At 74.0% G+C, this 57,133-nt stretch carries 48 protein-coding genes and 2 tRNA genes (1 of these 50 cut by a window edge); 35 read left to right on the top strand and 15 right to left on the bottom strand.

What is annotated here, in order from left to right; genetic code table 11:
* The 5 genes from pelF to moeZ all read left to right on the top strand — a co-directional run.
* Positions 1–681 carry the end of a GT4 family glycosyltransferase PelF gene (pelF, locus tag ACFWU6_RS22775; RefSeq protein ID WP_383982774.1) on the top strand. It extends 897 nt beyond the left edge of the window, so only the last 681 of its 1,578 coding nucleotides appear in the window; its start codon lies off the left edge, out of view; its stop codon occupies positions 679–681.
* Positions 678–1,760: a hypothetical protein gene (locus ACFWU6_RS22770; protein ID WP_383982770.1), complete on the top strand. Its 1,083-nt coding sequence runs from the start codon at positions 678–680 to the stop codon at positions 1,758–1,760. The genes pelF and ACFWU6_RS22770 overlap by 4 nt, the downstream gene beginning before the upstream one ends.
* Before the next feature lie 132 nt (positions 1,761–1,892).
* Positions 1,893–2,903, top strand: coding sequence for an NAD-dependent epimerase/dehydratase (locus ACFWU6_RS22765; protein WP_383797991.1), 1,011 nt, complete (start codon positions 1,893–1,895; stop codon positions 2,901–2,903).
* Entirely contained in the window at positions 2,891–3,646 is a 756-nt protein-coding gene (locus ACFWU6_RS22760) for a spherulation-specific family 4 protein (RefSeq protein ID WP_383982768.1), read from the top strand. The genes ACFWU6_RS22765 and ACFWU6_RS22760 overlap by 13 nt, the downstream gene beginning before the upstream one ends.
* Positions 3,647–3,709: 63 nt before the next feature.
* Positions 3,710–4,888 (top strand): adenylyltransferase/sulfurtransferase MoeZ, encoded by a 1,179-nt coding sequence (moeZ, locus tag ACFWU6_RS22755; RefSeq protein ID WP_383797985.1) that lies wholly within the window; start codon positions 3,710–3,712, stop codon positions 4,886–4,888.
* 89 nt (positions 4,889–4,977) lie between these two features.
* Here moeZ and ACFWU6_RS22750 read toward each other — a convergent pair whose 3' ends face one another.
* Positions 4,978–6,522: an alpha/beta hydrolase gene (locus tag ACFWU6_RS22750; protein ID WP_383797982.1), complete on the bottom strand. Its 1,545-nt coding sequence runs from the start codon at positions 6,520–6,522 to the stop codon at positions 4,978–4,980.
* A gap of 90 nt (positions 6,523–6,612) precedes the next feature.
* Here ACFWU6_RS22750 and ACFWU6_RS22745 point away from each other — a divergent pair, with 90 nt between their 5' ends.
* A complete protein-coding gene (locus tag ACFWU6_RS22745) occupies positions 6,613–7,428 on the top strand; it encodes a MerR family transcriptional regulator (protein ID WP_383797979.1) in 816 nt (271 codons plus the stop codon).
* Positions 7,429–8,328: 900 nt separating this feature from the next.
* Here ACFWU6_RS22745 and ACFWU6_RS22740 read toward each other — a convergent pair.
* Positions 8,329–11,268, bottom strand: coding sequence for a lysylphosphatidylglycerol synthase domain-containing protein (locus ACFWU6_RS22740; RefSeq protein ID WP_383982772.1), 2,940 nt, complete (start codon positions 11,266–11,268; stop codon positions 8,329–8,331).
* 158 nt (positions 11,269–11,426) lie between these two features.
* Here ACFWU6_RS22740 and ACFWU6_RS22735 point away from each other — a divergent pair, with 158 nt between their 5' ends.
* The 5 genes from ACFWU6_RS22735 (at position 11,427) to nudC (ending at position 22,029) form a co-directional block, all read left to right on the top strand.
* The gene (locus ACFWU6_RS22735; protein WP_383797976.1) at positions 11,427–11,792 is read left to right on the top strand and encodes an MGMT family protein; all 366 of its coding nucleotides are present in this window, start codon (positions 11,427–11,429) and stop codon (positions 11,790–11,792) included.
* A 258-nt stretch (positions 11,793–12,050) separates the two neighbouring features.
* Positions 12,051–15,734, top strand: a complete 3,684-nt coding sequence (locus ACFWU6_RS22730; protein ID WP_383982766.1) for an ATP-dependent helicase — start codon at positions 12,051–12,053, stop codon at positions 15,732–15,734.
* 89 nt (positions 15,735–15,823) lie between these two features.
* Positions 15,824–19,582 carry a UvrD-helicase domain-containing protein gene (locus ACFWU6_RS22725; protein WP_383982764.1) on the top strand — a complete coding sequence of 1,253 codons (3,759 nt, stop codon included), beginning with the start codon at positions 15,824–15,826 and terminating at the stop codon, positions 19,580–19,582.
* A 10-nt stretch (positions 19,583–19,592) separates the two neighbouring features.
* Positions 19,593–20,999, top strand: a complete 1,407-nt coding sequence (locus ACFWU6_RS22720) for a dipeptidase (protein ID WP_383982762.1) — start codon at positions 19,593–19,595, stop codon at positions 20,997–20,999.
* A 94-nt stretch (positions 21,000–21,093) separates the two neighbouring features.
* On the top strand, positions 21,094–22,029 hold the full coding sequence (gene nudC, locus ACFWU6_RS22715; RefSeq protein WP_383797967.1) for an NAD(+) diphosphatase: 936 nt from the start codon (positions 21,094–21,096) through the stop codon (positions 22,027–22,029).
* Between the two features lie 144 nt (positions 22,030–22,173).
* Here the strand turns inward: nudC and ACFWU6_RS22710 are convergent, their stop codons facing one another.
* A complete protein-coding gene (locus tag ACFWU6_RS22710; RefSeq protein WP_383797965.1) occupies positions 22,174–22,434 on the bottom strand; it encodes a mycoredoxin in 261 nt (86 codons plus the stop codon).
* A gap of 162 nt (positions 22,435–22,596) precedes the next feature.
* Between ACFWU6_RS22710 and ACFWU6_RS22705 the strand changes: the two genes are divergently transcribed.
* The 5 genes from ACFWU6_RS22705 (at position 22,597) to ACFWU6_RS22685 (ending at position 26,462) form a co-directional block, all read left to right on the top strand.
* On the top strand, positions 22,597–24,762 hold the full coding sequence (locus ACFWU6_RS22705; RefSeq protein WP_383982760.1) for an ATP-dependent DNA helicase UvrD2: 2,166 nt from the start codon (positions 22,597–22,599) through the stop codon (positions 24,760–24,762).
* 195 nt (positions 24,763–24,957) lie between these two features.
* Positions 24,958–25,248 (top strand): hypothetical protein, encoded by a 291-nt coding sequence (locus tag ACFWU6_RS22700; protein WP_383798228.1) that lies wholly within the window; start codon positions 24,958–24,960, stop codon positions 25,246–25,248.
* Positions 25,249–25,428: 180 nt separating this feature from the next.
* On the top strand, positions 25,429–25,800 hold the full coding sequence (locus ACFWU6_RS22695; protein WP_383797961.1) for a WhiB family transcriptional regulator: 372 nt from the start codon (positions 25,429–25,431) through the stop codon (positions 25,798–25,800).
* Positions 25,797–26,126 (top strand): hypothetical protein, encoded by a 330-nt coding sequence (locus tag ACFWU6_RS22690; protein ID WP_383797960.1) that lies wholly within the window; start codon positions 25,797–25,799, stop codon positions 26,124–26,126. Before ACFWU6_RS22695 ends, ACFWU6_RS22690 begins: the two co-directional genes overlap by 4 nt.
* 129 nt (positions 26,127–26,255) lie before the next feature.
* Positions 26,256–26,462, top strand: coding sequence for a hypothetical protein (locus ACFWU6_RS22685; RefSeq protein ID WP_383982758.1), 207 nt, complete (start codon positions 26,256–26,258; stop codon positions 26,460–26,462).
* A 72-nt stretch (positions 26,463–26,534) separates the two neighbouring features.
* On the opposite strand, the gene ACFWU6_RS22680 is transcribed toward ACFWU6_RS22685, so the two are convergent.
* Complete coding sequence (locus ACFWU6_RS22680) at positions 26,535–27,863, bottom strand: ABC1 kinase family protein (protein WP_383797956.1); 1,329 nt, start codon at positions 27,861–27,863, stop codon at positions 26,535–26,537.
* 73 nt (positions 27,864–27,936) lie between these two features.
* Positions 27,937–29,073, bottom strand: a complete 1,137-nt coding sequence (locus tag ACFWU6_RS22675; protein ID WP_383797954.1) for a TOMM precursor leader peptide-binding protein — start codon at positions 29,071–29,073, stop codon at positions 27,937–27,939.
* 189 nt (positions 29,074–29,262) lie between these two features.
* Here ACFWU6_RS22675 and ACFWU6_RS22670 point away from each other — a divergent pair, with 189 nt between their 5' ends.
* From ACFWU6_RS22670 to ACFWU6_RS22655, 4 genes are all read left to right on the top strand, one after another.
* Positions 29,263–29,859 carry a M48 family metallopeptidase gene (locus ACFWU6_RS22670; protein ID WP_383982756.1) on the top strand — a complete coding sequence of 199 codons (597 nt, stop codon included), beginning with the start codon at positions 29,263–29,265 and terminating at the stop codon, positions 29,857–29,859.
* Positions 29,860–29,990: 131 nt separating this feature from the next.
* A complete protein-coding gene (locus tag ACFWU6_RS22665; RefSeq protein ID WP_383982754.1) occupies positions 29,991–31,697 on the top strand; it encodes a TerD family protein in 1,707 nt (568 codons plus the stop codon).
* A 20-nt stretch (positions 31,698–31,717) separates the two neighbouring features.
* Positions 31,718–32,398: an AIM24 family protein gene (locus ACFWU6_RS22660; RefSeq protein ID WP_383798225.1), complete on the top strand. Its 681-nt coding sequence runs from the start codon at positions 31,718–31,720 to the stop codon at positions 32,396–32,398.
* Positions 32,399–32,415: 17 nt separating this feature from the next.
* Positions 32,416–33,171 (top strand): AIM24 family protein, encoded by a 756-nt coding sequence (locus ACFWU6_RS22655; RefSeq protein ID WP_383797948.1) that lies wholly within the window; start codon positions 32,416–32,418, stop codon positions 33,169–33,171.
* 63 nt (positions 33,172–33,234) lie between these two features.
* Here the strand turns inward: ACFWU6_RS22655 and ACFWU6_RS22650 are convergent, their stop codons facing one another.
* Complete coding sequence (locus tag ACFWU6_RS22650) at positions 33,235–33,774, bottom strand: NUDIX hydrolase (protein ID WP_383797946.1); 540 nt, start codon at positions 33,772–33,774, stop codon at positions 33,235–33,237.
* A complete protein-coding gene (locus ACFWU6_RS22645) occupies positions 33,771–35,222 on the bottom strand; it encodes a zinc-dependent metalloprotease (RefSeq protein WP_383982752.1) in 1,452 nt (483 codons plus the stop codon). Before ACFWU6_RS22645 ends, ACFWU6_RS22650 begins: the two co-directional genes overlap by 4 nt.
* Positions 35,223–35,524: 302 nt before the next feature.
* Between ACFWU6_RS22645 and ACFWU6_RS22640 the strand changes: the two genes are divergently transcribed.
* The 4 genes from ACFWU6_RS22640 to ACFWU6_RS22625 all read left to right on the top strand — a co-directional run bounded on the left by ACFWU6_RS22640 (position 35,525) and on the right by ACFWU6_RS22625 (position 38,769).
* Positions 35,525–36,583: an SDR family oxidoreductase gene (locus ACFWU6_RS22640; protein WP_383797943.1), complete on the top strand. Its 1,059-nt coding sequence runs from the start codon at positions 35,525–35,527 to the stop codon at positions 36,581–36,583.
* A 149-nt stretch (positions 36,584–36,732) separates the two neighbouring features.
* Entirely contained in the window at positions 36,733–37,194 is a 462-nt protein-coding gene (locus ACFWU6_RS22635) for a molybdenum cofactor biosynthesis protein MoaE (RefSeq protein ID WP_383797941.1), read from the top strand.
* Between the two features lie 190 nt (positions 37,195–37,384).
* Positions 37,385–37,582, top strand: a complete 198-nt coding sequence (locus ACFWU6_RS22630) for a hypothetical protein (RefSeq protein ID WP_383797939.1) — start codon at positions 37,385–37,387, stop codon at positions 37,580–37,582.
* A gap of 95 nt (positions 37,583–37,677) precedes the next feature.
* Complete coding sequence (locus tag ACFWU6_RS22625) at positions 37,678–38,769, top strand: PDZ domain-containing protein (RefSeq protein WP_383982750.1); 1,092 nt, start codon at positions 37,678–37,680, stop codon at positions 38,767–38,769.
* A 33-nt stretch (positions 38,770–38,802) separates the two neighbouring features.
* Here ACFWU6_RS22625 and ACFWU6_RS22620 read toward each other — a convergent pair whose 3' ends face one another.
* The gene (locus ACFWU6_RS22620) at positions 38,803–39,372 is read right to left on the bottom strand and encodes a PPA1309 family protein (protein WP_383797935.1); all 570 of its coding nucleotides are present in this window, start codon (positions 39,370–39,372) and stop codon (positions 38,803–38,805) included.
* Between the two features lie 128 nt (positions 39,373–39,500).
* Between ACFWU6_RS22620 and ACFWU6_RS22615 the strand changes: the two genes are divergently transcribed.
* The 4 genes from ACFWU6_RS22615 (at position 39,501) to ACFWU6_RS22600 (ending at position 44,799) form a co-directional block, all read left to right on the top strand.
* Positions 39,501–42,386, top strand: a complete 2,886-nt coding sequence (locus tag ACFWU6_RS22615; protein WP_383798222.1) for a UPF0182 family protein — start codon at positions 39,501–39,503, stop codon at positions 42,384–42,386.
* A gap of 87 nt (positions 42,387–42,473) precedes the next feature.
* Positions 42,474–42,547, top strand: a tRNA-Met gene (locus tag ACFWU6_RS22610).
* A 229-nt stretch (positions 42,548–42,776) separates the two neighbouring features.
* Positions 42,777–44,633 (top strand): tetratricopeptide repeat protein, encoded by a 1,857-nt coding sequence (locus ACFWU6_RS22605; protein WP_383982748.1) that lies wholly within the window; start codon positions 42,777–42,779, stop codon positions 44,631–44,633.
* A 92-nt stretch (positions 44,634–44,725) separates the two neighbouring features.
* Positions 44,726–44,799: transfer RNA gene (locus ACFWU6_RS22600), tRNA-Met, on the top strand.
* A gap of 144 nt (positions 44,800–44,943) precedes the next feature.
* Here the strand turns inward: ACFWU6_RS22600 and ACFWU6_RS22595 are convergent.
* The gene (locus ACFWU6_RS22595) at positions 44,944–45,360 is read right to left on the bottom strand and encodes a Fur family transcriptional regulator (RefSeq protein WP_383797931.1); all 417 of its coding nucleotides are present in this window, start codon (positions 45,358–45,360) and stop codon (positions 44,944–44,946) included.
* Positions 45,361–45,490: 130 nt separating this feature from the next.
* Between ACFWU6_RS22595 and ACFWU6_RS22590 the strand changes: the two genes are divergently transcribed.
* Entirely contained in the window at positions 45,491–46,960 is a 1,470-nt protein-coding gene (locus ACFWU6_RS22590) for a catalase (protein ID WP_383797929.1), read from the top strand.
* Between the two features lie 80 nt (positions 46,961–47,040).
* Here ACFWU6_RS22590 and ACFWU6_RS22585 read toward each other — a convergent pair whose 3' ends face one another.
* On the bottom strand, positions 47,041–47,436 hold the full coding sequence (locus ACFWU6_RS22585; protein WP_383797927.1) for a cyclic nucleotide-binding/CBS domain-containing protein: 396 nt from the start codon (positions 47,434–47,436) through the stop codon (positions 47,041–47,043).
* A 174-nt stretch (positions 47,437–47,610) separates the two neighbouring features.
* A complete protein-coding gene (hisN, locus tag ACFWU6_RS22580) occupies positions 47,611–48,414 on the bottom strand; it encodes a histidinol-phosphatase (protein ID WP_383797925.1) in 804 nt (267 codons plus the stop codon).
* Positions 48,415–48,544: 130 nt separating this feature from the next.
* Between hisN and ACFWU6_RS22575 the strand changes: the two genes are divergently transcribed.
* The gene (locus tag ACFWU6_RS22575) at positions 48,545–49,120 is read left to right on the top strand and encodes a TetR/AcrR family transcriptional regulator (protein WP_383797923.1); all 576 of its coding nucleotides are present in this window, start codon (positions 48,545–48,547) and stop codon (positions 49,118–49,120) included.
* Here ACFWU6_RS22575 and ACFWU6_RS22570 read toward each other — a convergent pair.
* The 4 genes from ACFWU6_RS22570 to ACFWU6_RS22555 form a co-directional block, all read right to left on the bottom strand.
* A complete protein-coding gene (locus ACFWU6_RS22570) occupies positions 49,050–49,373 on the bottom strand; it encodes a DMT family transporter (RefSeq protein ID WP_383797921.1) in 324 nt (107 codons plus the stop codon). The genes ACFWU6_RS22575 and ACFWU6_RS22570 overlap by 71 nt on opposite strands.
* 118 nt (positions 49,374–49,491) lie before the next feature.
* Complete coding sequence (gene rsgA, locus ACFWU6_RS22565; RefSeq protein ID WP_383982746.1) at positions 49,492–50,502, bottom strand: ribosome small subunit-dependent GTPase A; 1,011 nt, start codon at positions 50,500–50,502, stop codon at positions 49,492–49,494.
* 8 nt (positions 50,503–50,510) lie between these two features.
* Entirely contained in the window at positions 50,511–51,881 is a 1,371-nt protein-coding gene (gene aroA / locus ACFWU6_RS22560) for a 3-phosphoshikimate 1-carboxyvinyltransferase (RefSeq protein WP_383797917.1), read from the bottom strand.
* A 53-nt stretch (positions 51,882–51,934) separates the two neighbouring features.
* Positions 51,935–52,648 carry a M50 family metallopeptidase gene (locus tag ACFWU6_RS22555; RefSeq protein ID WP_383797915.1) on the bottom strand — a complete coding sequence of 238 codons (714 nt, stop codon included), beginning with the start codon at positions 52,646–52,648 and terminating at the stop codon, positions 51,935–51,937.
* A gap of 53 nt (positions 52,649–52,701) precedes the next feature.
* Here ACFWU6_RS22555 and ACFWU6_RS22550 point away from each other — a divergent pair, with 53 nt between their 5' ends.
* The 5 genes from ACFWU6_RS22550 to ACFWU6_RS22530 form a co-directional block, all read left to right on the top strand.
* Positions 52,702–53,517, top strand: coding sequence for an SOS response-associated peptidase (locus ACFWU6_RS22550; RefSeq protein WP_383982744.1), 816 nt, complete (start codon positions 52,702–52,704; stop codon positions 53,515–53,517).
* Positions 53,518–53,534: 17 nt separating this feature from the next.
* Positions 53,535–54,224 carry an alpha/beta family hydrolase gene (locus ACFWU6_RS22545; protein WP_383982742.1) on the top strand — a complete coding sequence of 230 codons (690 nt, stop codon included), beginning with the start codon at positions 53,535–53,537 and terminating at the stop codon, positions 54,222–54,224.
* 274 nt (positions 54,225–54,498) lie between these two features.
* The gene (locus ACFWU6_RS22540) at positions 54,499–55,143 is read left to right on the top strand and encodes a sigma-70 family RNA polymerase sigma factor (protein WP_383798219.1); all 645 of its coding nucleotides are present in this window, start codon (positions 54,499–54,501) and stop codon (positions 55,141–55,143) included.
* Complete coding sequence (gene rsrA, locus ACFWU6_RS22535; RefSeq protein ID WP_383797909.1) at positions 55,140–55,445, top strand: mycothiol system anti-sigma-R factor; 306 nt, start codon at positions 55,140–55,142, stop codon at positions 55,443–55,445. The genes ACFWU6_RS22540 and rsrA overlap by 4 nt, the downstream gene beginning before the upstream one ends.
* A gap of 220 nt (positions 55,446–55,665) precedes the next feature.
* Positions 55,666–57,133, top strand: a 1,468-nt coding sequence (locus ACFWU6_RS22530) for an HD-GYP domain-containing protein (RefSeq protein WP_383982739.1), incomplete at its 3' end; no start/stop codon positions are given.

Below are 57,133 nucleotides of genomic sequence, written 5' to 3'. Positions count from 1 at the left end.
GTGTGGGTCGGCCGGGTCGAGCCCGCCAAGGACCTCATCGCACTCCTGCACGCCTTCGCCGAGGTCCGCCGGGCCGAACCCCGCGCCCGGCTGCGGATCTTCGCCACCGCCGTGGCCCCCCGGTACCTCGCCGACTGCAGGTCCCTGGCGGCGCAGCTCTTCCCCGACGAGGCGGTCGACGCCGTGACCGCCGGGGAGAACCCCGTCACCTTCGAGGAGATCGGCGGGCCCGACACCCCCTCCACCGCGGAGGCGTACGGCTCCGGGCGGGTGGTCGTGCTCTCCTCCGTGATCGAGGGCTTCCCGATCACCCTGGCCGAGGCGATGTTCTGCGGCCGGGCCACGGTCTCCACCGACGTCGGCGCGGTCCGCGAGGTCATCGGCGGCACCGGACTGGTCGTGCCGCCCCGCAACCCGCGCGCCCTCGCCGACGCCTGCCTCTCGCTGCTGCGCGACCCCGAACGGGCCCAGCGGCTCGGTTCGGCGGCCCGCGCCCGGGCCCTCGAACTCTTCACGGTCGAGCAGAACGTGTCCGCCTTCCAGGGGATCTACCTGCGGCTGCTCGCCGGCGGCTGCGCCCGCCCGGACGGGGAGATCCCCTTCGCACAGCCCCCGGAGGCCCGGGTCCCCGGCCACTGGACCACCCCCACCTGGGCACCCGTGCCGGAGGCGACCGCATGACCACCCTCGACGCACGGGCTTCCGTACCGGAGCCGGACACCGCGGCGGCCGACACCGCGGCGGCCGATGCCGTGGCGGCCGACAGCGCGGCGGCCGACACCGCCGGTGCGGTCCCGCCGCCGGCCGCGCCGCCCGGGGGACCCCTCCCGCCCGGGGGACCCCGTCCGCCCCAGGACGTCCGACCGCCCCAGGACGCCGGACCGCGGGCCGGGGCCCGGCGGCGGACCGGCGGGGACCCGGTGAAGGCGCTCATCCACCGCCACCAGGACCTGTGCGCACGGGCCGTGGACCCCCTGGAGATCGCCGCCGGGCTGGAGGCCCACGGCATCACGGACCGCACCGCGGCCCGATTCCGGCACCGGGACGTCTTCTCGCTGGCCGAGGAGCTGTACGCCCGTACCCCCCGCGGAGAGGGCGCCCCCGGGCCCCGCGGGGAGCCGCTCCCGGCGGCGGGCACGGCCGGCCCCCGCGCCCCGCGCGAGATCGGCTGCGCCCTGCTGCCCGGCGCCCTCGCGCTCGGCGCCGCCGCCACCGGGCAGCCGTGGGCCGGACCCGTCGCCGCGGTCGCCGCCGTGGCCGCGCTGGTGTGGCCCGGACGGGCCGCCGGAGGCCGCTTCCCCTACACCGCGCACCTGCTCGCCGCGGCCGCGGTGGGCTGGGCCGCCCACCGGCACGGCCCCGGCCTCGCCGTCGCCCTCGCGCTGGCCGTGGCCCCCGGGCACCTGGTCGCCGCCGGGTTCGCCGCCCGGGCCCGGTCCCGGCTGGCCGGCAGCCGCGCCCTGGAGGACTTCGCCGCCCGGGCCCGGCCGCTGCTGGTCGGCGCCGTCGCCGTGTTCACCGCGGCCGCCGGCGGGGCCGCCGCCCTCGCCGGAGCGCCGCTGACCACGGCCGTGGCGCTCGCGCTGCTGCTGTTCCTGACGCGGCTGCTGCTCCGCCACGGCGCCGACCGGCGGCCCGTCGCGGCGGCCCTGGCGCTCGCCCTGGTCCCGGCCCCGGCCGCGGCCCTCGCGGCCGCGGCGGGGCTCCTCGTACACGGCGTCCTCACCCTGTCCCGCGCGTCCGCCCATGCGCGGCCCTGAACCCCGTCCCCGTGACGGTCACCGCACTTCGGAGCCGACGCCGGAGCGCGTACCCCTGTCCCCGCCCCATCCACCCACCCGCAAGGAGACACAGGACATGACCGGCCAGCCAACCGACCAAGGGGCCACGCGATGAGGGTGCTGCTGATCGGAGCCAACGGATACCTCGGCCGCTACGTCGCCGACCGGCTGCTCGCCGACCCGGCCGTCCAGCTCACCGCGCTCGGCCGCGGCGACGACGCCGACGTCCGCTTCGACCTCGCCACCGGCAGCCCCGGCGCGCTCACCCGCTTCCTCGACGCCGTCCACCCGGGCGTCGTCGTCAACTGCGCGGGCGCCACCCGGGGCGGGGCCCGCGAACTGACCCGGCACAACACCGTCGCCGTGGCCACCGTCTGCGAGTCCCTGCGCCGCAGCGGCTGCGGCGCCCGTCTCGTCCAGCTCGGCTGCGCCGCCGAGTACGGGCCCAGCCAGCCCGGATCGTCCACGGCCGAGGACGCCGTGCCGAGACCCGGCGGGCCGTACGGAGTCAGCAAGCTGGCCGCCACCGAGCTGGTCCTCGGCTCCGGTCTGGACGCCGTCGTCCTGCGGGTGTTCTCGCCCGTCGGACCCGGCACCCCGGCCGGGTCCCCGCTCGGCCGCCTCGCCGAGGCGATGCGCCGCGCGATGCAGGCCGGGGACGGCGAGCTGAAGCTCAGCGGGCTCGGCGTCCAGCGCGACTTCGTGGACGTGCGGGACGTGGCGCGGGCCGTGCACGCCGCCTCCCTCTCCGCCGCCCAGGGCGTGGTCAACATCGGCACCGGCCGCGCGGTCCGGCTCCGCGACGCGGCCGCCGTCCTCGCCCGGGTCGCCGGATACGGGGGCGCCCTGCACGAGTTGGACCTGCCGCACGGCGGCGGGCAGCCGCCGCACGCGCACCCCGGCCGTCCGGCCGGCCTCGCCGCCATCGGATCCCCCCGCTCCGAGGCGACGGCCGAGCAGATCGCCGCAGCGGCCCCGCAGCCGTACCCCTACCCCGACGGCTGCGGGCCCTGGCAGCAGGCCGACGTCCGCACCGCCCGGGACCGGCTGGGCTGGCGTCCGCGGATCAACCTGGAGGAATCCCTCGCGGACATCTGGATGGAGGCGGCGTGCCGCATCTGACCACGCCGCCGGGGGCCGCGCTGGCCGCGGGGACCGAGGCCGGCCGCCTGGGCCTCGGCACCCCCGGCTACGCGCACCCGCTGCTGGCCCCGGTCGAATGGGCCGAGCTGAGCCGCCCCGGCACCCCGCTGCACTGGGCCGTGCTCAACGTCTGCGACGGTCCGGGCGGACGGCCCGATCCGCACTGCACCGAGGCGGCCGCGCGGCTGCGCCGGGCGGGCGGCACGGTGCTCGGTCATCTCGCCATGCGAGACGGAACGCGCTCCTTCGGCGAGCTGGTCTCCGACGCCCACCGCTTCCGGGACTGGTACGGGGTGGGCGGCTTCTACCTCGCGGACGCCCCGGCCGGAAAGGCGGAGCTGGCCCCGGTCCGCCGGGTCACGGACGCCCTGCGGGGCCTGGGCGCCGGCCTGCGGATCGTGCTCGGCCAGGGCACCCATCCGTACGAGGGGTACGCGGAGGCCGCCGACCAACTGGTCACCTTCTCCGGGGCCTGGGCCGACTACCGCTGGTCCCAGGTGGCGGAGTGGACCGCCGACCACCCGCCGGAGCGGTTCTGCCACCTCGTCCACGGAGTGCCGCGCGGCCACCTGGAGGAGGCGGCCAGGATCGCGCGCTGGCAGGGCGCCGGGACCGTCTGGTTCACCGACCGGCGCGGCACCCCGGCCCGGGATCCATGGGCTTCCATGCCCGGCTACTGGGACGAAATCGTCTCGCGGATCGGACCGGGTGTCTCGGAATGAAGAAGGGCGTGGCAGTGTTACGGGGAGAACCACCGTTCAGACGTTCACATCTACGGAGTCCCCGTGTCGCTGCCACCCCTGGTAGAGCCAGCTGCTGAGCTCACCGTTGACGAGGTCCGTCGGTACTCCCGCCACCTGATCATCCCGGATGTCGGGATGGACGGCCAGAAGCGCCTGAAGAACGCCAAGGTCCTGGCCGTGGGCGCGGGCGGCCTCGGCTCGCCCGCCCTGATGTACCTGGCCGCGGCCGGCGTCGGCACGCTGGGCATCGTGGAGTTCGACGAGGTCGACGAGTCGAACCTGCAGCGCCAGATCATCCACAGCCAGGCGGACATCGGCCGTTCCAAGGCCGCGTCGGCCCGCGACAGCGTGCTGGGCATCAACCCGTACGTGAACGTGGTCCTCCACGAAGAGCGGCTCGAAGCCGAGAACGTGATGGAGATCTTCAGCCAGTACGACCTCATCGTCGACGGCACGGACAACTTCGCCACCCGCTACCTGGTCAACGACGCCTGCGTGCTGCTGAACAAGCCGTACGTGTGGGGCTCGATCTACCGCTTCGACGGCCAGGCCTCGGTCTTCTGGTCCGAGCACGGCCCGTGCTACCGCTGCCTCTACCCGGAGCCCCCGCCGCCGGGCATGGTCCCGAGCTGCGCCGAGGGCGGCGTCCTCGGCGTGCTCTGCGCGTCCATCGGGTCCATCCAGGTCACCGAGGCCATCAAGGTCCTCACGGGCGTCGGCGAGCCGCTGGTCGGCCGGCTGATGATCTACGACGCCCTGGAGATGCAGTACCGCCAGGTCAAGGTCCGCAAGGACCCCGACTGCGCGGTCTGCGGGCCGAACGCGACCGTCACCGAGCTCATCGACTACGAGGCCTTCTGCGGTGTCGTGTCGGAGGAGGCCCAGGAGGCGGCCCTCGGTTCGACGATCACTCCCAAGCAGCTCAAGGAGTGGATCGACAACGACGAGGCGATCGAGATCATCGACGTCCGCGAGGTCAACGAGTACGAGATCGTCTCGATCCCGGGCGCGAAGCTGGTCCCCAAGGGCGAGTTCCTGATGGGCACCGCCCTCCAGGACCTGCCGCAGGACAAGCGCATCGTCCTGCACTGCAAGACGGGTGTCCGCAGTGCGGAAGTCCTCGCGGTCCTGAAGTCCGCGGGCTTCTCGGACGCGGTGCACGTCGGCGGCGGCGTCATCGGCTGGGTCCACCAGATCGAGCCGGACAAGCCGGTCTACTAGCCGGCCCGGGCCTTCGCCCCGGAGGGGCCGTACCGCGCGCCGCGCGCGGTACGGCCCCTCCGGCACGTCCGGGACACGTCCGGGGCGGGTCAGCCGGCGGTGCAGACGGTGTTCGAGGGCGGCACCTTGCCGTTCAACAGGTAGGTGTTGACCGCCTGCTGCACGCAGGTGTCGCCGCTGTTGTACGCGCCGTGCCCCTCACCCTTGTACGTGAGCTCCACGCCAACCCCGGGGCCGAGCCGCTCCACCATCTTGGCGGCGCCCTCGTACGGGGTGGCGGGGTCCCCGGTGTTGCCGATCACCAGGATCGGGCCGGCTCCGGGGGCGGACACGTCCGGGGTCTCCCAGGCGCCCGCGACCGGCCAGTCGGTGCAGCCCATCAGCGCCCAGCCGAGGAAGTCGCCGAAGACGGGCGAGGCCGCGCGGAAGGCCGGCAGCTTGGCCTTCGTCTGGGCCAGCGTGTAGCGCTCCTTGGAGTCCGCGCAGTTGATCGCGGTGTTGGCGGCGCCGATGTTGCTGTACCGGCCTTGCTCGTCACGGCCGTTGAGGGCGTCCGACAGGGCCATCAGCAGCTGGCCCTGGCCGCCTCCGGCCTCGTCCAGGCCCTGTTCGAGCAGTGGCCACAGCTCTTTGGAGTACAGGGCCTGGGCGATGCCGTTGGTCGCGGCGCTCTCGGTGAGCTGCCGGTCGCCGATGCCCGGGATGGGCTTGACGGCCAGGTCCTTCTGGAGCTTGATGACGCCGTCCTCGATCTCCTTGGCGGTGCTGCCCTGGAGCTGGCAGGCGTCGCCGCGGTCCACGCAGTCCTGGGCGAAGTTGCCCAGGGCGAGCTGGAAGCCCTCGGCCTGGCCCAGGGACCCCTCCTCGGAGGTCTTGGTCGGGTCCACGACGGCGTCGAAGACGGCCCGGCCCACGTTCTTCGGGAAGAGGTGGGCGTAGACCCCGCCGAGCTCGGTGCCGTAGGAGATGCCGAAGTAGTTCAGCTTCTCGTCGCCGAGGGCCTGGCGGATGCGGTCCAGGTCGCGCGCGGCGTTGGAGGTGCCGACGTGGGGCAGGACCTCGGCGGAGTTCTTCTCGCAGGCCTGCTGGTACGCCCGGATGTTGTCGACGAAGGCCTTCTCCTGCTCCGGGGTGGTGGGGGAGGAGTCCTGGGCGTAGTAGGCGTCCAGCTCCGCGTCGCTCTCGCAGCGGACGGGGGCGCTGCGGCCCACCCCGCGCGGGTCGAAGCTCACCAGGTCGTACCGGGCGCGCAGGGCCTCGTACTCCTTGGCGGCGCCCGGGAGGGTGGTGAGGCCGGAGCCGCCGGGACCGCCGAAGTTGAAGACGAGGGAGCCGAGGCGGTTCTTCTGGTCGCGGGCCTTCGCCCGGATCAGGGCGATCGGGATGGTCTTGCCCTCGGGCTCCGCGTAGTCCAGGGGCACGTGGAGGGTGGCGCACTGCCAGTCCTTGCCCGGGGCCTGGCCGCCGCCCTCGGCGGGGGTGGGCGGCGCGCACTCGCCCCAGACGAGGGGCCGGGCCTTGGTGCCGTCGGCCTTCGTACTCTCTCCGTCGCCGCCGTCGGAACAGGCGCTCGTGGTGAGCAGCGTGGCGGCGAGGGCGGCGGCAGCGGTGACCCGCAAGGCGTTTCTCGGCATGCACCCCATCCTGTGGGCGGTTCGGCCGGCCCGCCCGCGCGATGACCCGAACGGGGGGCGCGCGGCGGCGTCCCGTGGTCACCTGGATCCATGGACGAGGAGAAGCGGCTCCGGACCGCGGAGGCCGCCGCACTGACCGGGCTGACCGCCCGGGCCATCCGGCACTACCACCGGAGCGGCCTGCTGCCGGAACCGGGGCGGGGCCCCGACGGCCGGCGCGGCTACGGCCGGCAGGACGTCGTCCGGATGCTGTGGCTCCGGCGGATGGCCGAGCTGGGGACGGCGCCGGACGAGGTGCGGACGGCCCTGGAGCGCACGCCCGACCCGGAGGGCCAGCTGGCGGAGCTGGAGGCCTCGCTGGCGCGGCAGGAGCGGGCGGTCCGGGCGCGCCGGGAGGCCGTACGCAGGCTCCGCGAGGCGGGGGGAGACCTGGAGCGGCTGTCCCCGGAGGCGCTGCGGGCGCTGGGGACCGCGGCGGCGGGGACGGCGGAGGGGACGGCGGCGCCGGCCGCCCCGTCGGTCGCGGAACGGGTCCTGGGCGCCGAGCGGGCCCGGCGGGAGGCGGTCGGCCACCACGTGCTGGCGCTGCACCCGAGGCTGCGGTCGGAGCGGGACCGGCTGGAGGCGGAGCTGGAGGCCCTGGCCGGGGTGGCCGCGGAGGATCCGCGGGTGGACCGGCTGGCGCACGCGTACTTCGTGCACGGCCAGGCGATGGAGGCGGCCGAGCGGGCGGCGTGCTTTCCGGAGCCGGACTTCGACGAGTCGGCCGCGGGGGCGCAGCCGCCGGCGGTCCCGGACCGGCCCGGCCGGCCCGACTCCGCTCCGGGGGAGCTCACCCCGGCGCAGGCCCGCTGCGCGGAGATCCTCAGCCGCCTCCTGACACAGGCGCACCCGCCGGGGCCCTGAACCGCGGGGTCAGGGCATCTCCGGCAGCGGCCCGATCCCTGGCCCGGGACCGAACCGGGAACGGGGCGGAGCCCCGAGGACCGCGGGACCCGCCGCGCACCCCCGGGCCCCGCCCGCGCCGCCGGGCCCGGGGCCGGGCCCCGGGCCCATCCCGGGGGCGCGGCGCGCAGCCCGGGCCCCGACCGGGCCCGGTGCCGAGCGCCGGGAGGGGGCGGCCCTTGGTGCGCGCGGTTGTCCCGAGGCCCTCGTGGATCTCAGCCCCGCCGACGTGTGAGGCGCGGCGCGCAGCGCCAGGAGGGTACGGGGCGGAGCCCCGGGCGGGGCACGGCAGCCCCGGTCCTCGCCCGCGCCGGCAGGCCCGGGGCCAGGCCCCGGGAAGAGGCTGGGGCCGAGCCCGGAAGGGGGTCTGGGGCGGAGCCCGGTGAGGGGGTCCGGGGCGGAGCCCCCAGGGGTGGCCCGGGGGCCACCCGGTAAGGGGCCCGGGGTCGAGCCCCGGAAGGTGGCCCGTGACCGCCGCGGAAGGGGTCCGGGCCGAGCCCGGGAGGGGGCCCGGGGCCGTGCCCCAGGGGTCCGGGCCGAGCCCGGTGAGGGGGCCCGGGGCCGTGCCCCAGGGGTCCGGGGCCGGGGGCCGAGGGGTGGGCCGGGGGCCGGCCGGGAAGGGGTCCGGGCCGAGCCCGGGAGGGGTCCGGGGCCGTGCCCCAGGGGGTCCGGGGCGGAGCCCCGGGGGGCGGCCGGGGGCCGCCCGGTAAGGGGTCCGGGTCGAGCCCGGTGAGGGGGCCCGTGACCGCCGCGGAAGGGGTCCGGGCCGAGCCCGGGAGGGCCCGGGGCCGTGCCCCAGGGGTTCGGGGGGCGGGCCCCGGGAGGGGCGGCCCCCCGTTCACCCGTGCCCCGGCCGGGAGGCTAGATCGCTTCCTTGCGCGTCAAGAAGTTGAACGAGATCCACCCCGGCAGCACCGGCAGCCAGAACGTCACCAGCCGGAACAACAGCACCGCCGAGATCGCCACCTCCTTCTCCAGCCCGGCCGCGACCAGGCCCAGCGTCAGCGTGGCCTCCACCGCGCCCATGCCGCCCGGCGTCGGCGCCGCCGACCCCAGCGCGTTGCCCGCGAGGAACACCACCGCGATGCTCGCGTAGCTGATGGCCTGGCCGCCCCCGAACGCCCGGATGGACGCGTCCAGGCACATCACGAAGCAGCCGGTCAGCAGCAGCATCCCGCCGATGCCCGTCACCAGTTTCTGCGGCCGCTGCAGCACGTCCAGCATGCGCGGCACCACGCCTGCGAACAGCGCCCGCACCCGCGTCACCACGAACTTCCGCATGAACGGGACCGCCGTCACCACCAGCACCAGCACCGCCACCGTCAGCAGCCCCGCGATCACCGTCCGGGACGGGGTCATCTCCGGGGTCTTCTCGGTGCCGGTCAGGTAGCCGAAGGACAGCAGCAGCAGGATGTGGCTGGCCAGCCCGAACAGCTGCGAGGCACCCACGCTCGCCACCGCGAGCCCCGGCCGGACCCCCGCCCGCTGCAGGAACCGCGTGTTCAGCGCCACGCCGCCCACCGCCGCCGGAGCCACCAGCTTCACGAAGGACCCCGCCACCTGCGCGAGCACCGTCCGCAGGAACGGCACCCGCTCGGGCACGAAGCCCAGCAGGCTCATCGCCGCCGCGAAATAGCTCAGCGCCGAGAAGGCGAGGGCCGCCCCGACCCAACCCCACTGGGCCTCCCCGACGGTCTCCGCGAGGGGGACGTGCGCGAGCTGCGTCAGCAGGAAGTACGCACCGAACGCGCCCGCGATGAACGACACCAGCGTGCGCGGCCGAATCCGCTCCAACCGGGCCGGCTCCACGGGGGCCTGCGGCCGGATCAGCAGTACCTGCTGCCGGATCTGGCTCAGCAGGTCCTCCTCCCGCGCCCCCTCCAGCGCGTCGTCCAGCGCCTTCTTCTCGGCCTTCCGGTCGGCGGAGGCCGAGACCGCCGCCGCGTCCGCCTCGCGCGCCGCCTTCGCCGCCCGCGAGGACTCCAGTACGGCCTCCCGCTCCCGCTCCGCCCGCTCCCGCGCCAGCCTGCGCAGCGTCGCCCGCGTGGAGCGGCTCAGCGCGATCGGCTGGAGCAGCGGCAGACAGTCCGCCACCGCGTCCGGGCCGAGCACCGACACCGCCGAGGCCACCGACCGCCGCGCCCCGACCCGCAGGCCGAGCGTGGTCAGGAGCTGCGCGATGTCCATCCGGAGCACCAGGTCGCCCGCGGCGATCTCACCGCCCCGCAGGTCGGTGAGGATGACACTGCCGGAACGATCCACCACCAGGGCGTCACCGGTGAGCCGGCGGTGCGCGATCCGCCGCGACTGCAGTGCGCGCACCTGCTCCCAGGCGTTGCGGCTGAGGTCGTGGGTGATCTCCTCGTCCGGGATCGAGTCCATCGTGCGGCCGCCCAGGTGCTCGTACACGAGCATCACGGCGTCCGGGCCCAGCTCCGAGGTGGCGATCAGCTTCGGCGCGTTCGCCCCGGCCGCGATGGCCGCGTACGCCAGCAGGGCCTCCTGCTCCAGCGCCTGGCGCAGCGACTGCAGGCTGCGCCGCGTGGTGATGCCGCGCAGGGTGAGCCGGCGCCAGACCCGGTAGAAGAAGCCCTGGGCCTGCTGCTCGCGGTCGACGACCGTGACGTCCAGGGGCGGGCCGTCCTCCAGGGTGACGTGGTAGCGCCGTCCGCGGTCGCTGACCTCGGTGGCCTCGGGTCCGTCGCCCACCTCCGCGCGCATCGCGCTGACGGGGCGGAAGCCGACCCGGCGCAGCCCCGCGAGGAGGGTGTGGCCGGTGGGCCGTACGTTCGGCGAGCCGACCGCGTAGAGGGTGCCGTACGCGACGCTCCAGCCGAGCAGCACCGTCAGGATGATCGAGAAGGCCGTGGTGTAGCCGCTGACCAGCATCGTGAACGCGTCGAGGAGCAGGACCACCCACAGCGCCACGCGCCAGCGCGGCCTGCGGGTCATCCCGACGGCGGTCATGTACGCGATCACGGGCGCGAGGTAGCCGTGCACCGGGTCGGTGAGGGCTCCGCCGGCTCCGGCGGGGCGGGTCAGCGCCTCCTGGATGGTTGCGGGGGCGGCCTGGGAGACCCACAGGTCGGTGGCGAGCGTCACCCCGTGCGCGAGGACGGCCGCGAGCACGCCGTCGGCGATGCGCAGTCCGTCGCGCTTGATCAGCCGTTCGATGGCGAAGGCCACGGGGAGCAGCAGCACCGCGATGCTGGACACCAGGGCGGCGACCTTGATCAGCAGGTCGGGGGCCGCGCCCGTGCCCTCCTTGATGTCGGCCTGCAGACCGGCGGTGGTGCCGTGGGCGAAGGCCGCGATGGCGAGCACGACGGCGATGCCGAGGATGCCGACGAGGAGGCGCACGAGGTCGGACGGGCGGTGCACCCGGGCCGCGAGCAGCGGCTCGTCCACCTCGACCCGGTCGGCCGCCGTCGGGGCGTGCCCGTGCGGGCCGGGGCCGTGGTCGTACGTGACGACTTCTGCGCCCGCGGGGAGGTCGAGGTCCCCGTCGGGCCGACGGAGGTCAGGGCGGACCTGGTCCGGGAAGGGGAACTCGGGGGCTGCCGGCTCGGAACCTTCCGGCTCGGAATCCGTCCGCTCGGGGCCCGTCCGCTCCGGCTCTTCCTCCCCGGAGCTTTCCTGCTCGGGGCCTGCCTGCCCGGGGTTCTCCTGCGGGGGGCCGTTCCGCGCGGGGCGGTTCCGCGCGGGGTCCGCCCGCTCGGGGCGTGCCGCCTCCGGGCGCGGGGCGGGGCCGTCGTCCGGGCGCGCGCCGTCGTCCGGTTCCGCGCCGTCCGGAGGGCCCACACCCTGCTCCTTCGTCGTCACTTCCGTCTCTTCTTGATCACGTATCACCAGTCACCGCCCGGAAGATGGTGGCACGGACCGACGGGGGAGCGGGGCATCAGGGTGCGCGCCGGTGTGGAACCCAACCTTCCGGCGACGGGTCGCCGGCGTGCGGCACCATGGACCGAATGAGCGAGGAGCTGCCCGCCTACGCGGAGCGCGTACTGGACGCGGCCGAGCGGATTCCGCCCGGCCGGGTGATGACGTACGGGGACGTCGCCGAGTGGCTCGGCGACGGCGGACCGCGCCAAGTCGGCCGCGTCATGGCCCTGTACGGCGGAGCCGTGCCCTGGTGGCGCGTGGTGCGGGCGGACGGCCTGCCGCTCCCGGGCAGCGAGCGGCGGGCCCTGGCGCACTACCGCGCCGAGACCACCCCGCTGCGGACGACCGCCGCCGGCGAGCGCCGGCTGGACATGCGCCGGGCGCGCTGGGACGGGAACCGGGACCCCGGACAGGACGAGACGCGCGACGAGGCTCACACCTGACAGCTTCGGCCATGCGCCGCCCGGACGGGCGGTCGAGCGCCCGTGCGAAGGCCCGTACGGGGGATGCGGGGCGGCTGCGCGGGGGAGCGTGCTTGACGTAGCGTTGCCCCTTCGGCCTCGGCCGGGGCCGGCGCGGCCGACGCCGCGGCAGCCTTCGCGACGACCCCCGCCGCACCCGCGAACCGCGCGGACCGCCCGCCCGCGGCGGGCGCCGCAGCCCCCGTACCACCCGCAGACCCACCAGGACCGGCAGCTCACGTGATCACCTCTTCCTCCGACCGCACCGAACGGCGGCGTACGCGGACCCCTGACGCGTACCGCCTCGTGCGGAGCGGGCCGGAACGGGTCGGTCCCCCTGTTCTGGACGCAGCGCAGCGGGCGGTGGTTGACCATGTCGGCGGACCGTTGCTGGTCCTCGCCGGACCGGGCACCGGGAAGACCACCACGCTGGTGGAGTCGGTCGCCGCCCGGGTGGAGTCGGGAACGGACCCCGCCCGCGTCCTGATCCTCACCTTCAGCCGCAAGGCCGCGGTCGAACTCCGCGACCGGGCCGCCCTGCGGCTCGGCGGGGCGCGGGCGCCGCAGGCCACCACCTTCCACTCCTTCTGCTACGGGCTGGTCCGCGCCCACCAGGACACCGACCTCTTCGCCGACCCGCTGCGGCTGCTGTCCGGCCCCGAGCAGGACGTGATGGTCCGCACCCTGCTGGAGGGCCAGCGCCGGATCCGCTCCATCCGCTGGCCGGACGACCTGCGGGCCGCGCTGACCACGCGCGGCTTCGCCGACGAGGTGCGCGCCGTCCTGGCCCGCGCCCGCGAGCTGGGCCTGGGCCCGGCCGCCCTCGACTCCTTCGCGACACGCATCGGCCGCCCGGACTGGAAGGCGGCGGCGGCCTTCCTCTCCGAGTACCTGGACGTCCTGGACATGCAGGGCACCCTGGACTACGCGGAACTCCTGCACCGCGCGGTCCTCCTCGCGGAGCGCACGCCCTCGCTCGCCTCGGCGTACGACGTGATCCTCGTGGACGAGTACCAGGACACGGACGCCTCGCAGCTGCGCCTGCTGCGGGCGCTGACCGGCGCCGGGGGCACGCTGGTCGCCTTCGGCGACCCCGACCAGTCGATCTACGCCTTCCGCGGCGCCGACATCAACAACGTGCTGGACTTCGACTCGGCCTTCCCGGGCGCGCAGGTGCGCGCCCTGACGGTGGGCCGGCGCTCCGGCTCCGCCCTGCTGGCGGCCACCCGGCTGCTCACCGCCCGCATGCCGCTGCCGCGGCTGCCGTCCGCCGCGGTGAAGGCCCACCGGGCGCTGACGCCCGTACGGGAGGGCGGCCGGGTCGAGGTGTACACGTACCCCACCGCCGGGGCCGAGCTGGACAACATCGCCGACGTCCTGCGCCGGGCGCACCTGGAGGACGGGGTGCCGTGGCAGGACATGGCGGTCCTGGTCCGCTCGGGCGGCCGCAGCCTCCCGGCGATGCAGCGCGCCCTGAACACGGCGGGAGTCCCGACCGAGACGGACGCCTCGGGCACCCCGCTGCGCCACGAACCGGCGGTCGCCCCCCTCCTGACGGCCCTGCGCCTTGCCGCAACGGCCGCCACCCCGACCCCCGAGAACGAAGCCGCCGAGCCCGTCACCGCGCTGGACGGCCCCCCCGCTGAGCCCGCGGCTACCGCCGACGCCCCCGTGCCCGCGACGCCCGACGGCGCCGATGCCGACGCGGCCGAGCCCGGCACCCCGGCGACCGCGCCCGGCACCCCGGCGACCGCGCCCGGCACCACGGCGGCCGAGCCGCCCGCCGTGCCCCCGGCCGACGCCGCCGAGCCCGCGGACGATGCCACCGTGCTCGCTGCCGCTGCCGCTGCCGGTGCCGGCGCCGACGCGCCCGCGGCAGGCAGCGCGACGAGCGGAGCATCCGCCGGGTCCGCGGCCGCGGCCGGTGCCCCCGGGCCCGCAGCGCCCCCGGCCGACGCCGCCGAGCCCGCGGCCGCCGCCGACGCCCCCGGGCACGCGGCGGCCCCCGGGGGTGGCGCCCCCGGCACCGCCGAGTCGGGTGGGGGCAGCGGGTGGGTCGGGGTCGAGGCCGCCATCACGCTGCTCGCCTCGCCGCTCGGCGGGATGGACGCCGCCGACCTGCGCCGCCTCGGCCGCGCCCTGCGCGACGAGGAGCGCGCCGCAGGCGTCAAGGTGCCGGCCCCCTCCGACGTGCTGCTCGCCCGCGCCCTCGCCGAGCCGGAGCGGCTCACCGCGCACGACCCCGCCTACGCCCGCGGCGCGCAGCGCCTCGGGCTGCTGCTGCGCAAGGCACGCGAGCTGCTCCAGGGCGGCGGCACCGCCGAAGAGGCCCTGTGGGCCCTCTGGGACGGCACCCCCTGGCCGCAGCGCCTGGAGCGTGGCGCCCGCCGCGGAGGCGCGGCCGGCCGCAACGCCGACCGCGACCTCGACGCCGTCTGTGCCCTGTTCGACACCGCCGCCCGCGCCGAGGAGCGCACCGGCGGCAGCGGCGCCCTCAACTTCCTCGAACAGCTCGAAGCCGAGGACATCGCCGCCGACACCCTCACCGGCCGGGCGGTCCGCTCCGACGCGGTCCGGCTGATGACGGCCCACCGCTCCAAGGGTCTGGAGTGGTCCCTCGTCGTCGTCGCAGGCGTCCAGGAGGGCCTGTGGCCCGACCTGCGCCGCCGAGGCTCCCTGCTGGAGGCCGACCGCATCGGACGCGACGGCCTCGCCGAGCCCCTCACCCCCGGCGCCCTGCTCGCCGAGGAGCGCCGCCTCTTCTACGTGGCGGCCACCCGCGCCCGCGAGCGCCTCGTCGTCACCGCCGTCAAGGCCCCCGCCGAGGACGGCGACCAGCCCTCCCGCTTCCTGACCGAGCTCGGCGTACCGCCCAAGGACGTCACCGGCCGCCCCCGCCGCCCCCTCGCCGTCCCCGCCCTCGTCGCCGAGCTCCGCGCCACCACGGTCGACCCGGACGCCTCGCCCGCCCTGCGCGACGCCGCCGCCCGCCGCCTCGCCCGCCTCGCCGCGCTCACCGACGACGAGGACCGCCCGCTGGTGCCCGCCGCGCACCCGCAGCGCTGGTGGGGCCTGTACGAGCCCACCCGCAGCAGCGTGCCGCTGCGCGACCGGGACCGCCCCGTCGCCCTCTCCGGCAGCGCCCTGGACCAGCTCGCCAACACCTGCTCCCTCCAGTGGTTCCTGGGCCGCGAAGTCAAGGCCGACACCCCCTCCACCGCCGCCCAGGGCTTCGGCAACGTCGTCCACGTCCTCGCCGACGAGGTCGCCTCCGGCCGCACCCCCGCCGACCTCGCCGTCCTCATGGAGCGGCTCGACTCCGTCTGGGACGCCCTCGCCTTCGACGCCCCCTGGAAGTCGGCCCAGGAGAAGGAGAACGCCCGCGCCGCCCTGGAACGCTTCCTGCGCTGGCACACCACCGACCGCGGCGGCCGGGAGGCCGTCGCCACGGAGCACGAGTTCGACGTCACCCTCGACGCCGGCGAGTACGCCGTCCGCATCCGCGGCTCCATGGACCGCGTCGAAGCGGACCCGCAGGGGCGCGCGTACGTCGTCGACTTCAAGACCGGCAAGGCCGCGCCCACCAAGGACGAGGTCGCCCGCCACCCCCAGCTCGCCGTCTACCAGCTCGCCGTCCGCGAGGGCGCCGTCGACGAGGCCTTCGACGGTCGGCGCCCGGCCCCCGGCGGCGCCGAACTGGTCCAGCTCCGGCAGGGCGCCGCCGCGCGCGACGGCGGGGACACCGTCCCCAAGATCCAGGCCCAGCAGCCGCTCGACGGCGAATGGGTCGGCGACCTCCTCGCGACCGCCGCGGGACGGGTCCTCGACGAGCGCTTCGCCCCCGCCGCCGGCCGGCACTGCGACCACTGCTCCTTCCGCAGCTCGTGCAGCGTCCGCCCGGAGGGCCGCCAGACCGTGGAGTGACGGCCGCCGGCCGGACACCGCACCCCGGCGGGACCTCGGGAACCGAACGGCCGTCGAGGAGTGTCAGCGGGGGCGGCTAGCCTTTCCAGGTGTCCGCGCGCCCGTCCGTCCTCACCGACCCCGAGCAGCTCAAAGAGCTCCTCGGCATCCCCTTCACGCCCGAACAGCTGGCCTGCGTCACCGCCCCGGCCGCCCCCCAGGTGATCGTCGCCGGAGCCGGCTCCGGCAAGACCACCGTGATGGCGGCCCGCGTGGTCTGGCTGGTGGGCACCGGCGCGGTCGCGCCCGAGCAGGTCCTCGGCCTCACCTTCACCAACAAGGCCGCCGGCGAGCTCGCCGAGCGCGTGCGCAAGGCCCTCGCGCGGGCCGGCATCACCGACCCGGACCCCTCCCCGGCCGAGGCCGACGCGGCCGGCGGCGAGCCCCGCATCTCCACGTACCACGCCTTCGCAGGGCAGCTCCTCAAGGACCACGGCCTGCGCATCGGCCTGGAGCCCAGCTCCCGCCTGCTCGCCGACGCCACCCGCTTCCAGCTCGCCGCGAAGGTGCTGCGCGAGGCCCCCGGCCCCTACCCCTCGCTCACCAAGTCCGTGCCCGACCTGGTCAGCGACCTGCTCGCACTCGACGCCGAACTCTCCGAGCACCTGGTCGAGCCGGCGGAGCTGCGCGCCTGGGACACCGCCCTGCTGGACACCCTGGCCGGCACCAGGCTCGGCAACGAAGACCTGCGCAAGGTGCCGGAGGCCGTGCGCGGCCGCCTCGAACTGCTGGAGCTCGTCACCCGCTACCGCACCGCGAAGCGCTCCCGCGACCTCTTCGACTTCAGCGACCAGATAGCCCTCTCCGCGCAGCTCGCCACCACCCGGCCCGAGGTCGGCGCCCTGCTCCGCGAGGAGTTCCGGGTGGTCCTGCTCGACGAGTACCAGGACACCTCCGTCGCGCAGCGGCTGCTGCTGTCCGGCCTCTTCGGCGGGGGCAGCGGCCACGCCGTGACCGCCGTCGGCGACCCCTGCCAGGCGATCTACGGCTGGCGCGGCGCCTCCGTGGCCAACCTCGACGACTTCCCCGAGCACTTCCCGCACGCCGACGGCACCCCCGCCACCCGCTTCTCGCTCAGCGAGAACCGGCGCAGCGGAGGCCGCCTGCTGGACCTCGCCAACGGCCTCGCCGCCCCGCTGCGGTCCATGCACGAGGGCGTGGAGGCGCTGCGCCCCGCGCCGGGCGCGGAGCGCGACGGCTCGGTGCGCTGCGCCCTGCTGCCCACGCACGCAGAGGAGCTGGACTGGCTCGCCGACTCCGTCGCCCATCTCGTCCGCACGGGGACGGAGCCCCGGGAGATCGCGGTGCTGTGCCGGTCCGCCGGGGACTTCGCGCGCATCCAGGCGGTGCTGGTGGACCGGGACGTGCCCGTGGAGGTGGTCGGCCTCTCCGGGCTCCTGCACCTGCCCGAGGTCGCCGACCTGGTGGCGGTCTGCGAGGTCCTCCAGGACCCGGGGGCCAACGCCTCACTGGTCCGCCTCCTCATCGGTCCGCGCTGGCGGATCGGCGCCCGCGACCTCGCCCTGCTGGGCCGGCGGGCACGGCTGCTGATCGGCCGTGCCCCGGGCGGTTCCGACACGGACGCGGACGAGCGCCTCGCCGCCGCCGTGGAGGGCGTGGACCCGGCGGAGATCGTGTCGCTGGCCGACGCGCTGGAGACCTTCCTCGACGGAGCCGGGCAGGCCCCCGACGACCTGCCCTTCTCGGCGGAGGCCCGGGTCCGCTTCGCCCACCTCGCCCAGGAGCTGCGCGACCTGCGGCGTTCGCTCGCCGACCCGCTGATGGACGTACTGCACCGGGTGCTGACGGCGACCGGCCTGGAGGTGGAGCTGTCCGCGTCCCCGCACGCGCTGGCGGCCCGCCGCCGCGAGACCCTGTCGAACTTCATGGACGTCGCCGCGGGCTTCGCCGCCCTGGACGGCGAGGCCTCCCTGCTCGCCTTCCTGGCCTTCCTGCGGACGGCCGCCCAGTACGAGAAGGGGCTGGACCACGCCCTGCCGGGCGGCGAGAACACCGTGAAGGTCCTGACCGCCCACAAGTCCAAGGGGCTGGAGTGGGACGTGGTGGTCGTCCCCGACCTGTGCGCGGGCTCCTTCCCGAAGGAGAAGCCGCCGGAGGCGTGGACCTCCTACGCCAAGGTGCTGCCGTACGCGCTGCGCGGCGACGCCCCGACCCTCCCGGGCGACCCGGCCTGGACCTCGGCCGGCCTGAAGTCCTTCAAGACCGCCCTGAAGGAGCACAAGGCCGTGGAGGAACTCCGCCTCGGCTACGTGACCTTCACCCGCCCGCGCTCCCTCCTGCTGGCCTCCGGCCACTGGTGGGGACCGACCCAGAAGAGGCGACGCGGGCCGTCCGAGTTCCTGACCGCGCTGTACGGGCACTGCGCGGCCGGCTTCGGGGAGATCGAGGCCTGGGCCGACGAGCCGGACGCCGACGCGCAGAACCCGGCACTGGCCGAGGGCGACGGCGGGGACCACGCCTGGCCGCTGCCGCTCGACCCGGCCTCCCTGCGGCTGCGCCGCGCGGCGGCGTCGCTGGTCGAGACCTACCTGGCGACCCCGCCGCCCGCCCCGGTCCCGCCCGAGGACGACGAGGCCTACCTGTGGCCGCCGGACTGCGAGGACCCGTCCTACGACGAGGCCCCCTGGCCGGACCCCGGCTCCGTCCCGGGCCCCCGCACCCCCGCCACCCGCGCACAGCGCCCGCCCACACCCCCGGGCCCCCCGCACCCGACGACCCTTCCCGCGCCCACCCCGGCGGGTCCCTGGCCGGACGCCCCCTGGTCCGAGGGCCCGGCGGCCGTGCCCGGGCACCCGGACCCCGAGGACCCCTGGGCGGGGGAGCCGTGGACCGCGGACCCGGCGGCCGTGCCCGTACCCGGACGCCAGGCCCCGCCGGTGCCGGACCTGTCGGCCCCCTGGTCCGAGGGCCCGGCGGCCGTGCCCGTGCCCGGGCACCCGGACCCCGAGGACCCCTGGGCGGGGGAGCCGTGGACCGCGGACCCGGCCGGCGCGGGCCGCCGTCCCGCGTCCCGTCCGGCGCCCGGGGCCACGGCCCCGGATGCCGCCGAGCCGGCCGGAGGCCGCCTCACTCCGGAGGAGGCCCGCGCCATCGCCTCCTGGGACCGGGACCTCGAAGCCCTGGAGGGCGAGCTCCGCCGTGCCCGGCAGGCCGTCCGGGACGTCGAGCTGCCCGCCGCGCTCTCCGCCAGCCAGCTGCTCCGGCTCGCCGCCGACGAGCAGGGCTTCGCACGCGACCTCGCCCGCCCCATGCCCCGGCCGCCGCAGCCGGCCGCCCGCCAGGGCACCCGGTTCCACGCCTGGGTCGAGTCCCGGTTCGACGAGCTCCCCCTGCCGATGCTCGACGTCCTCGACCCCGCCACCGAGCTGCCCGGCTCCGACCAGGAGATCGCCGACGAGGCCGACCTCGCCTCCCTCAAGGCCGCCTTCGAGCGCAGCCCCTACGCCGACCGCCCCCCGCACCGCATGGAGGCCCCGGTCCAGATCACCCTGGCCGGCGGGGTCGTCCGCGGCCGGATCGACGCCGTCTACGAGAACCCGGACGGCTCGTACGAGATCGTCGACTGGAAGACCGGCCGCACCACCGAGGCCGACCCCCTCCAGCTCGCGGTCTACCGCCTGGCCTGGGCCGAAGCCACCGGCACCCCCCTCGACCGGGTCGCCGCCGTGTTCCTGCACGTCCGCAGCGGCCGCGTGATCCGCCCCCGGGACCTCCCCGACCGCAGCCGCCTTGAGCGGATCCTCCAAGGCGAAACGGGCGCGAACGGCGACCGCCGGACGGACGGCTAGGCTCGTGGCCATGAGCGACACCCCGGCGGACAGCGCTGTCCGCACGTACATCGAGACCCACCGCGCCGCCTTCCTCGACGACCTCGCCGAGTGGCTCCGCATCCCCTCCGTCTCGGCCCAGCCCGAGCACGCGGGCGACGTACGCCGCAGCGCCGAATGGCTCGCCGCGAAGCTGGCGGAGACCGGCTTCCCGGTCGCCGAGATCTGGGAGACCAAGGGCGCCCCGGCCGTCTTCGCGCACTGGCCGAGCGAGGACCCGCACGCCCCCACCGTCCTGGTGTACGGGCACCACGACGTACAGCCCGCCGCCCTCGCCGACGGCTGGCACACCGACCCCTTCGACCCGGTGGTCAAGGACGGCCGGATGTACGGGCGAGGCGCCGCCGACGACAAGGGGCAGGTCTTCTTCCACACCCTCGGCGTCCGGGCCCACCTGGCCGCCACCGGTGCCACCGCCCCCGCCGTGAACCTCAAGCTGATCGTGGAGGGCGAGGAGGAGTCCGGCTCCGTCCACTTCCGCGAGCTCGTCGAGGCCCGCGCCGCCGAGCTCGCCGCCGACGTCGTGATCGTCTCCGACACCGGCATGTGGTCCGAGACGACCCCCACCGTCTGCACCGGCATGCGCGGAGTCGCGGACTGCGAGATCGACTTCCACGGCCCGGACCAGGACATCCACTCCGGCGCCTTCGGCGGGGCCGTGCCCAATCCGGCCGCCGTCGCCGCCCGCGTGGTCGCCGCCCTGCACGACGAGGACGGCCGGGTCACGATCCCCGGCTTCTACGACGGCATCGCCGAGCTGACGGACGCGGAGCGCGAGCTGATCTCCGAGCTCCCCTTCGACGAGGCCGAGTGGCTGCGCACCGCCAAGTCCTACGCGACCGCCGGCGAGGCCGGCTACACCACCCTGGAGCGCGTCTGGGCCCGCCCGACCGCCGAGGTCAACGGCATCGGCGGCGGCTACCAGGGCCCCGGCGGCAAGACGATCGTGCCCGCCTCCGCGCACCTGAAGCTGTCGTTCCGCCTGGTGTCGGGACAGGACCCGTACGACGTCGAGGTGGCCTTCACCAACTGGCTCGCGGCCCGCGTCCCGGACGGGGTCCGCCACTGCGTCACCTTCGGCGCCCCGACCCGCCCGTGCCTGACCCCGCTGGACCACCCCGCGCTCCAGTCGGTCGTACGGGCCATGGGCCGGGCCTTCGGCCAGAAGATCCGCTACACCCGCGAGGGCGGCTCCGGGCCCGCGGCGGACCTCCAGGACGTCCTGGGCGCCCCGGTCCTCTTCCTCGGCATCTCGGTACCCTCCGACGGCTGGCACTCGCCCAACGAGAAGGTGGAGCTGGACCTCCTGCTCAAGGGCGTCGAGACGGCCGCCTACCTGTGGGGCGACTTCGCCGCCACGCACCGCACACCCGCCTGAGGGGCCCGCCCGCCACCACGTTCCCGTCCCGTCGCGCCCCGCACCGTTCCGTCGAGCCTGCCGTGTCCCACCACCGGGGGAGTAGGAAGTACCAGTGAGCACCCGAACCGAGCCCGAGCGCCCGATCTCGCTCGCCGCAGCCAGCGGAATCGACCGCGCCGCGCACCACCGTCTGGACGAGGCCTGGCTCGCCGCCGCCTGGAGCCACCCGACGACCCGCGTCTTCGTCGTCTCCGGCGGCCAGGTGCTGATCGACGACACCCCCGACGGCGGCACCGGCATCCTGATGACCCCGGCCTTCGAGGCCCCGGTCACCGAGACCCACCGCTACTTCCTGGGGACCGACGAGGACGGCATACGCTACTTCGCGCTGCAGAAGGACTCGCTGCCGGGCCGCATGGACCAGTCGGCCCGGCCCGCCGGGCTGCGCGAGGCCGGTCTGCTGCTCTCCCCGCGCGACGCCGGGCTGATGGTCCACGCGGTGGCGCTGGAGAACTGGCAGCGGATGCACCGCTTCTGCTCCCGCTGCGGCGAGCGCACGGTGGTCGCGGCGGCCGGGCACATCCGCCGCTGCCCGGGCTGCGGGGCCGAGCACTACCCGCGCACCGACCCGGCCGTGATCATGCTGGTCACGGACGCGCACGACCGCGCGCTGCTGGGGCGCCAGGTGCACTGGCCGGAGGGCCGCTTCTCCACCCTGGCCGGCTTCGTGGAGCCGGGGGAGTCGATCGAGCAGTCGGTCGTCCGCGAGGTGTGGGAGGAGGCGGGCGTCAAGGTCGGCGACGTCGCGTACGTGGCCAGCCAGCCCTGGCCCTTCCCGTACAGCCTGATGCTGGGCTTCACGGCCCGCGCCACTACGGACGAGATCACCGTCGACGGCGAGGAGATCCAGGAGGCCCGCTGGTTCTCCCGCGCCGACCTGCGCGCGGCGATCGAGGCGGGCGAGGTCCTGCCCCCCTCGGGCGTCTCCATCGCGGCCCGCCTGGTCGAGCGCTGGTACGGCGAGCCGCTGCCCCGGCCGACCGCCTAGCCAGTGCTGGGCGACGGCCGCCGCGGGCCGCCGCCGCCCCGGCTGCCGCCATGACCTCCGTCACAGCGGAAGGCCCCCGCCGATACCCTCGGCGGGGGCCTTCTCGCAGGCTTCCTGCGCGCTTCTCGCGCGCTGCCCGCACGCTCAGACGGCGAGGGCCTGCTTGACCTGCGCCAGGCTCGGGTTCGTCATCACGGACTCGTTGCCGGCGGCGGAGGTCACGAGCACGGTCGGAACCGTCTGGTTGCCGCCGTTGGCCTTCTCCACGAACGCCGCGGACTCCGGGTCGAGCTCGATGTTGATCTCGTTGTACGCGATGCCTTCCCGGTCCATCTGGCTCTTCAGCCGGCGGCAGTAGCCGCACCAGGTCGTGCTGTACATCGTGACGGTGCCCGTGTCCTGCATGCTGCGCTCTCCTCGGTGGGGGCTCGGTGGTCCGAGTACTCGAACGCACGGGGCCGCCCGGCCATTCCCGCGCCCCGGCGGACCGGTACGTACGTACGACGAACGGGGGCGGCCTGTGGACAGCTTTCCCGCCCGCCCCAGGGGACCTGGCAGCATGGCAGGGTGACATCAGCAACGCACTCCTCATCCTTCCCCGCGGCCGCCGACTCGGCCGACGCGGTGCTCCTGGGCCTCGACCCGGAGCAGCGCGAGGTCGCGACGACCCTGCGCGGCCCGGTGTGCGTGCTGGCCGGAGCCGGGACCGGCAAGACCCGCGCGATCACCCACCGCATCGCCTACGGCGTCCGGTCCGGCCAGCTCATGCCGGCCAGCGTGCTCGCCGTCACCTTCACCAACCGCGCCGCCGGCGAGATGCGCGGCCGGCTGCGCACCCTCGGCGCGGGCGGGGTCCAGGCCCGGACCTTCCACTCCGCCGCCCTGCGCCAGCTCCAGTACTTCTGGCCCCGGGCCGTCGGCGGGGACGTGCCCCGGTTGCTGGAGCGCAAGATCCAGTTCGTCGCCGAGGCCGGCGCGCGCTGCCGGGTCCGCCTCGACCGCAACGAGCTGCGCGACGTCACCGGCGAGATCGAGTGGGCCAAGGTCACCCAGACCGTGCCCGCCGACTATCCGGCCGCCGCCTTGAAATCCGGCCGCGAGGCCCCCCGGGACACCGCCGAGACCGCCCAGATCTACGCGATGTACGAGCAGCTCAAGCGCGACCGCGGCATGATCGACTTTGAGGACGTGCTCCTCCTGACGGTCGGCATCCTCCAGGACCGCCACGACATCGCCGAGCAGATCCGCACCCAGTACCAGCACTTCGTCGTGGACGAGTACCAGGACGTCAGCCCGCTCCAGCAGCGGCTGCTCGACCTGTGGCTCGGGGAGCGCGACAGCCTGTGCGTGGTCGGCGACGCCAGCCAGACGATCTACTCCTTCACCGGCGCCACCCCCGACCACCTGCTCAACTTCCGCACCCGCTACCCGCAGGCCACCGTGGTCAAGCTGGTCCGCGACTACCGCTCCACCCCCCAGGTGGTCCACCTCGCCAACGGGCTGCTGAACCAGGCCACGGGCCGGGCCGCCGAGCACCGGCTGGAGCTGGTCTCCCAGCGCGAGACCGGCCCGGACCCGGTCTACGCCGAGTACCCCGACGAGCCCGCCGAGGCCGAGGGCGTCGCCCGCCGCATCCGGGACCTGATCGCCGCGGGCGTCCCGGCCGGCGAGATCGCCGTCCTCTACCGCATCAACGCCCAGTCCGAGGTCTACGAGCAGGCCCTCGCCGACGCCGGGGTCCCCTACCAGCTGCGCGGGGCCGAGCGCTTCTTCGAGCGGGGCGAGGTCCAGAAGGCGATCCTCGCGCTGCGCGGCGCGGCCCGCTCCGGGGGGAACGACCCGCTCCTCGACGACGTCGTCGAGCTCGGCTCCCAGGTCCGGGCGGTCCTCAGCTCCACCGGCTGGACCCACGAGCCGCCCGCCGGCTCCGGCGCCGTGCGCGACCAGTGGGAATCGCTGGCGGCCCTGGTCCGCCTGTCCGAGGACTTCGCCCGGTCCCGCCCCGGGGCCACCCTGGCCGACCTGACGGTCGAGCTGGACGAGCGCAAGGCCGCCCAGCACGCCCCGACCGTCCAGGGCGTCACGCTCGCCTCGCTGCACGCGGCGAAGGGCCTGGAGTGGGACGCGGTGTTCCTCGTCGGCCTCACCGACGGCATGGTGCCGATCACCTACGCCAAGACCGACGAGCAGGTCGAGGAGGAGCGCCGGCTGCTCTACGTCGGCGTCACCCGGGCACGGCTGCACCTGAACCTCTCCTGGGCGCTCTCCCGCGCTCCGGGCGGACGGGCCTCCCGGCGCCCCAGCCGCTTCCTGAACGGCCTGCGGCCCGGCTCCGCGGCGCCGGGCAGCGGTACGGGCCCCGCGGCCGACAGGGGGGCCCGCAAGCGCGGACGGCGGGGACCGGTGCTCTGCCGGGTCTGCGGCAGGACGCTGACCGAGGCCGGCGAGGTGAAGCTGATGCGCTGCGAGGACTGTCCCTCCGACATGGACGAAGGGCTCTACGAGCGGCTGCGGCACTGGCGCGCCGGCCAGTCGAAGGAGCAGGGCCTGCCCGCGTACTGCGTCTTCACGGACAAGACGCTGATGGCCATCGCGGAGGCCGCGCCGTCCGAGGCGGGAGAGCTGTCGATGATCTCCGGGGTGGGCGGCCGCAAGCTCGACCGGTACGGAGCCGATGTCCTGGCCATCTGCGCAGGTGGGGAGCCCGGCGTCGGCGCAGGTGCCGACGCGTAGAAACTCGTCGGAAAAATAGTTTGCACATGCCCGGCGAAGCCCCATAGGTTCTTAGCAACGGAAACGGTGGCTTCTCCGAAGCCCTGGATCCGTGCTGTACTTATCCGAATACGCATGGGACGGGCCTTCGGGCCGCGGTCCCCGAGACGCCGAGAGGAGGCGAGACCAGTGACCAGCTTCATCACCTTCACCAAAATGACCGATCGCTCGGTCGCCGCTTCCTGCCTGCTCGGTTCCGTCTCCCTCCGGGGTACCGGTCTGTCCGCGATTTCCGCCGACAGCCCCGCCGCCCTGCTGGCGACCCGTCCGGTCAGCGAGCGCAACGAGCGACCGGCCCAGGCACTGGTGGCGGTAAAGGAAGCCCAGGCGCATGCCGCCTATGGGTTTGCGGCCGCAGCCGGTGCCGGAGCCAAGACGAAGCAGACGACGCAGCACCACCTGATGTGGGCCTTCCGCGGGCTCGAACCCTGGAGCGATCCAGCCTGACGCATGATCAGGCCGGCGCCTTCAGGGCCGCGGAACCCCACCCGGGATCCGCGGCCCTTCTGTTTGTCCCCGACCGGGGACGACGGAGCGAAGGGGCCTCGGGACTGGCAGAACCAGGTACCAGCCGAACCCGGCCGACCGGCCGGAACGACTAGCCACCCAGACGAGGAAGAAAACACCGTGCAACTCGAAGCGCACGCCCCGTCCGTATCTCAGACCCGAACGATCTCCCCGCCCGCAGTCCCGGAGGACCCCGCCTTGACCCCGCTCACCGCGCTGACCGCGCTCGACGACGCCATCGAGAACCTGGGCGTACCCGTTCCCTGCCGTACCTTCGACCCCGAGGTCTTCTTCGCCGAGTCCCCGGCCGACGTGGAGTACGCCAAGTCCCTGTGCCGCACCTGCCCGCTGGTCGAGGCCTGCCTCGCCGGGGCGAGCGAGCGCCGCGAGCCCTGGGGTGTGTGGGGTGGCGAGCTCTTCGTCCAAGGCGTCGTCGTCGCCCGCAAGCGTCCCCGCGGCCGTCCGCGCAAGAACCCGGTCGTCTCGGCATGACCGCCGCCGGAACCATCGACCGCCCCCTCACGCACGACCCCTTGAAGCAGGCCCTCATGACCCCCAGCACCACGAGCGAGCAGCCGCACGGCGCCGCCCACGCAGACTTCATCACCGCCGGCGCGATCACCTCGCGCCAGAACAGGACCCGCGAAATGCAACTCATCCCAGAAGCCCTGGCCCGTGCCCATATGGACGACCGCATGCGCGAGGTGGACGCCGAGCGTCACGCCGTGCGCCTGGTCGCCGCCCGCCGGATGCAGCGTCGCGCCGAGCGCGTCTCGCTGCGCGCCCGGCGTGCGCTGGCCATGGCCGTCATGCACTGACGGTAGAGAGCCGAGAACCGAGAACCGAGAACCGATGAAACGGCGCCCCGGGGGGACCGGTCCGAACGGACCGGTCCCCCCGGGGCGTTGCGCACTGCCGTCCACGTCCTTCGGGGATATCGTCCGGAGGTGGACCAGCCGACTCCCCGCCCTGAACCGCCGGGGCCCGAGGCCCAGCCCGTCGTCTGCGCGCGCTGTGGTGCCCGGTCCCCGGACGGCGCCCCGCCGACCTGGACCTGTTCCATGGAGAACGGCGGCAGGCACTACTTCTGCGACGACTGCGCGCGGGCCAACCTCCGGGCGATCGAGGGCAGACTCGACTCCGCGTGGTGGTGAACGGCTCCCGCGGCCGGCGCCCCGGCCGCCCGCGTAGCCGCCCCGGCCGCCGCCGAGGCCGCCCCGGCCGTCTCACTGCGCGGAGGGGAACCCCGGCAGCCAGGCGTCCAGTTCGTCCCGCAGCCGCACGGTCGCGCCCAGCTGGCACAGCACCCCGATGGTGCTGAGCGTCACCCGGTGGATCAGCAGGTAGGACGGCGGAAGGTTGATCTGCCGGCCCAACTGGTGCGCGGGGGAGCGGGGATCGGCGATCCGCGCCGCCTGGCCGCGCAGCCACGGCCGGGTGAAGGTGAACTCCTCGGCCTCGGCGGGCTCGATGATCGGCTTGAGGTAGTCCAGCAGTGCGTCCGGGTCCAGTTCTATGGACTCCTTCACGAACCCCTCGGCACGCAGGTGTCCGTAGACCCCCTCGGCGTCCCCGTCCAGGGTCATCCGCAGCGATCTGCCGATGGGCTTGGGCCAGCCGCCGGGCAGCCGGTCGACCGTGCCGAAGTCCAGTACGCCCAGGCGCATCCGGCCGTCCGGGCCCGCGAGGAGGCGGAAGTTGCCGGGGTGCGGGTCCGCGTGGAGCAGCCCCGTGCGGGCGGGTCCGGAGAAGAGGAAGCGGGCGAGCAGCTGCCCGGCGCGGTCGCGCTCCTCCGGGGTGCCGTCGGCTATCACCTCCGACAGCGGAGTCCCCTCCATCCACTCGGTCACCAGCACCTGGTCGCCCTGGTGCACGACGTCCGGCACGACCACGTCCGGGTCGCCGTCGAAGGCGTCCGCGTGGGTCCGCTGGGCCTCGGCCTCCAGCTCGTAGTCGAGCTCCTCCGAGACCCGGTCGCGCAACTCCTTGATCAGCGGCTTGATGTCCATGCCAGGGATCAGCGGACCGAGCAGGCCCGCGAACCGGCCCAGCTGCTTGAGGTCCGAGAGCAGGGCCTCCCCGGCCCCCGGGTACTGGACCTTGACCGCGACCTGTCGGCCGTCGTGCCACACCGCCCGGTGCACCTGCCCGATCGAGGCCGCCGCGGCCGGCTTGTCCTCGAACTCCTCGAACAGCTCCCGCCAGTCCTCGCCCAACCGGTCGGCCAGCACCTGGTGGACCGTCGCGGCGGGCAGCGGCGGGGCGGCTTCCTGGAGCTTGGTCAGCGCCGCCCGGTAAGGCCCCGCGACCTCCTCGGGGAGGGCCGACTCGAAGACGGACAGGGCCTGGCCGAACTTCATCGCCCCGCCCTTCAGCTCCCCGAGCGTCTTGAAGAGCTGCTCGGCGGTGCGCTGCTGGAGCTCGCGGGCCACGATCTCCGCCGACTTGCCCCCGATCCGCTTGCCCAGCCCCCACGTGGCCCGACCCGCGATGCCCAGCGGCAGCGCGGCCAGCTTGACGGTACGGGTGACCGCCTTCCGGGGAAGATCAGACATGTGCCCCTCCAGTTCCCAGACGGCTGAGCCGCAAGCGACGTTCGCGAAGACCCCTCGGACCCAAGGCATCCTGTCATGGCCCTCCCGGCCGGTCCGATCCTCCTCCCACCCGCTCGAGCACCGCCGGACGGCCCGCGTCCGCGCCACAGGGGCAGTCGGGACGGGGGAGGACCCGGGAGTGCTCCCAGTGGAGCGCCGGCAGGGCCGCCTCCCAGCGGGCGCCCGTGGAGGCGGGCAGCCCACCGTCGAGGAAGGACAGGGCGTGGGCGGCGGCCAGGCCGGCGACCGCCGTGGACAGCCCCAGGTCGCACGCGGCGGTGGCCCGGCGCCGGTGGGCCGACCGCCACTGCACCAGCATCCTCGGCCAGGTGCGGTCCCGCTCCACCCGCTCGCGCTCCATGCACCCCGCGCATGCCGTGGTCCCCGGCAGCACCAGAGGACCCACCAGCCCGGTGCCCTCCAGCACCCCCGCGTACAGGTGGGGGACGCCCGTCGCCACCCAGCCGGCCGCGGTCTCCGGATCGGGTGCCCAGGCCTGCAGCCCGTCCCGGGGCGCGACCACCACCAGGGCCAGCCTCGGCTCCGGCCCCTCGCCCTCCCCGGCCCGCGGCGCCCGGCCCGGGGCCGACCCGCGCACCGCCCGCCCCGCGGCCTCGGCCCGCAGCCGGCCGACGCTTTCCGCCCCCAGCCCCCCGGGCGCCACGTCCCCCGGTTCGACCCGGCCCCCGTCGAGCACCTCGACCCGGCCGACGCCGGCGCCCGCCAGGACGGAGGCGATCACGGCGCCCACCCGGCCGCTCCCGCGCACCTGGACCCGTATCGCCCGGCGTGCGGCGACGCCGCGCAAGTCCCCGCCCGGCTCCCGGTGCACCAGGGACAGCGAGCCCAGGTCGGGACCCAGCCGCTCCAGCACCTCCGGCCGGCCCCGGACGGCCTGGGCCCGCGGGCCGCCGGCCGTGGCGTCGTCGAGCAGGCCGGCCCCCGCGAGCCGCCGGACCAGCTCGTCCGCCAAGCCCTCCGGCAGCCCCATCCCGACGGCCTCGGCCCGCAGCAGTTCCATCCCCCGGGTCCCGTCGATCCGGTCGATGAGCGATCCGGTCGCCGTGTCCACGGGGCCGAAGACCACGGCGTGCGCGGGTGTCACCCCGAACTGCACCGTCTTCAAGTCCCGCCAGGCCCGTGCCAGCGCGGGTTTCACCTTCGGATACATCGCCGCCCCCTCGAATCCGCTGTTCGCATTCCTGTTCCTGCACTGTTTCCGCGTACGTGCGTCCTTCCGTGTGCTTCCGCCACAGTGCCCGCCCGCCGCATTCCGTGCGGGAGTTTGTCCACAGGCGGGGGGTATAAGGCATATGAGATGAGGAAAGGGGTGCGGGGGGAATCACCCAGCGAATCGATCATGTTCGAACCCCGGACGGACGGGACTTCCGCAACGGCGACCGGGTACGGTCGTGGCGTGTCCGCCGATCCACCGCAGCGCGCCGTCGAAGTCCGCCGGAGCGCGCGGCGCCGCAGGACCGTATCGGCCTACCGCGAGGGTGACCGTACGGTCATCCTCATCCCTGCCCGGATGTCCGAGGCCGAGGAGCGCCGCTGGGTGGGCGTCATGCTCGACAAGCTGGCCTCCCAGGAGAGCAAGCGCACCCTCGGGGACGCGGAGCTCACCGAGCGCGCCGAGCGCCTGTCGGGCCAGTACTTCGGCGGACGCGCCCGCCCCGTCAGCGTCCGCTGGGTCACCAACCAGAACACCCGCTGGGGCTCCTGCACCCCCGCCGAGGGCAGCATCCGCCTCTCGCACCGCCTCCAGGGCATGCCCGAGTACGTCGTCGACTACGTGCTCCTCCACGAGCTGGCCCACCTCCTGGTGCCCGGCCACGGGCCCCGCTTCTGGGAGCTGCTGGAGGCCTACCCGCGCACGGAGCGGGCCCGGGGATACCTGGAGGGAGTCGTCGCCGCCGAGCGCCTCCCGCAGCCCCCCGCGACCCGCGACGAGTGACCCCGGCCCACCACCAAGGCGTCACGCACGGTGATATGTACCGGGTCGGTACCGACTTGGCCGGATGTCGGCAGTTGCCGTTAGCCTGAGCGGCACGCATTTACAGTCGGGATGGGGGACGGTCGTTACGTATGGCCAGGGAATTCCAACGCGGGCACAAGGCCAAGATCAGTGATCTGACGGCGGGCACCGATCTGTACGTGGGCGTCCAGATCTCCGGGCCCGGACTCGCCTTCGACATCAGCTGCTTCGGCCTCGACGCGAACGAGCAGCTTTCGGACGACCGCTACTTCGTCTTCTTCAACCAGCCGAAGTCACCGGAGGAGTCCATCCAGCAGCTCGGCGCGCAGGCGGGCGACACCGAATCCTTCCGGGTGACGCTGGACCGTGTTCCGCCGGCGATCCACAGGCTGTCCTTCACCGCCACCATCGACGGCGCCGGGCAGATGTCGCAGATCGGACCGGGTTACATCCGCATTGTGGCCGGCGGCGAAGAGGTCGTCCGGTACGCGTTCACGGGCTCCGAGTTCACCACCGAGCGGGCCGTGATGCTCGGCGACTTCTACCTGAAGGACGTGTGGCGCTTCGCCGCCGTCGGCCAGGGCTTCGACGGGGGCCTCGACGCGCTCCTGCGCAACTTCGGCGGCGAAGTCGCCGAGGAGGCACAGCCGCAGCAGCAGGTCCCGGCCCAGAGCGGCGCCGCGCCCGGTTTCGCACCGCCCCCGCAGGCGGCTTCCCCGGCCCCCGCGCCCTCCTTCGGCGCCCCGGCACCCCAGGCCCCGGCCCCCGCGCCGTCCTTCGGCGCCCCCGCGCCGGCACCCGTCCACCAGCCGCACCAGCCCCAGCCGTACCAGCAGCCGCAGCAGCCGCAGCCGTACCAGCAGCCTTCCGCGCCCGCCCCCGTGCACAGCGCGCCCACCATGGCCGCGCCGCTCGCCCCGGCCCCCGCGCCGTACGGCCGGCCGCAGCAGCAGCCCTCGTACGGCCAGCAGCTCCCCGGCCAGTACCCGGGTCAGGCACCCCCGCCCGCCCCGGCCCCCGCCCCCTACGGGCAGCAGCCCGGCCACGGCCACGTCCCCGGCCAGCCCCCCGGCTACGGCCAGCCCCCCGGCTACGGCCAGCCCCCCGGCCACGGCCCGCAGCTGGGCACCGGCACCGCGCCGCACGGCGCCGCCGGAGCCGGCCTCGCCGCCGCCCTCCAGCCGTACAAGGAAGCCCCCACCGGCGCCCGCTGGACCCCGCAGAACCAGCAGCTGATGCGGGTCGACCTCTCCATGGGCGGCCAGGCCGTCCTCGCCCGCCAGGGCAGCATGGTGCTGTACCAGGGCAAGGTGGACTTCAGCTACAAGGGCGCGGGCTTCGCCGGCCGCATCGTGGGCAATGCCACCGGCCAGGAGATGCAGCTCATGCGCTGCACCGGCCGCGGCCAGGTGTTCCTCGCCGAGACCGGCGCCCACCTGCACGCCATCGAGCTCCAGGGCGACGCGATCTGCGTCTCCGCCGAAGCCGTCCTGGCCTTCGACGAGTCGCTCCAGCACGAGGTCCGCCGCATCGAGGGCCACGGCATCCCGGGCGGCGCCCTGTTCACCATGCAGTTCCAGGGCACCGGCACGGTGATCGTCAAGACGCACGGCGTCCCGGTCGTCCTGCCCGTCACCCCGACCACCTTCGCGGACAGCAACGCCGTCGTCGCGTGGTCCGCGGCCTCACAGGTGATCCTTTCCAGCCAGGTCCGGCTGCGGCGCAACGCCTACCCCGGCCACAGCGGGGAGACCGTGAACCTCCAGTTCCGCGGCGCTCCCGGCAACTTCATCGTCGTCCAGCCGTACGAGGTCTGAGGGAGCCCGACATGAACGCAATGAACCAGCAGCTGGCGGGCTACGCCCCCACTCCCGTCACGGCCCGCATGGAGAACCACGGCCGGGCCATGCTCAAGGTCGCCATGCAGAGCGGCCAGGACCTCTTCGCGCGCACCGGTTCGATGGTCGCGTACGAGGGCTTCGTCCAGTACGAGCCCAACCCGCCGGCCGTTCGCCAGATGGCCTCGCAGTGGCTCACCGGCGAAGGCGCCCCGCTGATGAAGTGCAGCGGTGACGGTCTGCTCTACCTCGCCGACTACGGCGCGGACGTCGTCGTCATCAACCTCGACAACGACGCCCTGTCGGTGAACGGCACCAACCTGCTCGCCTTCGACGCCCACCTCCAGTGGGGCGTCGAGCGGGTCAAGGGCATGGCCAAGTTCGCCGGCCAGGGCCTGTTCAACGTCCAGGTCTCCGGCACCGGCTGGGTCGCCATCACCTCCCGCGGCACGCCGATCGTCGTCGACTGCGGCCGCGGTGACGACGAGACGTACGTCGACCCCGACGCGCTCGTCGCCTGGTCCCCGAACCTCAAGGTCAAGGGGAAGCGCAGCTTCAAGGCCTCGTCGATGATCGGCCGGGGCAGCGGGGAGGCCTACCAGATGGCCTTCTCCGGCCAGGGCATCGTCGTCGTACAGCCCAGCGAGGACAGCACCGACCGGCTCCGGGCCCGGGGCTGAGGGGGAGCGGACACATCATGCAGAGCGCACTTTTCGCCCACACCGAGGCGCAGTCCCAGGAGCGGTACGCGGTCCAGAACCCGCAGCTGCTGCGGGTCTCGCTGACCGGCACCGACGACGTGCTCGCCCGCAAAGGCGCGATGGTGGCCTACCAGGGCATCATCGACTTCGACGGCGAGTACCAGAGCACCACCCAGCGGCGCGCGCGCGCCCGCACCGGTGAGGGCCTCGACCTCATGCGCTGCTCCGGGCAGGGCACGGTCTACCTCGCCAACCTGGCCCAGTACGTGCACGTCGTGGACGTGGAGCAGGAGGGCCTCACCGTCGACAGCAGCTACGTCCTCGCCCTCGACTCCACCCTGCACACCGAGGCCATCGCGGTGGACAGCCAGTACGGGATCTCCGGCTCGGGCAAGTACCAGCTCAACATCAGCGGCCGGGGCAAGGTCGCCCTGATGACCTCCGGCCAGCCGCTGATGATGCAGGTCACGCCCGACAAGTACGTCAACGCCGACGCGGACGCCATCGTCGCCTGGTCCACCTCGCTGCGGGTCCAGATGCAGGCCCAGACCCACTCCGCCGGAGTGTGGCGCCGCCGGGGCAACACCGGCGAGGGCTGGGAGCTCAGCTTCCTCGGCACCGGCTTCGCGCTGGTGCAGCCCAGCGAGGTGCTGCCGCCGCAGAACGCCCAGCTCGGACAGGGCGCAGCCGCCCAGTTCGGCATGGGCCAGCAGGGCGCGCACGCGCAGAACCAGAACAACGCCTGGAACTAGCCGTCAGGGCACGTCGAAGGGGCGGTCCCGCACCGCGGCACCGCCCCCTCGCCGTGCCCCGGGTCAGCGGCCGGAGCCGTCGAGCCGCGCCAGGACCGCCTCCAGCAGCAGGACCACCGAGGTGTCGGCGACCGCCGCCACCTCCTCGTACGGGAACCAGCGCAGGTCGAGCGACTCCTCGCTGATCTCCGCCACGGCGTCGGCCGGGGCCAGCGCCGCGTACTGCACGTCCAGGTGCCAGTTGCACGGCGCCGGGATCGGGTGCCGGTCCAGGCGCACCGGGCCGCCGGACAGCAGGGTCAGTCCGGCGGCGATCCCCGACTCCTCGACGGCCTCGCGCAGCGCCGCGGCGGCCAGCGAGGTGTCACCGGGCTCGCAGTGGCCGCCCATCTGGAGCCACTTGCCCAGCTTCCTGTGCAGGGTGAGCAGCACCCGCCCGCGCTCCGGGTCGATCACCAGCGCGCTGCCGGTGAGGTGGCCGGCCGTGCAGGGCTTGTAGAGCGCGTCCGGATGGGCCGCCAGGTGCTCCAGGTAGAGGTCGCGCAGGTCGGGCTGGTCCTCGTACCGCTCCAGTACGAGGACCGCGTCTTCGTGCAGGCTCACTTCTTCTCTTCGCCCTCGCCGTCGCCCCGGCCGGGCTCCTCCTCACCCTTGCCCCCGCCCCCGCCGCGCTTCTCGGCGGCCTCGCCGAGCATCTTGTCGATCTCGGAGAAGTCGAGCTGCTCGCGGTGGACGAAGCCGTCCGGGTCGTCCAGGTCGGAGGCGGTCGGCAGCATGTCCGGGTGCTCCCACAGGCCGTCCCGGCCGTCGACGCCCCGCGCGTCCGTGAGCGAGGCCCACAGCCGCGAGGCGTCCCGCAGCCGGCGCGGGCGCAGCTCCAGGCCGATCAGCGTCGCGAAGGTCTGCTCCGCCGGGCCGCCCGAGGCGCGCCGCCGGCGCATGGTCTCGCGCATGGCGTCCGCCGAGGTCAGCCGGGGCTTCGCGGCCTCGTGGACCACCGCGTCGACCCAGCCCTCGACGAGCGCGAGCGCGGTCTCCAGGCGGGCCAGGGCGGCCTTCTGCTCGGGGGTGTCCTGGGGCTGGAACATGCCGCCCGCCAGCGCTTCCTGCAGCTGCTCCGGGTTGGAGGGGTCGAGCTGGCCGACCACCTCCTCCAGCTTCGAGGTGTCGACCTTGATGCCGCGGGCGTAGCCCTCGACCGCGCCGAACAGGTGCGAGCGCAGCCACGGCACGTGGGCGAACAGCCGGGCGTGGGCCGCCTCGCGCAGCGCCAGGTACAGCCGCACCTCGTCCGAGGGCACGCCGAGGTCCTTGCCGAAGCCCTCGATGTTCAGCGGCAGCAGCGCGGCCCTGCCCGCCGGGCCCAGCGGCAGACCGATGTCGGTCGAGCCGACGACCTCGCCCGCGAGCGTGCCCACGGCCTGGCCGATCTGCTGGCCGAACATGGCCCCGCCCATGGATCGCATCATGCCGAGCAGCGGGCCCGCCATGGCCTGCATCTCCTCGGGCAGGACGCCGCCCATGGCCGCGCCGACGCGCTCGGCGACCGGGTCCACGAGCTCCTTCCACACCGGGAGGGTCGCCTCGACCCACTCGGCGCGGCTCCAGGCCACGGCCGTGTTCGCGCCCGAGGGCAGCGAGGTCACGCCGTCCAGCCAGATGTCCGCCAGGCGCACGGCCTCCTCGACCGCCGACTTCTCGGCGACGCCGACGCTCGCGTCCTTCACGCCGTCCGCGGTGCCCTGGGCGACGGTCTGGCGCGCGATGTCCTTGGCCATGTCCCAGTTCACGGGACCGCCGTCGTAGCTGAGCATCTGCCCGAGCTGCTGGAAGGCCGCGCCCAGGTCGTTCGGGTTCATCGCGCCGAACATCGCGGCGAACGGATTGTCCGCCCCGCCCGGGCCGCCGGCGCCGCCCGGCAGGCCCATGCCGGGGAACCCGAACGGATTCGCCGGGCCGCCCTGGCCGCCCTGATCGCCCTTCTTCCTGCCCTCGTCGCCGTCGTCCGGCTCCTCCGGCGGAAGGCCGAATCCGAATGGGGTGTCGCTCACGGGTTTCCTCGGCTCGTAGGGCCGCCGGCGGGAGCCGACGGGCAATGGTCCGACAACACCACCCAGCGTAGACACCCCGCCCCGCTTACGGGCTCGGTGCTCCGCCGACTCCTGGGCTGCGGCAGGATGGGACATCACCTGGTGGGTACGCGTCACGGCGCGCCCCCACTGAAGACAACCGCTGGAGACGCCCGGTGAGTTCCCCAGATCGACAGGTTCACGCAGCCGACGACGCCGAAGACCACCCCGAGCACGGCGCGGACGCCCATGACGTTCGCCGGCCGCGAAACCCGGCAGGACACGTGCGGCACAGCCCCGTGATCGCCGTCACCGGCGCCGCCTCCGGGGTCGGCGCGGCCCTGGTGAGCCGCCTGGCGGCCTCCGAGGAGGTGAAGCAGGTCGTCGCGATCGACGAACGGCGCGGGGACTGCGCGGACGCGCTGTGGCACGTGCTGGACGTGCGCGACCCGGCCATCGCCGAGAAGCTGCGGGGCGCGGACGTCGTCGTCCACCTCGCCCTGGACCTCGACCTGGAGACGGACCCGGCGGCCCGCACCGCGTACAACGTGCGCGGAACCCAGACCGTGCTGACGGCCGCCGCCGCGGCCGGCGTGCACCGGGTGGTGCTCTGCACCTCCGCCATGGTCTACGGCGCCCTGCCCGACAACGACATCCCGCTCTCGGAGGACTCCGAGCTGCGCGCCACCGCCGAGGCCACCGGCGTCGGAGACCTGCTGGAGATCGAGCGCCTCGGCCGCCGGGCCCCGCGCGCCCACCCCGGGCTCAACGTCACCGTGGTCCGCCCGGCGGTCCTGGTCGGCGGCACGGACACCGCGCTGACCCGCTACTTCGAGTCCCCCCGCCTGCTCGTGGTGGCCGGCTCCCGGCCCACCTGGCAGTTCTGTCACGTCGAGGACCTGGTCAGCGCCCTGGAGTACGCCGCCCTGGAGAAGGTCGAGGGCGAGCTGGCGGTCGGCTGCGAAGGCTGGCTGGAGCAGGAGGAGGTCGAGGAACTCAGCGGCATCCGCCGCATGGAGCTCCCCTCCGCGGTCGCGCTGGGCGCGGCGGCCCGGCTGCACCGGATCGGCCTGACCCCCTCCCCGGCGGGCGACCTGGCGTACACGATGCACCCGTGGGTGGTCAGCGTCAGCAAGCTGCACGCGGCGGGCTGGCGGCCGCGCTGGTCCAACGAGGAGGTGCTGGCGGAGCTCCTCCAGGAGGTCGCGGGCCGGCACACCGTCGTCGGGCGCCGCCTGGGCCGCAAGGACGCCGCGACGGCCGCCGGGGCGGCGGGCGCGACGGTGGCCCTGCTGGGCGCCGCGGCGGCGGTCCGCCGCGCCCGCAAGCGGCGCGGGATCTGACGTAACCGCGGCTGCCCGCGTCCGCCCCGCGGCCCGGGGCGGACACCGCCGCCACCAGGGGATTCCTGTAGGAGGCTCCCAAGGCGGGAGGCGGGCCCCGGGCGAATCGGCTATACCGCCGCGTCGGCCGCTGAGGCACGATGGGAGGCATGGCACCGCACTTCGACCACCCCGGCGAGCAGGCCGCACCGGACCCGATCCGCCTGCTCGAGATCCGTGACACCCCCCTCTCGATCGACGAGGTCTTCCGGGCCGTCGGCGACGACGAGACGGGCGGTACGACGCTCTTCGTCGGCACGGTGCGCAACCACGACGGCGGAGCGGACGTCGACTCGCTCGGCTACTCCTGCCATCCGACCGCCGAGGCCGAGATGCGCCGCGTGGCCGCACGCGTCGTGGCGAAGTACCCGGTCCGCGCCCTGGCCGCCGTGCACCGCGTGGGCGACCTCGCCGTCGGCGACCTCGCCGTCGTCGTCGCCGTGTCCTGCCCGCACCGCGGCGAGGCCTTCGAGGCCTGCCGCATGCTGATCGACGACCTCAAGCACGAGGTCCCGATCTGGAAGCACCAGACGTTCGCGGACGGCACGGAGGAGTGGGTCGGCGCCTGCTGACCCGGGCCCGGGAGCCGGCGCCGGACCGGTGCGGCGCCGGTCCAAACCCCCCGTGGCGGAGCCGTACCCGTATGGGGGTAGCCTCGCACCCGTTCGGCCGCGCAACACGCCCTCGATTTGCGTAACCCCTCTCCGGGCATGAGCGTTGAAGCCACCAACGACAAGCATTCCGGGATAAGGAGGCACGCCCATGGCGTCACTGGCGTGGTTGCTGATTCCGCTGTTCGCCGCGATCGGTGCGGCGATATGGGGCAGCTGGGCGGCACGCGACCGCACCCAGGGCGACATATCCGAACTCGCGGGTTACGCGAGATTCCGTGAAGCCATGGGCAAAGCCGACCGGGTCCCGGTGAAGGCAGAGGCGCGCTCCGGCTCGGACGCCGTCTGAGCGCCCCTGAGAATCCCCTGAGAGTTCGCTGCCGCGGCCCCCTGCGGCCCGGCCCCGGGGGCTGCCCGACAGGCCCGTCCCGTACTGTCGGATCCATGCCACGCCGCACCGCGACGATGCTCGCCTCCACCCTCGTGCTGTTCGCGCTGCTCTGCGCAGGCGTCTTCCTGAAGGTGCCGTACTCGGAGATGAGCCCGGGCCCGACGGTGAACACGCTGGGCGACGCGCGCGGCGAGCCGGTCCTGAGCATCTCGGGGCGCAAGACGTACCCGACCAGCGGGCACCTCAACATGACGACGGTCCGCGTCACGAGCGCCGACTACAACATGAATCTGCTGGAAGCCGTGTACGGGTGGCTGGCCGGCGACAACATCGTCGTGCCGCACGAGAACCTCTACCCCGACGGCAAGACGGACGAGCAGTCGACGCAGGAGAACGCCGAGGAGTTCACGCAGTCGCAGCAGAGCGCCAAGGTGGCCGCGCTGAAGGAGCTCGGCATCCCGGTCACCGCCCGCGTGATCGTCTCCTCGGTGGTCAAGGCCAGCCCCTCCGAGGGCAAGCTGCACGCCGGCGACGTGATCAAGGCCGTCGACGGCACCCCGGTCACGGAACCGGGCGACGTGGCCAAGCTCGTCACCCGGCACAAGCCCGGCGAACCGGTCGAGTTCACCCTCGTGCCCGCCGCCGAGGCGGCCGAGGCGGCGAAGGCCAACCGCGAGCCCGCCGGCTCCACGAAGGTCACGATCACCACGGGCAAGGCGGAGGGCGACGGCCACGCGATCGTCGGCATCCGGGCCGGCACCGACCACAGCTTCCCGTTCTCGATCGACATCAAGCTCAGCGACGTCGGCGGCCCGAGCGCCGGGCTGATGTTCGCCCTCGGCATCGTGGACAAGCTGACACCCGAGGACCTCACCGGCGGGAAGTTCATCGCCGGCACCGGCACCATCGACGACGCGGGCAGGGTCGGGCCGATCGGCGGCATCCAGATGAAGACCATCGGCGCGCGCCAGGCCGGAGCCCGGTACTTCCTGACGCCCGCCGAGAACTGCGCCGTCGCGGCCCACGACGTGCCCGACGGGCTCACGCTCGTGAAGGTCTCCACCATCGGCGACGCCACGGCCGCCCTGAAGAAGATCGGCAAGGGGGACACGGCCGGGCTGCCGCAGTGCGGCCCCAAGCCCTGACCGGTCCGCCCCGGCCCCGCGGGCGCCCGCCCGCTACGAGAAGGTCGCGGCCAGCGCCTCGGCCAGGCCGGGCACCAGGCCCCCGCCGGTGAGGACCTCGGTCGAGGAGTCCTTCTCCCGCAGCCGCACGGCCGACTCGCGCGAGCCGTCGCGCAGCACCGCCACGGTGAGGCGGACCTCCTGCCGCTCCGGGTGCCCGGCGACCCACCGGGACAGCTGCTTGTCGTTCAGCCCCTCCGGAACGGCGGACTCCGCGGAGGGCGGCAGCATCAGCCGCTCCACCGTGAGCGCGCAGCCGACGACCGCGTCGGGCCAGGCGATGGTGCCCAGGAACGTGTCGAGCGGAGTCCCGGCCGGGACCTCGTCCTGCTCGATCGGGGTGAGGGAGGACTTGCCGGCGTCGTCCTGGTCGAGACCGAGCTGGCTCGCGAGGCGCGGCTCCTGCTTCTTGAGCCGGCCGGTGTCGACCAGTGCGAACAGCCGGGCCGGCTTGTCCCAGCCGAGGCCGGCCGCGTACTCGTCGATCTCGAGGCAGGCACGGGTGAGCGGGCTGGCCGCCATGGGAGTGCCGGGGGAAGGCGAAAGGTTGGACATGGACAACATCCTGCCTCCTTTCCACCCGATACCGGGAACTGACCAAAGCCTCAGTAAGTTGCATGAGTGGGCTCTACGATCGGGGGCCCGTTCATTACCAGACAGCGACTTTCGAGGTGCGCACCTTGGCTTTCCAGATGCCGGACCGCGGCGGAGGCCCTTCGGGGCCACGGATGAGAGTCGGCCGCCCGTCCCGGCGAGCCCGCACTCTCCTCATGACCCTGGGCGTACTGGCCGTCCTGGCGATGCTCTTCATCATGTTCGCCGGGTTCTGGACGGACTGGCTCTGGTTCCGTTCCGTGAAGTACTCGACGGTCTTCACCACCACGCTGTGGACCAAGATCGGCCTGTTCGCCGTCTTCGGCCTGCTGATGGCCGGCGCCGTCGGGTTCAACATCTGGCTGGCCCACCGGCTGCGGCCCCCGCTCAGCGCGATGTCGATGGAGCAGCAGAGCCTCGACCGCTACCGGATGAGCGTCGCCCCGTACAAGAAGTGGCTGCTCCTGGGCATCTCCGTGCTCGTCGGCCTGATCGCGGGCGCCTCGGCGGCGGGCCAGTGGAAGACCTGGCTGATGTTCGTGAACGGCGTGCCCTTCGGCCAGAAGGACACCCAGTTCAATCTGGACGTCTCCTTCTACACCTTCAACCTGCCCTGGTACCGCTTCATGCTCGGCTTCGGCTTCGCCGCCGTCGTGCTGTCGGTGATCGCCGCCGTCGTCGTGCACTACCTGTACGGCGGACTGCGCGTGACCAGCCCCGGAGCGCGGGCCACCGGCGCGGCGACCGGGCACCTGTCGGTGCTGCTCGGCCTCTTCGTCTCGCTGAAGGCGGTCGCGTACTGGCTCGACCGGTACGGCCTCGCCGTGAAGTCCAGCGACTTCAAGGCGGCCGACAACTGGACCGGTCTGCGCTACGTCGACGCGAACGCGTACCTGCCGGCGAAGACGATCCTCGTCGCCATCGCCGCGATCTGCGCCGTGCTGTTCTTCGCGACGCTGTGGCGCCGCACCTGGCAGCTGCCGGTGATCGGCTTCGGCCTGATGGTCCTCTCGGCGATCCTGATCGGCGGGCTCTACCCGGCGATCGTGCAGAAGTTCCAGGTCCAGCCGAACGAGCAGGCCAAGGAGTCCCCGTACGTCCAGAAGAACATCAAGGCGACGCGCGACGCCTACGGCATCGCCGACTCCGAGGTGAAGGACTACGCGGGCGTCCCGGCCGCGGGGACGGACAAGGCCGAGCTGCGCCAGGCGGCCGACACGACCGCCAGCGTGCGCCTGCTCGACCCGAACATCGTCTCGCCGGCGTTTCAGCAGCTCCAGCAGGTCAAGGGCTACTACGCCTTCCCGTCCACGCTCGCCGTGGACCGCTACAGCGGCCAGGACACGGTCATCGGTCTGCGCGAGCTGAACATCGGCGGCATCCCGAAGAACAACTGGATCAACGACCACTTCAAGTACACGCACGGCTACGGCGTGGTCGCGGCCAAGGGCACCACCGTCGGTGACCAGGGCGCCCCCGACTTCACCCAGTCCGACCTGCCCTCCAAGGGCATGTTCGGCACGGACTTCGAGCAGCGCATCTACTACGGCGAGCAGACGAGGCAGTACTCGATCGTCGGCGGGCCGCAGAAGGAGCTCGACTACTCGGACGACAAGGGTGAGAAGGAGACCAGCTACAAGGGCAACTCCGGAGTCAGCCTCGACAACCCGATCAACCGGGCGGCGTACGCGCTCAGCTTCAGCGAGCCGCAGATCCTCTACTCCGGGGCCATCGGCGACGGCTCGCGCATCCTGTACAACCGCACGCCCAAGGAGCGCGTCGAGGCCGTCGCCCCCTGGCTGACCATCGACGGCGCCCCGTACCCGGCGGTCGTCGACGGCAAGGTCAAGTGGATCGTCGACGCCTACACGACGACCAACGGCTACCCCTACGCCTCGCGGACCACGCTGGGCCAGAGCACCGCGGACTCGCTGACCAACAGCCAGCGCGCGGTGGTGGCGCAGGAGAACCAGGTCAACTACATCCGCAACTCGGTGAAGGCCACCGTCGACGCGTACGACGGCACGGTCGACCTGTACCAGTGGGACACCAAGGACCCGGTGCTGAAGACCTGGATGAAGGCGTTCCCGGGGACGGTGAAGCCCAAGAGCGAGATCTCCAAGCCGCTCATGGACCACCTGCGCTACCCCCAGGACCTCTTCAAGGTCCAGCGCGAGCTGCTGACCCGCTACCACGTCACCGACCCGCAGACCTTCCTCAGCGGCAGTGAGGCCTGGGCCGTCCCGGACGACCCGACCACCAAGGCCGGTACGGCGGTCCCGCCGTACTACCTGTCGATGAAGATGCCGGGCCAGAAGGAGAAGGACCAGGTCTTCTCGCTCACGACGACCTTCACGCCCAACGAGCGGGACAACCTGAGCGCCTTCATGGCGGTCAACGCCGATCCGGGCACACCGGACTACGGCAAGATCAGCGTGCTGAAGCTGCCGACCAGCAAGCCGGTCGACGGGCCCAAGCAGGTCCAGAGCAAGTTCCAGTCCGAACCGAAGATCGCCGAGTCCATCCGCCTGCTGCGCGGCGGCGACTCGGAGGTCGAGTACGGGAACCTGCTCACGGTCCCGCTCGACGGGGGAATGCTCTACGTCGAGCCGGTGTACGTGCGCAGTTCGGGGCTGAAGTACCCGCTGCTGCGCAAGGTACTGGTGACCTACGGCGGCCAGACGGCCTTCGAGGACACCCTGGAGAAGGCGCTGAACGTGGTGTTCGGGGCCGAGGCGCCGACCACGCCCGTCCCGCCGACGACGCAGCCCCCGGGCGAGGGCACCACCACGCCGCCCACCACCCAGAACCCGACGGTCAAGGCGGCGCTGGGCGACGCCCAGAAGGCCATCGAGGACGCCGAGAAGGCGCGGACGGCGGGTGACTGGGCGGCCTTCGGCAAGGCCCAGGAGGAGATCAAGGCGGCGCTGAAGCGGGCGATCGACGCCGAGGCGAAGCAGGCCGCACCGCAGCCGGGAGGCTGACCCGGACGGTCCGGCCGGGCGGCATCCCGCCCGGCCGGACCGTCGGTACGGAGCCGTCCCGCGCCCGTGATACTGTGGTTTCACCGACGCGGGGTGGAGCAGCTCGGTAGCTCGCTGGGCTCATAACCCAGAGGTCGCAGGTTCAAATCCTGTCCCCGCTACTGAAGACGAAGGCCCGGATCCATGGGATCCGGGCCTTCGTCGTGCCCGGGGCCGACGGTGCTGACGAGCAGACAGGGCCGACGGGGGCGGACACGCGGGTAGCTGAGACGGGTGAGTTGGGGGCGGACCGTGTTTGACTTGGCTATCTGTGGGCATGTCGACAAAACGCTGTAGTGACCTCACGGGCTGCGACATACCAGGTGTGCGCGGGTAGCAGGTGGTGCGACGATGGGATTTATGGGGGAGAGGTCAACTCTGCTGGAGACAGGGCGGTTTGTGAGAGCGGAGGCCGAGCCGGGTACGGGAGCCGGCGTGACGGCTCCCGCTGTCAACGCGCAGACCGCCCCGACCGATGCGGATTTCGCGGAGGAGATGTTCGCCGAGACCGACACGGCGAGCGACGCCGAGCTCGAAGCCAGGCACCGGGTGGCCGCCGACAAGGGCGACCCCGGCGCCATGAGCGTGCTCGGCGCCCTCCTGCTGCGCCGGGGCGACCTGGACGCCGCCGAGCCCTACCTGCGCGGTGCCACCGCGGAAGGGGACCGCGCCGCCGCCAACAACCTCGGAGTGCTGCTGCACCAGCGCGGCTACCCGGACGAGGCCGCCGGCTGGTGGCGGGTGGCCGCCGTGGCCGGCTCCGCGCCGGCCGCGCACGCCCTCGGCCGCCACTTCCGCGAGCGCGGGGACGAGCCCGCCGCCGAGTACTGGCTGCGCCAGGCGGCGGAATCCGGCCACGCCCTGGGCGCGTACGGCCTGGCCGACCTGCTGGAGCACCGCGGGGACCGGGGCGTGGAGCGCTGGTTCCGGGCCGCCGCCGAGCAGGGGCACCGCGAGGCCGCCTACCGGCTCGCCCGGCACCTGCGCAAGGGCGACCCCGCCGAGGCCGAGCAGTGGTACCGGCAGGCCGCCGCGCGCGGACACCGTCGCGCCGCACTGCACCTGGGGGCGCTGCTGGAGGCCCGCGGTGAGCTCAAGGAGGCCGGACGCTGGTACCTGACCTCGGCCAAGCAGGGGGAGGCCCGCGCGGCGTGCGCGCTCGGCTTCCTGCTGCGCGACGCCGGGGACGAGGACAGCGCGGCCGCGTGGTGGCACCGGGCCGCCCAGGACGGCGACGGCAACGCCGCCAACGCCCTGGGCGCGCTGCACGCCGCCCGCGGGGAGACCCAGACGGCGGAGCGCTGGTACCGGTCCGCCATGGACGCGGGCGACCAGAACGGGGCGTACAACCTCGCTCTGCTGTGCGCCGCGCAGGAGCGGACCGCGCAGGCCGAGCAGTGGTACCGGCGTGCGGCCTACGCCGGCCACCGGGAGGCGGCCAACGCGCTGGCCATCCTGCTGTTGCAGGGCGGGGACGCGGAAGGCGCCGAGCCGTGGTTCTCCAAGGCCGCCGAGGCGGGGAGCGTGGACGCCGCCTTCAACCTCGGCATCCTCTTCGCCAGCCGGGACGAGGACCGCACGGCGCTGAAGTGGTACGAGCGGGCCGCGTCCGCGGGGCACACCGACGCGGCGCTCCAGGTCGGCATCGCGCTGGTGCGCGACGGCGAGGAGCGGGCCGCCGAGCGCCACCTGCGGTGCGCCGCGGGCGGCGGGAGCGCGGAGGCGGCCTTCCGGCTGGCCTCCCTGCTGGAGTCGCTGGCCCCGCCGCCGGAGCCGGTGGCGCTGGGCGAGTCGGCGGGCGCGGCCGAGCGGACCGAGAGCGAGGAGTGGTACGAGCGGGCCGCGGAGCTGGGGCACCGCCGGGCCCAGGTGCGGGTCGGCATGCTGGCCGCCGCCCGCGGTGATCTGGCGGTCGCCGCGCGGTGGTACCGGGAGGCGGCCGAGGCGGGCTCCCGCAACGGGGCGTTCAACCTCGGCCTGCTGCTGGCGCGCGAGGGCGACGAGCCCGAGGCGGCCCTGTGGTGGACCCGCGCGGCGGTCGCGGGGCACGGCCGGGCCGCGCTGCGGCTGGGCCTGCTGGCGGCGCGCCACGGCGACCTCGCCGAGGGCCAGAAGTGGTGCGTCCGCGCCATGGAGCTCGGCCCGGCCGAGGTCTCGGAGCGGGCGGCCCGCCTGCGGGAGGCGCTGGCCGAGGAGCTCTCGGCCTGACCCGCCGCCGGGCCGGGCCGCTCCGCCGCAGGTCCGGCCCGTTAACCGATTTGCATCTGCCGTCCGCGCCCCCGTACAGTGAGGTTTACCGACGCGGGGTGGAGCAGCTCGGTAGCTCGCTGGGCTCATAACCCAGAGGTCGCAGGTTCAAATCCTGTCCCCGCTACTGAAGGCCCGAGGCCCGGATCCCATGGATCCGGGCCTCGAGTCGTTTCCGGCCGCGTTGGCGACCGCGAACCAGGCGGCCCGGTCCGACGGGGAAGGGCCCGGAGCGCATCGCTCCGGGCCCTCCGTCGGGTGCCGCCGCGGGTCAGGCGCCCGCGCAGTTCGGGCAGACGCCGCGGTACGTCACCTCGACCGCCGACACCACGAAGCCGAAGCGCTCGGTGTCCGGCAGGTCGGCCAGCGGGTTGCCCGCCGGGTGGACGTCGCGGATCGCGCCGCACCGGGCGCAGACCAGGTGCTGGTGCGGTCGGTGGGCGTTCGGGTCGTACCGCTTGGCGCGGCGGTCCGTGGACACCTCCAGGACCTCGCCGAGCGTGACGAGCTCGCCCAGGGTGTTGTAGACGGTGGCGCGGGAGATCTCGGGCAGTTTCGCCACGGCGCGCGCGTGCACCTCGTCGGCCGTCAGGTGGACGTGGTCACCGTCGAGCACCTCGGCCACGACGCGCCGCTGGGCGGTCATGCGCCAGCCGCGGCCGCGAAGTCGTTCCAGCAGGTCACTCATGGAAGTCAGCCTAACAGCGTGGGGACTGGGTGTAAGTCCCGAAGCGGTGTGGAATTGGATGCTTGCTTGACTTAGACAAAGTCCATTGTAGGATCGGTTACGGCACAGGCCGAGGACAGGACATGCAGGAATGACGCAGGAGGCGCACGTGACGCAGGGACCGCTCACCACGGAGGCCGGAGCCCCGGTCGCGGACAACCAGAACAGCGAGACCGCGGGCGTCGGCGGCCCCGTACTGGTGCAGGACCAGCTGCTGCTGGAGAAGCTCGCGCACTTCAACCGCGAGCGCATCCCGGAGCGCGTGGTCCACGCCCGCGGCGCCGGCGCCTACGGCACCTTCACCCTGACCCGCGACGTCTCGCAGTGGACCCGGGCCGCGTTCCTGTCCGAGGTCGGCAAGGAGACCGAGACCTTCCTGCGCTTCTCCACCGTCGCGGGCAGCCTCGGCTCCGCCGACGCGGTGCGCGACCCCCGCGGCTGGGCGCTGAAGTTCTACACCGAGGAGGGCAACTACGACCTCGTCGGCAACAACACCCCGGTGTTCTTCATCAAGGACGCCGTGAAGTTCCCGGACTTCATCCACACCCAGAAGCGCGACCCGTACACGGGCTCGCAGGAGGCGGACAACGTCTGGGACTTCTGGGGTCTGTCGCCCGAGTCCACCCACCAGGTGACCTGGCTGTTCGGCGACCGCGGCATCCCGGCGTCCTACCGCCACATGAACGGATTCGGCTCGCACACGTTCCAGTGGAACAACGAGGCCGGCGAGGTCTTCTGGGTCAAGTACCACTTCAAGACCGACCAGGGCATCAAGAACCTCACCCAGGCCGAGGCCAACCGGCTCGCCGGCGAGGACCCCGACTCGCACCAGCGCGACCTGCGCGAGGCCATCGAGCGCGGCGACTTCCCGTCCTGGACCGTGCAGGTCCAGATCATGCCGGCGGCCGAGGCGGCCGAGTACCGCTTCAACCCGTTCGACCTCACCAAGGTGTGGCCGCACGCGGACTACCCGCCGATCGAGATCGGCAAGCTGGAGCTCAACCGCAACCCGGAGAACGTCTTCGCCGAGGTCGAGCAGTCGATCTTCTCCCCGGCGCACTTCGTCCCCGGCATCGGCCCGTCCCCGGACAAGATGCTCCAGGGCCGCCTCTTCGGCTACGGCGACGCCCACCGCTACCGCGTCGGCGTCAACGCCGACCACCTGCCGGTCAACCGCCCGCACGCCACCGAGGCGCGCACCCACTCCCGCGACGGCCACCTGTACGACGGCCGCCACAAGGGGGCGAAGAACTACGAGCCGAACAGCTTCGGCGGCCCCCACCAGACGGACCGCCCGCTGTGGCAGCCGGTCGCGCTGACGGGCGGCACGGGCAACCACGCCGCGCCGGTCCACCGCGAGGACAACGACTTCGTCCAGGCGGGCAACCTCTACCGCCTGTACTCGGAGGACGAGAAGTCCCGTCTGGTGGAGAACCTGGCCGGCTTCATCGCCAAGGTCTCCCGTGACGACATCGTCGAGCGGGCGGTCAACAACTTCCGCCAGGCGGACGGCGACTTCGGCAAGCGGCTCGACGCCGCGGTCCAGGCCCTCCGCGGCTGACGCACCGCCTGCCGTTGCGCGAAGACGGGCCGGCCCCCTCGGGGGAGCCGGCCCGTCGGCGTACCGCGGCGCCTCCCGCGCTACGCGGGCACGGCGCTGCGCCGGGCCGGGACCCAGCAGCGGATCACGTCGCGTACGGAGACGATGCCCACGGGTCCGCCGTGCTCCAGCACGATCAGGTGCCGGAAGCCGCCGTTGGCCATGGCCTCGGCGGCCTCCTGCACGGTGGCGTCCGGAGTGCAGAAGACGACGTTGTTGGTGGTGTGCGCGCCCACGGACTCGCGGTCGGGATCGTGTCCCGCGCCGATCGAGTTGAGGATGTCGCGCTCGGTCAGGATGCCGATCCCGCTGTGCTCGGGGTCGAGGACGACGGCGGCGCCGACGCGCCGGCCGGACATCAGGCAGGCCGCCTGACGCAGGGTGTGCGCGGGTCCGAGGGTAAGGATCACGGTGCTCATTGCGTCGCGGACGAGCATGAAGGGAGCCACCTCCTGGGGTGAGTCCGCCCGCTTGGGGTGGGTGCGCTTGAGAAGCGATTCACAAAGGCACAAGCGGGTGGATCCTCAGATTCCCACGGACTCGGAGGGTCAGCAAGGAGGCGTGGAGGGCCCGTTGGGCGCGAGCCCCCGCGCCGGAGCCCGGAGCGGGGATCAGGCGCGCGGGCGCAACAGCTCCAGCATCTCCTCGTGCAGCAGCCCGTTGGAGGCGGCGGCGTTCCCGCCGTGGACCCCCTCCACCCCGTCCAGGCCGGTGAAGCGGCCGCCCGCCTCCTCGACCACGACCGCCAGGGCCGCCATGTCCCACAGGCTCAACTCCGGCTCGGCGCACAGGTCCAGCGAGCCCTCGGCGACCATCATGTACGGCCAGAAGTCGCCGTAGCCGCGGGTGCGCCAGCACGCCCGCGACAGGTCCAGGAATCCCGCGAGGCGGCCCTGCTCCTCCCAGCCGCCCAGCGAGGAGTATCCGAACGAGGCGTCCCCCAGCCCGGCCACCTTGGAGACGCCGAGCGCGGTCGTCGCGCCGAGCGCTCCGCCCGCGAAGGCGCCGCCGCCCCGGCGGGCCCACCAGCGGCGGCCCAGCGCCGGCGCGGACACCACACCGACCACCGGACGGAAGACGCCGTCGGCGCCCTCGGTCATCAGGGAGATCAGGGTGGCCCACACGGGGACCCCGCGCACGTAGTTCTTCGTCCCGTCGATCGGGTCCACGACCCAGCGGCGGGGGCCGCTGCCGTCCAGCCCGTACTCCTCGCCCAGGACGGCGTCGTCGGGGCGCGCGGCCGCGATCCCGGCCCGGATGATCTCCTCGGCGGCCTTGTCCGCCTCGCTCACCGGGGTCATGTCCGGCTTCGTCTCCACCACCAGGTCGAGGGCACGGAACCGCTCCATCGTGGCGGCGTCCGCCGCGTCGGCGAGTTCGAGGGCAAGGCGCAGGTCATCGTCATACTCGGACATGGCCGAACAGTATCGCGGCCGGCCCCGGGCCCGGGAGGCGGCCTTGACAGGATCTGGCGCCCCGTCAACTCTGGCGGTGAGGGTCCGCCGGGAAAGCCCGGCGGGACGGCCCAGTGGGCAGGAGTCGACGATGCCGGCAGCCCGGGAGTCCCTGCTCGACGCGGCCCAAGCGGCGCTCTCGGCCCACCCCTGGCCCGCCGTCCGGATGGTCGAGGTGGCCGCCGCGGCCGGGGTGTCCCGGCAGACCCTCTACAACGAGTTCGGCGGCAAGGCGGGCCTGGGCCGCGCCCTGGTCCGGCGCGCGGCCGACCACTACCTCGACGGGGTGGACCTGGCCCTGGCGACTCCGGCCGCGGACGCCGAGCGGCTGGCCGCCGTCGCGGAGTGGACCGTACGGGCGGCCCGCGCCCGTCCCCTCGTACGGGCCCTGCTCACCGGCGCCTGGGACGCGGAGCTGCCCGCGGCCGGGCGGGCCCCCGGCCCCGGCGAGCTGGCCCGCGCGGTGCGCGACCGGGCGGCCGGGGCGCTGGCCCCGGGGCAGGACGCCCGGCGCTGCGAGCTCGTCGTCCGGCTCGCGCTCTCCTACGTGGTGGCCCCCGGACAGGAGCCGGGAGCGGGGGAGCTGCTCCGGCTGATCAGTGCGCCGACCCCGACAGCTGGAGCCCGATCACGCCCAGGATCACCAGCGAGATCGAGACGAGCTTGAGGGCGGAGACCAGGTCGCCGAGGAAGACCATGCCGTAGATCGCCGTCCCGGCGGCGCCGATCCCCGTCCACACCGCGTACGCCGGGCCCACGTCCAGCTTCTTGAGCGCCAGCGTCAGCAGGCCGAAGCTGCCGAGGGCGAAGCACGCGAACGCGATGGTCGGCCACAGCCGGGTGAAACCGTGGGACAGCTTGAGGCAGACCGCGAAACCGGTCTCCAGGAATCCCGCGACCACGACCAGCAGCCACGCCATGTCGCATGCCTCCCCGCGTCACGTGACACGGTCGGGGCCGGATTCGGGCCTGAGCCAGCGCGCCACTAGGTGCGGTGATGCATTTACCAGACACGGTGGTCGCCAAACGTCGCACGCGTCAGTCGCCTTCGCGGCGCTCCCGCGTCTCCAGCAGCCGCCGCAGGGAATACAGCCGCGCCTGGTCCGCGTGGCCGTCTTCCACCCACGTGTCGAGCGCGCAGTCCGGCTCGTCGTGGCTGCAGGCTCGCGGGCACTGATCCGTGCCGCCCACCAGGTCGGGGAAGGCCAGGATCACCCGGGACGGGTCCACGTGGTGCAGGCCGAAGGAGCGCACGCCCGGGGTGTCGATGACCCAGCCGTCGCCCGAGGGCAGCGGCAGGGCCAGCGCCGAGGTGGTGGTGTGCCGGCCGCGGCCGGTCACCGCGTTGACGTGGCCGACGGCGCGCTGGCGGCCCTCGGCGACCAGCGAGTTCACCAGGGTGGTCTTCCCGACGCCCGAGTGGCCGACGAAGGCCGTGATCCGGCCGTTCAGGCGCTCGCGCACCCGGTCGGCGGCGTCGCCCGCTGCCAGCTCCTCGCGGTTGGTCACCACGTAGTTCACGCCGAGCGTCGAGTAGATCTCCAGGATCTTGTCCGCCGCGGTCAGGTCCGACTTGGTGAGCACCAGCAGGGGCTCCAGCCCGGCGTCGTACGCCGCGACCAGGCACCGGTCGATCATCCGGGGCCTGGGCTCCGGATCGGCCAGCGCCGTGACGATCGCCAGCTGGTCGGCATTGGCGACGACCACCCGCTCGTACGGGTCGTCGTCGTCGGCGGTGCGCCGCAGGACGGACCGGCGCTCCTCGATGCGCACGATCCGGGCCAGGGTGTCCTTCCTGCCGGACAGGTCGCCGACGATCCACACCCGGTCGCCGACCACCGCGGCCTTGCGGCCCAGCTCGCGGGCCTTCATCGCGTGCACCGTACGGTCCTCGACCAGGCAGGTCAGCCTGCCCCGGTCCACGGTGAGGACGAAGCCCTCGCTCGCGTCCTCGTGCTTGGGCCGGATGGTGGTCCGGGGCCGGTTGCCCTTGCGGTTCGGGCGCGACCGGATGTCGTCCTCGTCGGTGTTCTTGCCGTACCTGCGCATGACCGGCCCTACGCTCCCGCACCCGCTCGGGGCCCGGGGGAGCCGGAGCCCCCGGCGAGCATCTCCGCCCACATCGCCGGGAAGTCCGGCAGGGTCTTCGCGGTCGTCGCCACGTTCTCGACGAGCACGTCCCCGACCAGCAGGCCGATCACCGCGCCCGCGGTGGCCATCCGGTGGTCGTCGTACGTGTGGAAGGTGCCCCCGTGCAGCGGGCGCGGCCGGATGTGCAGCCCGTCCGCGGTCTCGGTGACGTCGCCGCCGAGCGCGTTGATCTCCCGGGTGAGCGCGGCCAGCCGGTCCGTCTCGTGCAGCCGCAGGTGGGCCACCCCGCGCAGCACCGACTCGGAGTCGGCCAGCGCGGCGACCGCCGCGATCCCCGGGGTGAGCTCGCCGACCTCGCTCAGGTCCACGTCGATGCCGTGGATCTTGCCCGTGCCGGTGAAGACCAGGCCGTCGTCGGTCAGCTCGCAGGAGCCGCCCATGTCGGTGAAGATCCGGCGCAGCGCGTCGCCGGGCTGGGTGGTGCGGCGGGGCCAGTCAGGGACGGTGACCGTGCCGCCGGTGAGGAGGGCGGCCGCCAGGAAGGGCTGGGCGTTGGACAGGTCCGGCTCCACGACCATGTCGCGGCCCAGCAGCGCGCCGGGGGAGACCCGCCACACGTCCTTCTCGCCGCCCGCCTCGGGGGTGTCCACCTGGGCGCCCGCCGCGCGCAGCATCTCCACGGTCATCCGGATGTGCGGCATCGACGGCAGGGCGGTGCCCACGTGCCGCACCTCGACGCCCTGGTTGAAGCGCGGGGCGGAGAGCAGCAGCGCGGAGACGAACTGCGAGGAGTTGCTGGCGTCGATCTCGACGACGCCGCCCTCCAGGGCCCCGCCGCCCTGGACGGTCAGCGGCAGCGCCCCCCGGCCGTCGTCGTCGATGCGGGCGCCCAGGGAGCGCAGCGCGGTGATGACCTGGCCGAGCGGGCGCTCGTAGGAGCGCGGGTCGCCGTCGAAGCGGATGTCGCCCGCGGCGAGGGTGGCGACGGGCGGCAGGAAGCGCATGACCGTGCCCGCGTTGCCGACGTCGACGGTGGCCGGGCCGTGCAGGGCCGCCGGGATGATCCGCCAGGCCTCGCCGCTCTCGCCCTCGCCGGCGGAGCTGGAGGAGACCGTCTCCTCGATGCCCACGCCCATGGCGCGCAGGGCGTCGGCCATCAGCCGGGAGTCGCGCGAGCGCAGCGGGCGGCGCACCCATCCGGGCTCGGAGGCCAGGGAGGCGAGCACCAGGGCCCGGTTGGTGACCGATTTGGACCCGGGCACCGTGATGGTGGCGTGGACGGCCGCGTCGGCGAGCGGAGCGGGCCAGAGGGCGTGGAGCGCGGGGGTCTCGGTCATGGCCACCACTTTAGTGGCTCATCCCGCGACCAGATCTTGATCGCTGTCCCGTCTCAGAGGCCGAGAAGCCAGCGCCCGCCGCCGACGAGCGAGCAGAGGGCGACCACGTGGAAGAGGATCAGCCACACCACCGGGTGGACGTGCGTGAGCCGCCCCAGCTGGTCCGCGTCGGAATCCGGGGCACCGCCGTGGCGCCGCTTGGCCTGGAGCTCGAAGACCGGCCGGACCCCGCCGAGCAGCAGGAACCACACCACCCCGTACGCGAACACGGCCTGCACGTCGGCCGGCGTCAGCCAGGACACCAGCAGGAAGGCCCCGCCGGTCAGCACCACGGTGAGGGCCCCGTACGCGTTGCGGATCATCACCAGCATGAGCAGCAGCAGGGCCGTCGCCGCCCACAGCAGCAGCGTCGTCCGGTGCGCGGACAGCAGTGCGGCCCCGCCGAGCCCGAGCAGCGAGGGGGCCGTGTAGCCGGCGGCGGCCGTGAGGATCATCCCGAGCCCGGTCGGCCGCCCCCGGCTGACGGTGACCCCGCTGGTGTCGGAGTGGAGCCGTATCCCGTCGAGGCGGCGCCCGGTCAGCAGCGCCAGCAGGCCGTGCCCGCCCTCGTGCGCGATGGTGATCGCGTTGCGCGAGAGCCGCCACAGCGGGCGCGGGCCCACGGCGGCCAGGGCGACCAGCGCGGTCGCGATCACCAGCCACCGGTCGGGCGGGGCCTGTATACCCGTGAGCCGGTCCCACAGGCCGGCCGTCGTGCTGCTGTCCATGAAGTGGCGGACTCCTTGCGGTGGTGGTCGGGTGCCATGGCAGTGTGGCAGCCATGTGCGGACGGTATGCGGCGAGTCGTGGACCCGGGGAACTGGCGGAGGCCTTCGGCGTCGAGAGGTGGGATCCGCAGGAGGCCCCGGCGCCCGACTGGAACGTGGCGCCGACCAAAGAGGTCCTCGTCGTCCTCGACCGTCCCGTGAAGGACGCTCCCGACCCCCGTCCGGTTCGCCAGCTGCGCGTCCTGACGTGGGGGCTCGTGCCCTCCTGGGCCGAGGACCCCGACGGCGCGGCCCGGATGATCAACGCCCGGGCGGAGACCCTGCACGAGAAGCCGTCCTTCCGCCGGGCCTTCGCGCAGCGCCGCTGCATCGTCCCGGCCGACGGCTACTACGAGTGGGTCACCGCCCACGACGAGCGGCAGCTGGAGGTCGAGGGGCGCAGGAAGCGGGCGCGCAAGCAGCCGTACTTCGTGCTCCCCGCCGACGGCTCCGTCCTCGCGATGGCCGGGATATACGAGTTCTGGCGGGACCCGGGCCTGCCCGCCGAGCACCCCCGGGCCTGGTGGGCCACCTGCTCGGTGATCACCACCGAGGCCGAGACCGGCCCGCTGGGCGCGGCCCCGGCCGAGGGGCCGGCCTCGCTCGCCGACATCCACCCGCGGATGCCGCTCGTGCTGCCCCCCGACCGGTGGGACGCCTGGCTGGACCCGGCCCGCACCGACGCGGACGAGCTGCGCGGCCTGCTGGCGCCGCCCCCCGGCGGCCTGATGCGGGCCTACCCGGTGGCCACCGCCGTGAGCAACGTACGGAACAACGGGCCGGAGCTGTTGGCCGAGCTGGCCGCGCCGGAGGAGGCGACCCTCTTCTGACCCGGCATGATCGGCGCATGACCACGCGTATCGAGAGCGTCGACACCCCGCCGGGCGAAGCCCGCGTCACGTGGCACACCGCCCGCTCCGCCCGGCTCGTCCTCGCCCTGGGCCACGGGGCCGGCGGCGGCATCGAGGCCCGCGACCTCCGGGCGCTGGCCGCGGCCCTGCCCGCCCGCGGGATCACGGTGGCCCTCGTCGAGCAGCCCTGGCGGGTCGCCGGGAAGAAGGTCGCCGCCGCTCCCAGGGTGCTGGACGAGGGCTGGCGCGGGCTCTGGCCGGCGCTGGCGGCGCCGGGCCTGCCGGTCGTCGCCGGCGGGCGCAGCGCCGGTGCGCGGGTGGCCTGCCGGACCGCGGCCCCGCTGGGCGCGGCCGCGGTGCTGGCGCTGGCGTTCCCGCTGCACCCGCCGGGACGGCCGGAGAGGTCCCGCGCCGAGGAGCTGCTCGGCGCGGGACGGCCCACCCTGGTGGTCCAAGGCGGCCGGGACGCTTTCGGGCGCCCGCAGGAGTTCCCGGCGCCGGGCGCCGGCGGCGGGTACGAGCTCGTCGAGGTGCCCGACGGCGACCACGGCTTCGCGGTGCCCAAGCGGGCGCCCGTCACCCAGGAGGAGTCCCTCGGGGTGATCACGGACGCCGTGGGGGAGTGGCTGGAGCGGCTCGCCGCCCGGCCCGGCCCCGGCGCTCCGGGGGGCCCGCCCCGGAGGTGACCGGCCCCGCGCCGCGGAAGGCCGCCGCCCGCCCGGGAATGCGCCGTACGGCCCTTCTGTTGTCCCGGATGTCGGAACGTAGGAAAACGTGTCGGAGGAGAGGGAGCGCATGACCCAGGTCATCAGCCAGAACCGTCCGCAGGGCGCTGACCTGGACTGGACGGTGCTGCCCGGGCCCAAGCGCGGCTCACTTCGGGCGGCGGACGGCCGGGATGGTCGACTATTCTCCGATTCGAGCGGATCCGCTTTCGGAGCCGCCACGCTGTCGGAGGAGGTGGGTCCTGTCGCTGGGACCGACGAAGGCCACGCGGAGGAGACGACCCCGGAGCGCAACGCGCGCTTCGAGCGGGACGCCCTCGGCTACCTCGACCAGATGTACTCGGCCGCGCTGCGCATGACGCGCAACCCGGCCGACGCCGAGGACCTGGTCCAGGAGACGTACGCGAAGGCATACGCGTCGTTCCACCAGTTCCGCGAGGGCACCAACCTCAAGGCCTGGCTCTACCGCATCCTGACCAACACGTTCATCAACTCCTACCGCAAGAAGCAGCGCGAACCCCAGCGCAGCGCCGCGGAGGAGATCGAGGACTGGCAGCTCGCGCGCGCCGAGTCGCACATGTCGACCGGACTGCGCTCGGCCGAGTCGCAGGCGCTGGACCACCTGCCCGATTCGGACGTCAAGGAAGCCCTCCAGGCCATTCCGGAGGAATTCCGCATCGCGGTCTATCTCGCCGACGTAGAGGGCTTTGCGTACAAGGAGATCGCGGACATCATGGGTACACCCATCGGTACGGTCATGTCGCGGCTGCACCGTGGCCGCCGTCAACTCCGCGGAATGCTGGAGGACTATGCCCGCGAGCGCGGGCTGGTTCCCGCGGGCGCGGCAGAGTCGAACGACCGGAAAGGCTCGGGCTCATGAGTTGCGGAGAGCCGCACGAGACGGAGTGCTCTGAGGTCCTGGACCACCTTTACGAGTTCCTCGACCACGAAATGCCCGACAGCGACTGCACGAAGTTCGAGACGCACTTCGGCGAGTGCAACCCCTGTCTGGAGAAGTACGGCCTGGAGCAGGCCGTGAAGAAGCTGGTCAAGCGCTGCTGCGGGTCGGACGACGTGCCCAGCGACCTGCGGTCGAAGGTCATGGGCCGGATCGAGCTGATCCGCTCGGGCCAGGCCGTGCCGGACCACGACGTCACCGCCGACGATCCGGCCCCGGGCTGACCGGCGCCGCCGACCGGTCCGCCGGTACGGCCACCGCTCCCGCGGTGTGAACAACCGCCCCCGGAAAGGCACTTCGTTCACTCGAAGGTGCTAATCCGGGGGTGTCCGCCCGGGGCAATGCCGCATTCCCGCCCCCGGCGATCGGGGCCCGCCTATTCTCCCCATTCGGTACCGGTTCCATTCGGTACCCGATGTGCACCGCACAGGGGAGGAGAGCGCCATGCGGGTACTTCCGCCGATGGCGCGCGGGTACATCCTCTGCGCCGTCGTCGCGGCCGGCGCGTGCGTCACCCCGGCCCTCACCGGCGGCCGGACGCCCTGGGCGGCCGTGGCCCTGCTGTCCCTGCTCCACCTCGGCTGCGAACTGGTCAAGGTCTGCCCGCTGCTGGGCCGCCGGGTGCCCGAGGGCATCGGGACCTTCCTCCCCGTGCTGCTCGCCGCCGTGTTCCTGCTGCCGCCGTCCGCCGCCGCGCTCGTCGCCCTGCCCGGGGGGCTCGCCGGAACCGTCGCCCAGCGCCCCGCCCGGGTGCGCAGGGTGTGGCACGGCGCCCGGCAGGCACTGGCGTCCTGGGCCGCCGGACAGGCGTACGGGCTGCTGCGCGGTCCGGCCGCCCTCGGTCCGCCGGGCAGCGGGCCCCAGGGCCCCGTACCACCCGGCTGGGTGGCCGACTTCCCCTACCTGCTGCTCCCCGCCGCGGCCGCCGCCGTCGCCTTCTGCCTGGTGCTCACCGCACTCGACGGGGGCGTCCTGGCCACCGCGGAACGCCGCCCGGCCGCCGCGGCCTGGCGCGGACTGCTCGCCCGCTCCCTGGCCCCGCACTGCGTGCACGGCCTGGCGGGCCTGATGATGGCCGTCATGTGGCGCAGCCCGTACGGGCTCCCGGCCGCGCTCCTGGTGCTGCTCCCGATGTACATCTCCTGCTGGGTCTTCGCCCAGTACCACCGCGAGCGGGCCGCCCACCGGGCCACCATCCGCGCGCTCGTGCAGGCCGTCGACATCAAGGACCGCTACACCCGCGGCCACAGCGAACGCGTCGGCCAGGCCTCCGCGATGATCGCCCGTGAGCTGGGCATGGCCGACGACCGCCTCGAAGTCGTCCGCATCGCCGGAATCCTGCACGACGTCGGCAAACTCGGCGTCCCCACCCGGCTGTTGCGCAAGGACGGGCCGCTCACCCCGCAGGAGCGCCGGATCATCGAACTGCACCCCGAGTACGGGCACGAGATGGTGCGCGGCATCGGCTTCCTGGGGGAGGCGCGGGCCGCGATCCTGCACCACCACGAGCGGATCGACGGCTCGGGCTACCCCTACGGGCTGACCGGCGAGCAGATCCCGGTACTGGCCCGGGTGGTGGCGGTGGCCGACGCCTTCGACGCGATGACCTCCACCCGCTCCTACAGCCGGGCCCGCCCGGTGCCGACCGCCCTGGCGGAGCTGGAGCGCTGCGCGGGGGTGCAGTTCGACCCGGCGATGGTGCTGGCCCTGACCGAGGCCGTCGCACGGCACGGCTGGCACCCCGTGGTGACCTCCGACGAGGACCTCCAGGTGATCCCGGCCGCTCCCGGTCCGGCCGACGGCGGGACCGGTCTGGCGGGCCTCCCGGCCCAGGGCCGTGAGGGGGCCCCGTCGGAGGAGGGGCCCCGAGTCGTCTCCCAGCTGTGTCTTATACACATATACGAGCCCACCA

It is taken from the genome of Streptomyces sp. NPDC058674 (genome assembly GCF_042716505.1).
In the GTDB taxonomy this organism is placed as follows: domain Bacteria; phylum Actinomycetota; class Actinomycetes; order Streptomycetales; family Streptomycetaceae; genus Streptomyces.
This window is presented reverse-complemented; position numbering and strand designations above follow the sequence as displayed.

Bases quoted from the DNA above. Each gene is read 5' to 3' on its own strand.
- ACFWU6_RS22770 (WP_383982770.1), top strand. From the start codon at position 678: ATGACCACCCTCGACGCACGGGCTTCCGTACCGGAGCCGGACACCGCG.
- ACFWU6_RS22765 (WP_383797991.1), top strand. From the start codon at position 1,893: ATGAGGGTGCTGCTGATCGGAGCCAACGGATACCTCGGCCGCTACGTC.
- ACFWU6_RS22750 (WP_383797982.1), bottom strand. From the start codon at position 6,522: ATGCCGAGAAACGCCTTGCGGGTCACCGCTGCCGCCGCCCTCGCCGCC.
- ACFWU6_RS22745 (WP_383797979.1), top strand. From the start codon at position 6,613: ATGGACGAGGAGAAGCGGCTCCGGACCGCGGAGGCCGCCGCACTGACC.
- ACFWU6_RS22735 (WP_383797976.1), top strand. From the start codon at position 11,427: ATGGACCGAATGAGCGAGGAGCTGCCCGCCTACGCGGAGCGCGTACTG.
- ACFWU6_RS22720 (WP_383982762.1), top strand. From the start codon at position 19,593: ATGAGCGACACCCCGGCGGACAGCGCTGTCCGCACGTACATCGAGACC.
- ACFWU6_RS22710 (WP_383797965.1), bottom strand. From the start codon at position 22,434: ATGCAGGACACGGGCACCGTCACGATGTACAGCACGACCTGGTGCGGC.
- ACFWU6_RS22700 (WP_383798228.1), top strand. From the start codon at position 24,958: ATGACCGATCGCTCGGTCGCCGCTTCCTGCCTGCTCGGTTCCGTCTCC.
- ACFWU6_RS22690 (WP_383797960.1), top strand. From the start codon at position 25,797: ATGACCGCCGCCGGAACCATCGACCGCCCCCTCACGCACGACCCCTTG.
- ACFWU6_RS22680 (WP_383797956.1), bottom strand. From the start codon at position 27,863: ATGTCTGATCTTCCCCGGAAGGCGGTCACCCGTACCGTCAAGCTGGCC.
- ACFWU6_RS22675 (WP_383797954.1), bottom strand. From the start codon at position 29,073: ATGTATCCGAAGGTGAAACCCGCGCTGGCACGGGCCTGGCGGGACTTG.
- ACFWU6_RS22670 (WP_383982756.1), top strand. From the start codon at position 29,263: ATGTTCGAACCCCGGACGGACGGGACTTCCGCAACGGCGACCGGGTAC.
- ACFWU6_RS22665 (WP_383982754.1), top strand. From the start codon at position 29,991: ATGGCCAGGGAATTCCAACGCGGGCACAAGGCCAAGATCAGTGATCTG.
- ACFWU6_RS22660 (WP_383798225.1), top strand. From the start codon at position 31,718: ATGAACCAGCAGCTGGCGGGCTACGCCCCCACTCCCGTCACGGCCCGC.
- ACFWU6_RS22655 (WP_383797948.1), top strand. From the start codon at position 32,416: ATGCAGAGCGCACTTTTCGCCCACACCGAGGCGCAGTCCCAGGAGCGG.
- ACFWU6_RS22635 (WP_383797941.1), top strand. From the start codon at position 36,733: ATGGCACCGCACTTCGACCACCCCGGCGAGCAGGCCGCACCGGACCCG.
- ACFWU6_RS22630 (WP_383797939.1), top strand. From the start codon at position 37,385: ATGGCGTCACTGGCGTGGTTGCTGATTCCGCTGTTCGCCGCGATCGGT.
- ACFWU6_RS22625 (WP_383982750.1), top strand. From the start codon at position 37,678: ATGCCACGCCGCACCGCGACGATGCTCGCCTCCACCCTCGTGCTGTTC.
- ACFWU6_RS22620 (WP_383797935.1), bottom strand. From the start codon at position 39,372: ATGTTGTCCATGTCCAACCTTTCGCCTTCCCCCGGCACTCCCATGGCG.
- ACFWU6_RS22615 (WP_383798222.1), top strand. From the start codon at position 39,501: ATGCCGGACCGCGGCGGAGGCCCTTCGGGGCCACGGATGAGAGTCGGC.
- ACFWU6_RS22605 (WP_383982748.1), top strand. From the start codon at position 42,777: ATGGGATTTATGGGGGAGAGGTCAACTCTGCTGGAGACAGGGCGGTTT.
- ACFWU6_RS22595 (WP_383797931.1), bottom strand. From the start codon at position 45,360: ATGAGTGACCTGCTGGAACGACTTCGCGGCCGCGGCTGGCGCATGACC.
- ACFWU6_RS22590 (WP_383797929.1), top strand. From the start codon at position 45,491: ATGACGCAGGAGGCGCACGTGACGCAGGGACCGCTCACCACGGAGGCC.
- ACFWU6_RS22585 (WP_383797927.1), bottom strand. From the start codon at position 47,436: ATGCTCGTCCGCGACGCAATGAGCACCGTGATCCTTACCCTCGGACCC.
- hisN (WP_383797925.1), bottom strand. From the start codon at position 48,414: ATGTCCGAGTATGACGATGACCTGCGCCTTGCCCTCGAACTCGCCGAC.
- ACFWU6_RS22575 (WP_383797923.1), top strand. From the start codon at position 48,545: ATGCCGGCAGCCCGGGAGTCCCTGCTCGACGCGGCCCAAGCGGCGCTC.
- ACFWU6_RS22570 (WP_383797921.1), bottom strand. From the start codon at position 49,373: ATGGCGTGGCTGCTGGTCGTGGTCGCGGGATTCCTGGAGACCGGTTTC.
- rsgA (WP_383982746.1), bottom strand. From the start codon at position 50,502: ATGCGCAGGTACGGCAAGAACACCGACGAGGACGACATCCGGTCGCGC.
- aroA (WP_383797917.1), bottom strand. From the start codon at position 51,881: ATGACCGAGACCCCCGCGCTCCACGCCCTCTGGCCCGCTCCGCTCGCC.
- ACFWU6_RS22555 (WP_383797915.1), bottom strand. From the start codon at position 52,648: ATGGACAGCAGCACGACGGCCGGCCTGTGGGACCGGCTCACGGGTATA.
- ACFWU6_RS22550 (WP_383982744.1), top strand. From the start codon at position 52,702: ATGTGCGGACGGTATGCGGCGAGTCGTGGACCCGGGGAACTGGCGGAG.
- ACFWU6_RS22545 (WP_383982742.1), top strand. From the start codon at position 53,535: ATGACCACGCGTATCGAGAGCGTCGACACCCCGCCGGGCGAAGCCCGC.
- rsrA (WP_383797909.1), top strand. From the start codon at position 55,140: ATGAGTTGCGGAGAGCCGCACGAGACGGAGTGCTCTGAGGTCCTGGAC.